Raw genomic sequence first — 55,004 nt, 5'->3', positions numbered from 1 at the left:
CGCGCGCGCTGGATATCGATCTCTTCCGGAATCTTGGTCGGCCCGCCGGTGTCCGGTCCACGACCATTGACATTGCGATCACGGCCAAGCGGGTCGCGTCCGTTGCGGCCGGCCTGCGGAATGCCCATGCCCGGCCCCTGGCCTTCGCCCATCGCCTGCATCTGGCTCATCATGCTCTGCGCGCCCTGACGCAGCGCCTCCAGCGCGCGGCCCTGGCTGCCGACGGCCGGCTCACCCTGGCCTTCGCCCAGCGCTTCGGATGCGCCCTTCATCTCGCGGCCGGCCTGGCCGAAACCTTCGCCGGGATCGAGCCCCATGCCCTTCAGGGCCTGCTCGACCTCCCCGAGTTGTTTGCCGAGCGCGTCCTGCTGCTCCCTCAGCTTCTTTAGTGCATCACGCAACTGTTCGGCCGTCATCCGGTCCGTGTCCTGCTGGCCGGCACCGTTGTCGCCTTCCTGCTGTTGCTGCTCCCCGTCCTCACCCGGCATCGGGTCGCCCATCTGCTGGCGATCCCGCAGCGCCTGGTCGAGCTTGAAGGTCTGCTCCATCAGCTGTTGTTGATTGCGCATGAGTTCGCCGAGCTTGTCCATCTGCTGGCGCATGGCGTCGTTCTGCTGACCTTGCTGGCCTTGCTGCGGTCGGCCGGCCTGCAGGTTGTTCATCATACGCTGGAGATCGGAGAGCATCTGCTGCGCCTGATCGCGAGCGCCGGAGCGCGCCAGGTTCTCGATCTGGTCCATCATGCGCTGGAGATCCTGTTGCCGCAGAATGCGGCCCTGCTGCTGCGCATTCTCACGCAACTGTCCGTTCTTGGCGGCCTGCCGGGCAAGCTCCTGCATATAGGCCTGCATCGCCTCGCGCAGCTCCTGCATGAGCTTTGCGACCTCCTCATCCGGCGCATTGCGCTCAAGCGCCTCCGACAGCGTCTTCTGCGCGTCACGCAACCGGCGATCGGCGAGCGACAGGTTGCCATCCTCGATACCGAGCGCGATTTCCCAGAGGTAATCCGCCGCCTCGCGCAACTGGTCGTCCGTGCGGGCGAGTTTCATGCGCGCATTGGCCGATTGCAAAAGCAGATAATGCGTGGGGTTTGGAATGGTCTCTTCCGGCCGGATCATCAGCGCCTCGTTGAGCGCAATGGCATGGGGCAGCTGATTGGCGTCGAGCGCGAAAACCTGGCGCTGCTCGGCGACGGCCGCGGCCAACGGCTCGAAGAAGGCCTTTGCCGGCAATACCATTTCCACGGGCTGGCTGCGGCCCTCCTGTCCCGCCGCATCCTTTGCGACAAGCGTGATCTTCACGCGTTTGCCAGCCAGGGGATGTTCGGAAAGGTTGCGGCTGGTCGTGCCCTTTGCTTCGCGCGCCGCGCGGCGCGGCAGGTCGAGCCTGTATTCGGGCAACGGATAGAGCGGCCGCGCCTCCGTGGGCTGATCGACCGGCACGATCTCGGCATGGGCCTCCTGAAGCCCGTAATCGTCCTTGGCGATGAAGCTGATATCCAGCGCCGCCGTAACGGTGGCCTTGGGAATGCCGTCTAAGGCGATTTCGGGCACCCGATCAGGTATGACGCTGAACGTCCATGAGCGGCCGTCGACCGTCAGCGTGCCGTCCTTCTGGATGCTGTAATGCATGGTCCTCGCGGCATTTGCGACCGCAACCGCTGGCGTGGTGTCCGTTTTGGCGGCCGCCGCCGTCTCATCCTTCGGCTTGGCATCCTCCGGGCGGATGGCCGTCGCGGTCGTCTCGCCCGCGGCCTGATAGGTTGCCTGCTCGTTGCCGCTGCCGCCCGTCACACGAACCGTCAGCTCGCTGAACTGCGGAATACGGACGTCGCCCGTCACCGCCTCCCCCTGACCGTTGCCGGTGAGGAAGACGGGCGCGCGCGACGTATGCGCCGGCGGCGTTACCCAGGCGTCGATGCGCACATCCGGTGCCGTCTCGGCAGGTGCGCGAATGGAAACGACATCGGCCAGAAGGCCGCCGCGGTTGGAATAGGAGAAGGCAAAGGCGATGACGACAAGAAGCACCGGCAGCGCACGCAGCGCATGGCGGTCGTGACGCGCGATGTCCGGCTCCGGAGCGCCGGTACGCAGGGCACCGATCATGCGGCCCATGCGCGCCTGGTGCTCGCGCCATAATGCATCCGCGAAGGCATCGCCGCCGGCCGGCCGGTCGTCCTGCACGCGGATAGCCTGGTGGGCGAGCGCATTGCGCCCCTCCAGCATGCGATCGGCCGCATCGGCCGACGGCCAGACAACGCCGCGCAGCCGCAGAAGCAGGAGGATCGCGCCGAGGGCGAAGACGGCCAGCGTTGCAATATGCAGCCAGGCCGGCACATGGCGGAAATAGCCGAACCAGGTCAGCGCAAGGAAACCCGCCACGAGCAGCAGGACCGGAAGAAGCCGCGGCGCCAGCGCCTCGAGATAGAGCACGACTTTGGCAGCGAGGCGCTTGCCCGCAAGCCGGCGCCCCAGCGGATTGCCGGTCGCCTCCCTCTTGCGCTGCTCTTCAATTGCCATCGTTCACCGCTCGCCGTCGCCTGTTGTCAGGCCTTCGAGGATAACACGCTTTGTGGCGAAGACGAGGGCGCGCGCAAAATCGTGAACGGCATCTTCGGCCGGCAGGTCAGGCAAGCCAGGCCGGAAGCGAGTCGAGACCGATGAGATCGTCATAGGTGGGACGCGGCCGGATGACGTGGAATTCCGAACCGTTGACCAGCACTTCAGGGACGAGAAGACGGCTGTTGTAGGTCCCGGCCTGCACCGCGCCATAGGCACCGGCCGAACCGACGGCGATGAGATCGCCCGGCTTCGGCACCGCCATTTCACGGTCGAGCGCCAGATAATCGCCCGTCTCGCAGACCGGGCCGACGACATCCGCGCGGATGCGAGGCGCATTGGCCGCCGAAATGACGACCGGCTGGATTTCGTGCCAGGCCTCGTAGAGCGTCGGGCGAATGAGATCGTTCATCGCCGCATCGACCACGACGAAGGTCTTCTCCCCGCCGTCCTTCACATAGAGGACTTCGGTAACGAGGATGCCGGCATTGCCGACGATCAGTCGGCCGGGCTCCGTGACGATCTTGCAGCCGAGTCCCTTGAGCTGGTTCTTGACGATTTCCGCATAGGCATCCGGCAGCGGTGGCGGCGCGTTGTCCGTCTTGTAGGGAATGCCGAGACCACCGCCGACATCGACGTGATCGATCGCATGGCCATCGGCACGCAACGTCTCGACGAGTTCGCGCAGCAGCCGGAACGCGTCATCGAAGGGCTGCAGTTCGGTGATCTGGCTGCCGATATGCATGTCGATGCCGGTCACCTTGATGCCGGGCAGCGTCGCGGCGCGGGCATAGACGGCGCGCGCGCGCTCCCAGGAGATGCCGAACTTGTTTTCCTTCTTGCCCGTCGAGATTTTCGCATGGGTGCGGGCGTCCACATCGGGATTGATGCGGAAGGAAACGTGCGCGACCTTACCGGCCTTCACAGCACGGGCGTTCAAAACCTCAAGTTCAGGCTCGGATTCGACGTTGAAGCAGTAGATGCCGGCCTCAAGCGCCAGATCCATTTCCCGTGGCGTCTTGCCGACGCCGGAAAACATGATGCGCGAGGCCGGGACACCTGCCGCGAGTGCGCGGCGCAGTTCCCCCTCGGAAACCACGTCGATGCCGGCGCCGAGCCGGGCGAGCGTCTTCAGCACCGCCTGGTTGGAATTTGCCTTCATGGCGTAGCAGACCAGCGCATCGACGCCGTCGAAGGCCTTGGAGAACACCTTGAAGTGCCGCTCCAGCGTTGCCGTCGAATAGACATAGAAGGGTGTGCCGACCGCCTTGGCGATTTCCGGAACCGGCACGTCCTCCGCATGGAGGACACCGTCACGATGCTCGAAATGATTCACGCTTGCAGTCCATTCAGGGCAATTCCGGCAAAGCCAACGTCGTTCGGAATCGCGTTAGGAAAAATTAGAGAAGGGGGTCGAGAAGGAAGCGCTTATCTTCAACCTGCTCGACCTTCTTGCCGTCGACGGTCGTCACGGCCGGCTGCACGCCGGGTCGCTCGAGGTCGCCCTTGCGGCCGCACGCCGTCAGAACCGCTGCAGAAAGGCAGAGCACGAGCGCCAGCTTGCCGATGTCGATGCGTGTCATGAAAGTTCCCTGGAATTGCCGGGTGGAGTGGGCAACATCCTTAGCGAATTCGCCCGCCCTTGTGCACCCTTAATCTGCTGATGGGTCCTGCAAGCGCCTTGATCAGTTGCGCTGCCGCCACCAGGCGATCTGCCGGCGAACCTCTGACGGCGCCGTGCCGCCGTAGCTCTTGCGACTGGCGACCGAAGCCTCGACCGTCAGCACGTTGAAGATATCGGCGGTGATCGCCTCATGGATCGACTGCAACTCCTCCAGCGACAGTTCGGCGAGATCGCAGCCCTTGCTTTCCGCCAGCGCCACGGCGCGGCCCGTCACATGATGCGCGTCGCGGAACGGCAGGCCCGCCTCGCGCACCAGCCAGTCGGCAAGGTCAGTAGCGGTTGAGTAGCCGGAACCGGCCGCAGCCTTCATCTTGTCGGTGCGAATGGTCATGTCGCGCACCATGCCGGTCATCGCGGCAATGGCGAGTTCCAGGCTCTCGGCGGCGTCGAAGACCTGTTCCTTGTCTTCCTGCATGTCCTTGGAATAGGCGAGCGGCAGGCCCTTCATCACGGTCAAGAGCGCGATCAGCGACCCGTTGATGCGGCCGGTCTTGGCGCGCACAAGCTCAGCCGCATCGGGGTTCTTCTTCTGCGGCATGATGGACGAACCGGTCGAGAAGGCATCCGACAGGCGGATGAAGCCGAACTGCGGCGTCGACCAGATGACGATTTCTTCCGCAAGGCGCGACAGGTGGACCGAGGCAATGGCCGCGATGGAGAGAAACTCCAGCGCGAAATCGCGGTCGGAGACCGTGTCGATGGAGTTGCGAGTCGGCTCACGGAAGCCGAGTGCCTTTGCCGTCATGTGGCGATCGATATTGTAGCCGGTGCCGGCAAGTGCTGCCGCACCGATCGGGCTCTCGTCGAGATGCTCGATGGCGTGGCGCACGCGCTGGCGGTCGCGGCCGAACATTTCGACATAGGCCATGCAATGGTGGCCGAAGGTCACCGGCTGAGCGGTCTGGAGATGGGTGAAACCGGGCATGACGGTTTCGGCATGCTCTTCCGCGCGGTCGAGGAAGGCGGCGATCAGGCCGGTCAGCGCCTTCTCGGTCTTCTGCAACTCTTCCTTCACCCAGAGGCGGAAATCGAGCGCCACCTGGTCATTGCGCGAGCGGGCCGTGTGCAGGCGGCCGGCAGCCGGGCCGATCAGCGTCGCCAGCCGCGCTTCGACATTCATGTGGATGTCTTCGAGCTTGCGCGAAAATTCGAAATTGCCGCTTTCGATCTCTGACAGGATCGTGTCGAGACCGTGAACGATCTTTTCCTTATCGTCCGCCGAAATGATGCCCTGACGGGCGAGCATTTCCGCATGCGCCTTTGAGCCGCGGATGTCCTGGGCATAAAGCTTCTTGTCGAAGCCGATGGAGGCATTTATCTCCTCCATGATCGCATCCGGTCCCGAGGCGAAGCGGCCGCCCCACATCTGGTTCGAGGATTTCGTCTCGGAAGTGCCGTCTGCCATGGGTGCCTGCCTGGAAAAGTGTCCTGGAGAATGAAATGTCAGTAAAGAAGACCTTCGGCCTGCCGGCAGGAAAGCTCATCGCCATTGCCGGCCTTGCCGGACTTCTCGCCGGTGGTGCTGCGATATACGTGAAGGAGAGCCTGTCTGGCAATGCCACGGGTGCTGTCGCGTCTGTCGATCCCGCCGCCTGCCCGCTCACCGCCGCCAAGGCCGAGGCCATCACCCCCTTCTCTAAGGGACAGGTCGCCGCCATGAGCACGGTCGACGAACACCGTCCACTGCCGGAACTTGTCTTCGATGGCCCCGACGGCAAGAAGAAGACCATCGCCGATTTCGCGGGCAAGACCCTGCTGGTAAACCTTTGGGCGACCTGGTGCGTGCCGTGCCGCGAGGAAATGCCCGCACTCAACGCGCTGGAGAAGGACCTTGGCAGCGACAGGTTCGAAGTCGTGGCGATCAACATCGACACCGGCGACGACGAGAAGCCGAAGACCTTCCTCGATGAGACCGGGGTCCATGAGCTCGCCTACTATCGCGATGCGTCGATGGGCGTCTTCAACACGCTGAAGAAGGAAGGCCTTGCCTTCGGCTTGCCCGTGACACTGCTGATGGACGACAAGGGCTGCCTGATCTCGGCCATGAACGGCCCCGCCGCCTGGGACAGCGACGATGCCAAGGCGCTGATCAATGCAGCGCTGACCAGCCCGAAGAGCTGACGTCAGGCCGCAGCGTAAACGCGCGGGCGGCGGATATCGAGGAAGCCCGCATCGCCTCTGCGGTGCGGGAACTCCGGCGCGGTGTCGAATTCCACCGCCTGGCCGCTTCGCGTCATCGCCAGCACGCGGCGCGAATCCGGCCGGTCGATCACGCGTACGATGCTGGCGGCGATGCCCTGCCCGTCCTCACGCCAGGTGACATCGGCCGGGCGAAACAGGATCTGCCCGCTGCCATCTGCGATTCCATCAGCCTCGAACGCGATGCCATCGACATGGGCCTTGCCGCCGCGGATTTCAGCCTCCAGCCGGTTGGCATCCCCCAGGAAATTCATCACGAAGGCATCGGCCGGACTGCGACACACCGTTTCGGGCGTGCCTTCCTGCACGATCTTGCCCTTGTTGAGGATGACGACACGGTCGGCGAGGTCGAGCGCCTCTTCCTGGTCATGCGTCACGAAAAGCGTGGTGATGCCGAGTTCATCATGGATCTTGCGCAGCCAGCGGCGCAGGTCGCGGCGCACATTGGCATCGAGCGCGCCGAAAGGCTCGTCCAGCAACAGGACGCGCGGATCGACGGCGAGCGCGCGCGCCAGCGCAACGCGCTGCCGCTGGCCGCCGGAGATCTGGCCGGGGAAACGGTCCTTGAGGCCGCTCAGCTGGACGAGGTCGAGCAATTCCTTCACCCGTGCGGCAATGGCCTGCGGCGAACGCTTGATCTTCGAGACCTTCATGCCGAAGGCGATGTTTTCGCCAACGGTCATATGCGGGAAGAGCGCATAGTGCTGGAAGACGAAGCCGACGCCGCGCTCGCGCACCGGAATATCCGTGGCGTTCTCGTCACCGAAATAGATCGCGCCGGCATCGGCATATTCGAGGCCGGCGACCATGCGCAGGATCGTCGTCTTGCCGGAACCGGAGGGACCAAGCAGCGCGACCAGCTCCCCGCTGTCGATATCGAGCGAGACGCCATGCACGGCGCGAAAGGTCTCGAACTCTTTGACCACATTGTCGAGGCGGATCTTCACGGTTTGACCTCCGGAGTGACGGTATCGGCGCCCGCAAGAGCAGAAGGACGCTGGATGCGGCCCGCTCCCTGCCGCTCGAGCGCCACCTTGACAACGAGCGTGACGATGGCAAGGCCGGCGAGGATGGATGCGGCGGCAAACGAGCCGGCCGCGTTGTAATCGTGATAGAGCAGCTCGATATGCAGCGGCAGCGTGTTCGTCTGGCCGCGAATATTGCCCGAGACCACCGAGACCGCGCCGAATTCGCCCATCACGCGCGAATTGCAGAGCACGACGCCGTAGAGCAGAGCCCATTTGATGTTGGGCAGCGTGACTGAGAAGAAAGTGCGCCATCCGCTGGCGCCAAGCGAGGTTGCGGCTTCCTCGAGATCACGCCCCTGCGCCTGCATGAGCGGAATCAGTTCGCGCGCCACGAAGGGTGCGGTGACGAACATGCTGGCCAGCACAATGCCCGGCAGCGCAAACAGGATCTTGATCTCCATCGCCTGCAGCGCATGGCCGAACAGGCCCTGGAGGCCGAAGACGAAGAGATAGGCCACGCCCGCGACGATAGGCGAGACCGAGAACGGGATCTCGATGATGACAGTCAGCAATCGCTTGCCGGGAAAATCGTGTTTGGTGATCGCCCAAGCCGCCGCCACGCCGAAAGCTGTGTTGACGGGCACGGCGATCAGCGCCGTGATCACCGTCAGCATGATGGCATGGCGGGTATCGGGATCGGCGATGGAGGCCCCGAAATATGCAACGCCCTTCGAAAATGCCTCGACGCCGATGACGACGAGCGGCGCGACGATCATCAGCCCGACAAGAACGAGGACGAATGTGAGGAGCGCGCGCCGGAAGAGCGGATGGTCGCCCACGCGCGGCGGCTTGCCTTTTCCATGATGCGCCATGGTCAGCCCCTTACCGTGTAGCGCAGGGCGCGGGCCTGCATGAAATTGGTGATCGCCAGCATCACGAAGGCCGTCAGGAGCATCACGGAGGCGATCGCGGCGGATGCCGGATAGTCGTATTCCTCAAGCCGGATGAAGGCGAGAAGTGCGGTGATCTCCGTCGAGAACGGCTGGTTTCCGGCGATGAAAATGATCGCACCGAATTCGCCAAGGCTGCGCGCAAAGGAGAGTGACACGCCCGCCAGCAGAGCCGGCGTCAGCAGCGGCAGGATGACGGTCACGAAGATCGAGAGATCGCTTGCCCCCAGCGTCTGCCCCGCCTCTTCCAGAGCAGGGTCGAGTTCTTCCAGAACAGGCTGAACCGTGCGCACGATGAAAGGAATGCTCGTGAAGCTCATGGCGACCATGATGCCGAGCGGCGTATAGGCGACCTTGATGCCGATGAGCGATAGCGGCCCGCCGAACCATCCATTGGTGGCAAAGAGCGTTGTCAGCGCGATGCCCGCAACGGCGGTCGGCAGCGCGAAGGGCAGGTCCACCAGCGCATCGACCAGGCGGCGGCCGGGAAAACGGTAGCGAACGAGAACCCAGGCAAGCGACAGGCCGAAGACGAGATTGAACGCCGTCGCCGCAAGCGCACAGGTGACCGTCACGCGGTAGCTCGCAACCGCACGGTCGGAGGAAATGATCCGCCAGTAATCCTCAGGCCCGAGGCTCGCCGCCTTGAAGACGAGCGCGGCCAGCGGCAGCACAACGATGATGGCCACATAGACGAGGGTGATGCCGAGCGCGAGCGGCAATCCTGGCAGTACACGCCGTCTCAAGCGCATGGTCCTTTCTCATGGCAACAACCGGCGGGTTTCTAGCCCGCCGGTTGCCCTACAAACAATGGTCGAACGGATCAACGGCTGCCGTAGATTTTGTCCAGCGTGCCGCCTTCGGCGAAGTGCTCTTCGGATATCTTCTTCCAGCCACCGAACACGTCATCGACATTCACTAGGCGGATTTCCGGGAACTGGTCCTTGAATTCGGCAGCGACCTTTTCGTCATGGACGCGATGGCCGAATTCGGCGGCGATCTTTTGGCCCTCGGGCGCATAGAGGAAATCCAGATAGGACTTTGCGAGGTCACGGCTGCCCCTGGCATCCGCTACCTTGTCGACGATTGCGACCGGAAACTCCGCAAGCAGCGAAACAGACGGCACGACGCTCTGGAACTTGTCTTCGCCATACTGCTTGGCGATCGACTTGGTCTCGGCCTCGAAGGTGATGATCACGTCGCCGATCTCGCGCTCCACAAAGGTCGTCGTCGCCGCGCGACCGCCCGTGTCGAAGACCGGGACATTGTCGAAGATCTTGGTAACGAATTCCTCGACCTTGGCCGGATCGTTGTTGAAGGCTTCCTTGGCATAGGCGGTGGCGGCCAGATAGGTGTAGCGCGCATTGCCCGAGGTCTTCGGGTTGGGGAAGATGACCTTCACGTCGTCGCGGGCAAGGTCAGACCAGTCCTTGATGTTCTTCGGATTGCCCGCGCGAACGAGGAAGGACGGGAAGGAGTAGAAGGGCGACGCATTGTTCGGGAACTTCTGCTGCCAGCCTTCGGCGACGAAGCCGTTCTTCACGAGGAAGTCGATATCCGTCACCTGGTTGAAGGTCACGACATCAGCCTCAAGGCCTTCCACGATGGCGCGCGCCTGCTTGGACGTGCCGCCATGTGACTGGTCGATCGTAATGCCCGGATGCTGCTTGACGAAGGCTTCGTTCTCCGCGGCAAAGAGTTCGCGCGCAACGTCATAGGAGGCGTTCAAAAGCTTGTCGGCTGCATGCGCGGAAATCGGAGCGGCAAGACCGAGAAGGGCCGCGCCGAGAAGGAGAATGCGTTTCATCTGAACACCCCAATGCAATAAGAATTGAGGCAGACAATACCGGCAGCCCGGTGAGCATCCGAGACACGGCTCTGTCGCGGGCCTCACGGCAGGCGAAACAATTTTCCCCGAAAGCAGGCTTTAACGGATTCTTCCGCCGCTCAGCGCGTGGGAACCGGCACTTCGCCTGCTGTTTGACAAATAGGTCAGGACGCCTTTCGCAGCATGTACCAGTCCACGAGACCGAGTGTGAAGCGATCCTTCGCGGCCCGCTCCCACAAGGGAGTATGATGATCTCCAACGACGAGAATATCTGTAGGAGGTAGACGAGTATCAGCCGCTATCACCGCGATGGCATCGAAAACATCACCCCACAATTCTGTCAGTTCGCACACTGTTGCGTTTGTAATTGGCGAAGTCCCAGTGCGGCAACCCAGCGCTCCCCGGTCCTTCGCGACAAACGGCACATGCGAATTGAGTGTGAGCCAATAGACAAACTTCGGTTTATCGCCCGGCTCAAGTAGGCGGGAATGAACCAAGGCGCCGACATCGCTGTCACACAACCCGAGAAAAACGCTGCCGCAACGGCGCGCGGCCAGCATCGGCGCATCCCGGACCATCGTTTCCATGGAATGGAATTCCGAGAAACCGATATTGGGGTACCAAGTGTGTCGCTCAAACATGTCGGACGTGTAACCATGATAGGCAACAGTCTCGTAACCCCGCTCACGAAGAAGTTTCGGCAGGCAATTGTCCGTATGGGCACCAGCGATATAATCGCGATGATCACCCCAGCGCCCACACAATTCCCGGGACGCGGCACCCGTCGTGGAGCCTGAATAAGGCGTGGTTCCACTGGAGAAGGCGTAACCAGCGTGTGAGGCGGCTTTTTCCAGTTTACTGCTGAGAATTTTTTTCTCTGCAGGATCAGCAAAAGCACCGAGCTCCTCTACCATCACGATGAGCAGCTTACCGCCGCGCGCGGCGACCGCGTCGGTACTCAACCCGTTTTGGGAATCGGCGCTGTCAAAAACAGATGTAGACTTGGGGAAGTAATGAAAGTTGAAGTGAAAGTCCGCAGCCATGAGCGACAATGCGACAAGAAGCACGGGTAGCGGCGATGCCAACTGTATCTCGGTGCGGTTTCGATCGAACAGCCACGCAGAAACCAGGGCAAACGCGAGGTTTATACTGATGACAGCCACATAGAAACTGGAAGCCGATACGTCGATCGTCGCCATATACCGCACGGAATCGATCGCCAGGGCAAGCGGCAGGTGAAAAGCCACCATGACGATAAGGCAGAGATCGATGACGGCAATTATGAAGAAAAGAGCATAGACTGCGAAACGCGGCAGGAAGAGTGCGGCAATCGCCGCAGTCACATAGAGCAACGGCGTAATCAACCGTTCGGCGATGAAGAACGGCATCACCACAAGAAAAAAGAGATTGGGCAGGAGCCCGACGATCAGCACGAACAGAAGAGCGCCACGTCCGATGAAACGCTGCGCGCCGCGCTCTTCCGGTAAGATAGAAATATCCGTCATAGTACCGTCGCGAGACTGAATAACCTAGTCCTCGTGAGATACCATTGAATTCTTTCAAAAGAACTGAAGTCGAAGCTTTATACGCCTCAGCGCGTGGGAACCGGCACTTCGCCGCGATAGTCGTAGAAGCCGCGGCCGGATTTGCGGCCGAGCCAGCCGGCCTCGACGTATTTCACCAGCAGCGGGCACGGGCGGTACTTGGAATCGGCGAGACCGTCATGCAGGACCTGCATGATCGACAGGCAGGTATCCAGGCCGATGAAATCGGCGAGCTGAAGCGGGCCCATGGGATGGTTGGCGCCGAGCTTCATGGCCGTATCGATGGCTTCGACCGAACCGACGCCCTCATAGAGAGTGTAGATGGCCTCGTTGATCATCGGAAGCAGGATACGGTTGACGATAAAGGCCGGGAAATCTTCCGCGACCGTGATGGTCTTGTCGAGCTTGGCGACGAATTCCTTCGCGGCGGAAAAGGTGCTTTCCTCGGTGGCGATACCGCGCACGAGCTCGACCAGCTTCATGACCGGAACGGGGTTCATGAAGTGTATACCCATGAAGCGCTCCGGCCGGTCGGTGGCGGAGGCAAGGCGGGTGATAGACAGCGAGGAGGTGTTCGTGGCGAGGATGGCCTCCGGCTTCAGCACGGAACAGACCTGGCCGTAAATCTTGCGCTTGACGGTCTCATCCTCGGTCGCGGCCTCGATGACAAGATCCGCATCCGAGAGATCGTTCACGTCGGTGGAGCCCTTGATGAGCGCCAGCGCCTTCTTCCGGTCTTCGTCAGACATCTTGCCGGACGAGACCTGACGGGCGAGATTGCCGTGGATCGTGGCGAGACCGGCTTCGATCCGCTCGGCGGACAGGTCGTAGATATGGACCTTGTATCCGGCAAGAGCAGCAACATGTGCGATGCCGCATCCCATCTGGCCCGCACCCACAATACCGACGTTCTTGATCATCGCGCCAATCGCCTCGTTATTTCAGCCTGAGCCCAGTGCCCAGGCAAAAAAACACCGGGCCGGTCAAGCCGGCCCGGTGAATTGATAAAGGCACGCGACGGATATTTCCAGTGAAATCATCGTCGCAAAGACGGCACACGGACGGCTCAGAGCGCCTTTTCGAGCTGCGGCAGGATCTCGAAGAGATCGCCGACGAGGCCGTAGTCTGCGACCTGGAAGATGGGGGCTTCCTCGTCCTTGTTGATGGCGACGATGATCTTCGAGTCCTTCATGCCGGCAAGGTGCTGGATGGCACCCGAAATGCCGCAAGCGATGTAGAGCTGCGGGGCGACGACCTTGCCCGTCTGGCCGACCTGCCAGTCGTTGGGGGCGTAGCCCGCATCGACGGCGGCGCGCGAGGCACCGACGGCAGCACCGAGCTTGTCTGCGACTGGAAGGATGACTTCCTGGAACTTCTCCGACGAGCCGAGCGCGCGGCCGCCAGAGATGATGATCTTCGCAGATGTCAGCTCCGGACGGTCAGACGAGGACAGCGCGTCATTGACGTGGGTGGAGAGGCCCGGATTCGCAGCCGCTGCGACGGTTTCGACGGGTGCATTGCCGCCCTCGCGCGCTGCGGTGAAGGACGCCGTGCGAACGGTGATCACCTTCTTGGCATCGGTCGACTGAACCGTCTGAACGGCATTGCCTGCGTAGATCGGGCGCTTGAACGTGTCGGCACTGATGACCTCGACGATTTCCGAGACCTGAGCGACATCGAGCAGGGCGGCAACGCGCGGCAGCACGTTCTTGCCCACCGAGGTCGCGGCCGAGACGATAGCCTCATAGTTGCCGGCCAGCGACACGATGAGCGCGGCCAGAGGCTCGGCGAGGTTGTTGCCGAGGCTAGCATCGTCGGCGACGAGCACCTTGGAGACGCCGGACAGCTTGGCAGCGGCGTCGGCGGCCGCCTTGACGCCCGCGCCGGCGACGAGCACATGCACGTCCGAACCGATCTGCGAAGCCGCCGTCAGCGCCTTGGCGGTCTGGTCGGAAAGGGTGGCGTTGTCGTGGTCTGCCAGAAGAAGAATGGCCATGATCGTGATCTCCTCAATCTTCCTTACAGAACGCCTGCGGTCTTCAGGCTCGCCACCAATTCGGCGACGTCCTTGACCTTGACGCCAGCCTTGCGGCCCGAGGGCTCCTCGGTCTTCAGCACCTTCAGGCGGGGGGCGGTATCGACGCCGAAGTCGCCGGGCGTCTTCTTGTCGAGCGGCTTCTTCTTCGCCTTCATGATGTTGGGCAGCGAGGCATAGCGCGGCTCGTTGAGGCGCAGGTCCGTCGTCACGACGGCCGGCAGCTTCACTTCGATGGTCTGGAGTCCGCCGTCGACTTCGCGGGTGACCTGAGCCGAACCCGAGCCGATCTCGACCTTGGAGGCGAACGTCGCCTGCGCCCACCCGAGCAGCGCCGACAGCATCTGGCCGGTCTGGTTCGAATCGTCGTCGATCGCCTGCTTGCCGACAATGACGAGGCCGGGCTGTTCAGCCTCGACGACACCCTTCAGGATCTTGGCAACCGCCAGCGGCTCGACGGCATCGTCCGTCTCCACCAGCACCGCCCGGTCGGCGCCCATGGCGAGCGCGGTGCGCAACGTCTCCTCGGCCTTCGCCGGGCCGATCGACACGACGACCACTTCCTCAGCCTTGCCGGCCTCCTTCAGACGAAGCGCCTCTTCCACCGAAATCTCGTCGAACGGGTTCATCGACATCTTCACATTGGCAAGCTCGACACCCGAGCCATCCGCCTTCACGCGAATTTTGACATTGTAATCAACGACCCGCTTGACTGGGACCAAGATCTTCATGGCTTCCTTCCTTACATATGTCCGCGAGGGGAAAATGCGCCTTTCGAGGGCGCCCTGATTGTCGGTTGGCGACATCGATACGCGTTTTTTCCCCAATTACAATGCGGCACGGCTCCTCTCCGCATGAAAACGGGCCGGTTATAAATAACCTTTACGTTAACGTCAAACTGCCGCGCGTGCGACGTCACCGTCCCCAATGGGTGGGCGGCACGGCGGGGCGATCGGCGACTTTTTCAGCGGGAACCGGCGTCTGCTCCGCATGACGAACAGCCTTGGGCGTGACGATGGTGCGATCGAACAGCGGCACGCCCCGCCTCCGCAAAACGATCACCAGAAACGCTCCGGCAAGGATGCCGCCGACATGCGCGCCCCAGGACACGCTGCCATCGCCATCCACCGCCAGCATATAGAACTGCTGGGCAATCCAGAAGGCGAGCGGGATGACCGCCGGCAGCGGCAGCGGAATACGGAAGAACACCAGCACCCAAACGCGCACCTTGGGATGAAGCAGGAAATAAGCCGCCACCACCCCGGAGACGGCCCCGGACGCGCCGATCAGCGGCGCTTCGGAAGAGGGTTCCACAAGCCCGTGTACGAGCGCCCCGGCGGCGGCGCAGGCGAGATAGAATACCAGAAAGCGGAAATGCCCGAGCGCATCCTCGACATTGTCGCCAAACACCCAGAGAAACAGCATATTTGAGGCGAGATGCATGAAATCGCCGTGCAGAAACGCATAGGTGATGTAGGTGGCATTCTCCGGGACAAGCACCAGCCCCGGCTCGAGGTCCGCGAAATCGAAGACGACGGCGGGGATATAGCCGAGCCCGACGACCGCCGCATCGGAAAAGGCCTGCGTCGAGGCGAAGCCCGTTACGAGCCACACCACCACATTGATGGCGATCAGGCTGATCGTGACATACTGGACCTTGATGTATTTCAGGGAGTTCGCGTCATGCAGCGGTATGAACATGGGTTCCCTTCCGGCCTCGCCTTGCCGGGGACCTTACCTGTTCTGCCCCGGCACCCACAATATGTCCGTGCGTCCCTTTTCGTTCACCCAACGCGCAGCGACGAACAGGAAGTCCGACAGCCGGTTTATGTAGGCAACGGCGGCCGCCGAGACCGCCTCGCCCTCACAATCCTGCAGGGCGACGATACGGCGTTCGGCGCGGCGCGCCACGGTACGCGCCAGATGCAGGGCTGCGGCCGCCGGCGTGCCACCCGGCAAAACGAAAGAGCGCAACGGCTCCAGGTCAGCGTTCAGCGCATCGATTTCCTTTTCCAGCCGGTCAACCTGCGACTGGGCGATGCGCAGCGGCTCATATTCGGGCTTCTTGCCCGTATCCGGCGTTGCGAGATCCGCGCCGAGATCGAAGAGATCGTTCTGGATGCGCATGAGTGTCTTGTCGAGCGAAGGATGGCCGGCGAGCTGCTGGCGCGCCAGACCGATGCAGGAATTCGCCTCGTCGACCTCGCCGTAGGATTCGACGCGCAGATCGTGCTTCTTGCGGCGCGGACCGGCAACGAGACCGGTCGTCCCGTCATCGCCCGTGCGGGTGTAGATCTTGTTGAGCTTGACCATCAGCCGCGGCCGCCTCCCGTCACCCACAGCGTCAGCATGATGAGGACGATGGCGATTGCCTGCAGCAGGACGCGCGCCTGCATCAGCTTGTTGGACGTGTTGCCGCTGCCGCCCTTTGCCATGTTGACGAGGCCGCGCACCAGCACGATGGCGACAAGACCCATGACGAGCAGTGTCAGGAATGTAAGGAAGGAAGACATGCCAGCGTTCCGGTTTGATTTCTGTCAGGCATTCACATAGGGCATTTCGCGCAAAGTGCACGCATTTTGCGTTGCCGTGGCTGCGGCGACGCGCCGCGTCAGCCGAGACGGCCGATGATACGGTAAAAGAGCGACGCCGGCAGCAGCTTCTTGAGCAGCGCCCCCTGCCGGGCCGGCGTGGTCACGATGTAATGCGGACGCGGCGACCGCGCCGTCAGCGCGTGGCGCAACACGGCATGCACTGCCTCCGGCCCCAGTTTGCCGCGCGCCGGCTTCGATTCGCCGCGCAGGCGCTGAAGCTGCCGGCGGTACTCGTCCGCATGCACGGAGTTTTCGAGGTCGATGTTCTTTTCGATATGCATCAGCGCATTGGCTGTGAAGCGCGAGGCGATCGGGCCCGGCTCGATGAGGCTGACATGGATTCCGGACCCCGCAAGCTCCATGCGCAAGGTCAGCGACAGGCCTTCCAGCGCGAATTTCGAGGCGTTGTATGCGCCCCGCCAGCGATAGGGCACGATGCCGAGGATGGACGAGCACTGCACGATGCGGCCGTGGCCCTGCCGGCGCATAACGGGAATCACCCGCCGCGTCAGGTCGTGCCAGCCAAAGACATTGGTCTCGAACTGCGCCCGCAGCACCTCGACGGAGAGGTCCTCGACGGCGCCGGCCTGCCCGTAGGCACCGTTGTTGAACAGGGCATCGAGGCGGCCGCCGGTGCGCGCCAGCACCTCTTCGGTGAGCGCGGCGATGCTGTCGGGCTTCGTATAGTCCATCAGCAGTGCTTCGATTCCGTCGGCCGCAAGGCTTGCGAGGTCCTCCTCGCGCCGGACCGTGGCGAACACGCGCCAGCCTTCCGCCTTCAGCGCACGCGCGCAATAAGCCCCGATCCCCGACGAGCAGCCGGTGACGATGATGCTGGGCCGATCGGCGGCAGTTGGAGAAGACATGACGGTTTCCTGTACAAATTCGCCACCCTTTCCCATATTCACAGGCCGGGGTCCTGCGCGGCGACGCGCAAGTTGGCCGGGGAATCTGAAATAGGACATAACCCCTTAAACCAAATCCGGTTTAAGGGGTTATGTCCTGACAGACAATGAGACAGGCAGCCGGAAACGGCCGCGAACGAACTGGAATTGCCGATGCCTAGCCCAATCCGTGTTGCCTACAGAGTCGTTTTCGACGCGATCTGGCACTTCTCCGAAGACGATGGCTGGGCCATGGCGAGCCATGTCGCCCTTTCGACGTTGCTGGCCATATTCCCGTTCCTGATTTTCGGTACCGCGCTCGGCTCGTTCCTCGGTGCGGACCAGTTTGCCGAGACCGCCGTCCACCTCATCTTCGACACATGGCCGGAATCGATCGCCGCCCCAATTTCACGCGAGGTCGTGGCTGTTCTGACCATTCCACGCGGCGGCCTGCTCACCGTTTCCGTGCTTGCCGCCGCCTACTTCGCTTCCAACGGCGTGGAGGCGTTGCGCGTCTCTCTCAACCGCGCCTATCGCGTAGCGGAGACCCGCTACTGGTACATCACCCGCCTCGCCAGCCTGGGTTTCGTCATCGCGGGCGTCGTGGCGCTTGCGGTTCTCAGCATCGTGCTCGTTGCGGCACCGCTTGCCGTGCGCGCCACCGGCGACTGGCTGCCCTGGCTGACCTACATCTATTCCTGGGTGGAGAGCTGGGGGCTTTTCGGCACGATCCTCGTCCTGCTCATCGGCTTGCTGATCGCCCATCTCTGGCTGCCGGCCGGCCGGCGCAAGATCGCAGACGTGCTGCCGGGCATCCTCTTCACGCTTGTCGCCTGGAGCATCGGCGCCTATGCTTTCGCGTCCTATCTCGCGACATTCTCCAGCTATGTATCGACCTATGCAGGCCTCGCCTCGATCATGATCGCGCTGGTCTTCCTCTACATCATCGGAGCAATCTTCATCATCGGCGCCGAGATCAACGCGGCGCTGCTGAAATACCGCGTCAAGCATCTGGTTCTCGACCGGATACGCGGCGTGCGTCAGCAGCCTGAGGCCGAGGAGAAGGAATCAGATGAAGCCATAGCCCGCGAGCAGGGCGCGAATGCCGGACGGTGAAACGCCCCTCTCCCGATAGGCGGCGATGCCCGTGTCCTGGTTGCTCTTGGAGAGCTTTCGTCCGTCCGCACCCAGCACCAGTCCATGGTGCCGGTAGGTCGGCGCAGGCAGGCCGAGCAGGCTCTGCAACAGCCGGTGCACTGCCGTCGCGTGGAAGAGATCCTGCCCGCGCACCACATCGGTCACGCCCTGCGCCGCGTCGTCGAGAACTACCGCGAGATGATAGCTCGCCGGTGCATCTGGTCGCGAGAGCATGACATCGCCCCAGCGCTTCGGCCGGGCCAGCACCTGCCCCGTTTCACCCTCCGGTCCCGAGCCGGTTTCCCGCCATTCCAGCGTCGCCGGCGCAAGCGCACGGGCCTTTTCCATGTCGAGCCGCCAGGCGTGTTGGCGCCCCGCCGCAATCCAGTCGAGCGCCTGCCCACGGTCAAGATCCCGCTCTTCCGTCGGGTAGAGCGGTGCGCCGTCCGGATCGCGTGGCCAGTCACCACCTGCCGCCTCCACCCGGGCCTTCACCTCACCCCGGCTCAGGAAGCCCGGATAGAGCACGCCCATCGCCTTAAGCCGCTCCAGCGCTTCACCATAAAACGCGACATGCTCGGACTGACGGCGCACCGGTTTTTCCCAATCGAGGCCGAGCCAGGCGAGATCGCGATAGATCGCCTCTTCGAATTCGGGTCGCGAGCGGGCCGGATCTATGTCTTCCATGCGCAGCAGGAAGCGGCCGCCGCTGGCGGCAGCGAGATCGTGGTTGAGGATCGCCGACACCGCATGGCCGAGATGCAGCAACCCGTTCGGGCTTGGCGCGAAACGAAAGACGCGATTTTTTGACAAAGCACTTGGCATGGGGTCTTCTGCCATGAACAGCCCTGTCCCGTCACTACAGGCATGCACGACGGAACCGGCCTGAAGAGGTGCCCGTCGCACAAGATCGAGGCCGCTTGAAAATGCAGATGCACATGATCAGGACGGATGCGGATGTCGCGGCAGGTCTCGTCGACCTCGCTTTGCTCGACGCCCGTCTTTTCAGCGTCATCGACAAGGCAGGACCGGTACCCCTGCGCCGGCTCGCACCCGGCTATCGCGGCCTTGCCGGCATCATCGTCTCGCAGATGGTGTCGCGCGCGAGCGCCGATGCGATCTGGCGCCGGCTGGAAACGGCTGCGGGCGACATCACGCCCCACCACATCCTCGGACTGTCTGACGATGATTGCCGGGCCATCGGACTGTCGCGCGCCAAGACGGATACGTTGCGCCGTGCCGCGGAAGCCGTCGACCGGGGCGATCTCGACCTCGATGCCGTCTGCCTGCTCGACGCGCAGGCTGCGGCCCGCACACTTACCGCCATCAAGGGCATCGGCCGCTGGACGGCGGACGTCTACCTGCTGTTTTGCGGCGGCCATCCCGATATCTTCCCGTCAGGCGATATCGCCCTACAGAATGCCGTTGCCCATGCACTCGGCCTTGCCGTAAGGCCGAGCCCGCAGGAACTCGACCGTATCGCTGAGGCATGGTCGCCCTGGCGCGGCGTTTCGGCCCGGCTTTTCTGGGCATATTATGCCCGAGAGATGCGCCGGGAGGTTGCTCCGGTGCTTGAAGGATGAAGAACGCGAAATAGCTTGTTTTCGCTTTTCATTCCCCGCTTCACAATGCTGTAACAACGCGCCTAATATAGAAGGGCAGATGCCGAATCGCTCAGGAGAAGCCCTTGACGATTTCAGTTTCACCACAGGCCCTGCCAGCTCTCGTATTGAATGCTGACTACAGGCCACTGAGTTATTACCCCTTGTCGCTCTGGTCATGGCAGGACGCGATCAAGGCCGTATTTCTTGACCGCGTAAACATCATTGCCGAATACGAACACTCGGTATCCTCTCCGAGTTTTTCGATGCGCCTGCCAAGCGTCGTATGCCTGAAAACCTACGTGCAGCCGTCACGCCACCCGGCCTTTACCCGGTTCAACGTGTTCCTGCGCGACAAGTTCGAATGCCAGTACTGCGGGTCGCCGCACGATCTGACCTTCGACCACGTCATACCCCGCGCCCATGGCGGCGAAACGACGTGGCAGAATGTGGTCGCTGCCTGCTCCCCGTGCAATTTGAGAAAAGGCAGCAAGCTGCCGAAGCAGGCGGGCATGCACCCGCATCAGAAGCCCTACCAGCCGACGGTTCAGGATCTGCACAACAACGGGCGACTGTTTCCACCCAACTATCTCCACGAAAGCTGGATGGACTATCTCTACTGGGACGTCGAACTGCAGCCCTGACCGGCTGCGGGGATCATGCCTTGCGCGACCGCACGCCGGAGAAGGCGATCGCGGCGAGGATGAGGCTTGCAATCACGTTCCAGCCGGCAAAGGACAGACCGAGGAAACGGAAGGATGCTTCCGTGCACGACGGTCCATGCTTGCTGTTGAGATCGGCGAGCAGGTCGCCTGCATTCTGGGTGACGCCCTGGGCCGTGGTCGCGCAAGTCGCCGGGCCTTCCCAGAAACCCCACTCTACCCCCGCGTGATAGACGCCCATGCCCGCACCCACGAGCATCATGATGCCGGCGATCGCCAGCAGCGTCCGCGTCAGCCACGCCGGGCCGCCGAAGAGCGCCGACGCCAGCGCCGCAACCGCAACCGGAATGCCGTAATAATAGGGATCGCGCTGCAGCAGGCAGAGCGCGCAGGGAATGTAACCGCCGATATGCTCGAAGCCCAGGGCGCCGCCGACCGTCGCCACCATGCCGAGGGCGAGCAGCGCGGATGAGACCACGGGCGAGGAAACGCGTTGGAAAGACATGGATGCTCCAGTTCAAGACAGGTCCCCGGGCTGCCACAGACCGGCGCGGGAAACGCGATGACGGCGGCAGTCGCGGGCCGCACCCCGTATCGCGGACATTTACCACCTGCCGTCACCAAGTAAATCACCGCACGAACATGTGATGCGTTATAACTGCTGGAGACGTCATTCATGTGGGGCATAGGTGGGAAATGGTGCCCCGCGCCGGGATCGAACCAGCACTCCGTGAGGAACCGCATTTTGAGTGCGGCGCGTCTACCAATTCCGCCAGCGGGGCATGCCTCCCCAATAAAGCGAGGTGGCATGGGGTGTCAACGGGAAAGGCCGGTTGCACGAACGATGATGCCGGCTGCTCCATTTTCTCGTAAAAATTTCTTTTTTAGCGGGAACGAATTTTCGTTAGCCCCGTTTAAGGGACGCAACTGCAGACACCCCCGGATGCGGTTGCGAGGGGGACCCAAGGGCGATGTGCACGCTCTTGGGTCTCAACCCGAATGTCCGACATGCACAAACTTCCAACAGTATTGAACCCATGCGCCGGCCGAGACGAACAAATGCGTCGGTCCGGCGTTCTGTCGCGCAGACGGCAAAGGAGAGCACCATGGTTTTCAAGGAAGGCACCTTCAAGGGCGAACAGCCCGAACATTTCGAAGGCCCCCACCCCGCATGGCTTGAAACGGCCGTCGCGGATGCGCTTTCGACGGCGGGCGATATCGATGCGTCCGACATCTCCGTTACCTGCAAGGGAACGCGCATCATACTGACCGGCAGTGTCGGCACTCCGGAAGAGGGCACCCGGGCCGTAGAGATCGCGGCGTCCGTCAAGGATGTCAGCGAGGTCGATAGCCGCCTCTCCTGGCTCTGACCCGCAAAAGCGGCCATTGCCCGGCCGCGCTCCGGAATGCTAGTTGCGATGCAGCAGCACACTGGAGCTATGGCGGATGCTTGTCGAAAGACCGGACTATGAAGCGCTGTACGCGGATTTCCGCTGGGATATCCCTGATCGCTTCAATATCGGCACCGCCGTCTCCAATACATGGGCTGCACGCGATCCCGATCGTGTGTGCCTCCATCATTTCCTGCCTGATGCAGCACCCCTCTCCCTGACGTATGGCGAACTTGCCGCGAGATCTGACGCGCTGGCAACGGCCCTCCGCGCAGAGGGCGTCGAGAAGGGCGACCGCGTCGCGATCCTGCTGCCGCAGGGCTTCGAGACGGTCATCGCCCACTTGGCGGCATACAAGATCGGCGCCATCGCCCTGCCCCTCGCCCTGCTCTTCGGCGCCGACGCCCTGTTCTTCCGTCTGGAGAATGCCGGCGCGAAGGCTATCATCACAAATAACTTCGGTCTTGAGCGCCTCCAGACGATCCGCACGGAGCTACCATCGCTGCAACTCGTCATCGCGACGGACGCCGCCGCCGATCCCACCGCGAAATCCTTTTACGACCTCATGTCGCGTCACACAGGCCCCTTCGACCCTGTCGACAGTGGCCCTGATGATCCCGCGATGATGATCTACACCTCGGGCACGACGGGCCCGCCGAAGGGTGCGTTGCACGGCCATCGCGTTCTGCTGGGTCATGTCCCCGGCTTCCAGATGCATCACGAGTTCCTGCCACAGCCGGGAGATCGTATCTGGACGCCGGCCGACTGGGCCTGGGCGGGCGGCCTGCTTAATGTTCTGCTACCGGCCTTGCTGCTCGGCGTGCCCGTCGTCTCCTCGCCAGGCCAGAAATTCGACCCCGACATGGCCTATCGCATCATGCAGGACATGGACGTGCGCAACGCCTTCATTCCGCCCACGGCGCTCCGACTGATGAAGACGGTCGCTAATCCTCGTGCGAAATACAGGCTGAACCTGCGCACGATCGGCTCGGCCGGCGAATCGCTCGGCCGTGAGACCTGGGAATGGGTGCGCGACACGCTCGGCATCACCATCAACGAGTTCTACGGCCAGACCGAGTGCAACATCGTGCTTGGCTCCATCGGCAAGCTCGGCGTTTCGCGGCCCGGCCCCATCGGCAAGCCCGTGCCCGGGCACACGATCGCCATCATCGACGCGAATGGCGCGGAAGTGCCGCGCGGCACCGTCGGCCAGGTCGCCGTCAAGCGCCCCGATCCCGTGATGTTTCTCGGATACTGGAACAACGCCGGGGCAACCGCGGACAAATTCATCGGCGACTGGATGATGACCGGCGACCTCGGGCACATGGACGAGGAGGGCTACGTCACCTTCTTCGGGCGGGACGACGACGTCATCACCTCGTCCGGCTACCGCATCGGGCCAAGCGAAATCGAGGATTGCCTGGCCGGTCATCCCGCCGTGCAGCTCGCCGCGGCGGTCGGCAAGCCCGATCCGGTTCGCACGGAGATCGTCAAGGCCTATGTCATGTTGCGGCCCGACCACGCGCCGTCCGCAACGCTCGCCGCCGACATACGCGACTGGGTGAAGTCCCGCCTCTCGATGCACGAATATCCGCGCGAGGTGGAATTCGTCGATGCGCTGCCGCTGACCACGTCCGGCAAGGTGATCCGCCACCTCTTGCGCAAGCGCGCAGCGGCCGAAGCGCCGTTTTCCGCCTAACCTATCGCCGGGCGAGAGACCGGATCTTCTCGCGCAGCAGCCGCGCCACGTTGCGGGTGTTGCGGTAGAGGTGCAGCTGCGTCGCCACCTGCCGCACATCCCGGTCCCGGTTCTGCTGAAGACCCACGACCAGCGTGCCCATATCCTCACGCTCTTCCCAGAACCGGCTCATCACGGGATGATCCGGCACGGCGCAAGAGTCCGAGCGCAGGATATTGGCGTCGTCCAGATGCCATTCGGTCAACTCGGCAAGGAGAAGCTTGCCGGGCGAATATTTCGCGAACTCCTCGTCATAGGCCGTCTTCCACGTATAGGCCTCGCCCCCCATCAGGAAGACGACCATGGACGCGATGGCGCGACCGTCGAGATCGAGCGTATGGATACGCACGCCGTCTGTCTCGGCGAGATTCGTGATAGCCTCGCGGGCGAAGGCAGCGCGATAGCGGTCGTTGATCATCGCCGTGCGGCTGCGGCCCTTCCAGCCAGAGGCTTCGAGAAGGAGGAACTCCTCCATGCGCACGCGGATATCCGCAGGCTGGCGGGCGACATTGTAGCTGAGCGCGCCGAGCCGATCGAGCTTGCGCCACTGTCGCCGCAGCTCGCGGAAATGCTCCGGGGAGATTGCTTTCTGAAGGTAGGTCTGCCCGTCCAGCAGGCTTTCCAGCATCGGGCGCCGATAGGTGTCGGTCACGGTCACCGGCAGGTTGCGGCCAATCGCGACGGCGCGCATCAGCTGCGCGAAGGGGCCGGTGAGCCGCAGGTCCGGCAGGACGAGCACCGATGGCAGCGCCACGCCGGAGCCGCCGAGCGCCTCCAGGAAGTTGTCTAGCGTCTCGGCCGCATCTTCCGCATCGACGAGCGGCGTGCCGATCGGGCCGAACGGATTGGACCAGGCACGCAGGATGCTGGAGCCGATGGAAAAGCCGGGCTTCTCGACGGAAAACGGCATGAGCAGGCGGATGCGGCTGCGCTCCGCGCTTTCGTCCCTGATAATGGCGAGGCGGACGGTACGATCTTCCAGCCGCGGCATGGCGGGCGCCAGAAAGCGCCCGGAGAAGAAGACATTCGGCTCCATCACGCGGTTCGACAGGAAATCGAGCTCCTGCTGAAGCTCATAGCCGGCTGCCGCCGGATAGAGCGCGAGCGAGCGCCCGGCGCGGCCGACGGCAATGCGCAAATCTGCCGGCGGATGGGCCAGCGGCGGTGCCGGCGGGATGGCTGCCTGCGCGCGTCCTCCCGCGATTGCATGGTCGAAGCCGTGGCTATCGGTCATGGTTGTCCATCCCGTTGACAAGGCTTGCCTTCACCGGATTGGCGAAGGCGAAGAGAATGATCGAGAGTTTGCCCCGCACGGCGATATGCAGAAGCAGCGCTTCCACCATCATGGCACCGGCCGTGGCCACAGCGGCCCCGGTTATGCCGAAGAGCGGTATGAGGGTGACGTTGAAGGTAATATTCGCTGCAAGCGCCGTGGCATAGACGATGACGCAGAGCTTCTGCTCGCCGGACATGGTGAGCAGCACCTCTCCCGGCCCGACCAGCGCCTTGGCCATAATGCCGGAAAACAGAATGAACATCAGGCTCCACCCCGCCGTAAAGGCTGGGCCGAACAGCGACAGCAGAAGATGGCCAAACGCGAGAACGGTGAGCCCCACGCCCAGCGACGGCCAGAAGCTCCAGCGGACCGTCTCGCCGGCAAAGTTCGCAAGCGCCACACGGTCGCCGGAAGAAAAGAGCGCGGAGAAGCGCGGCGCCGCGGCCGCCTTCACCGAAAAAAACACGAAATGCACCAGCGCCATCGTCTTGGCGGCCGCGAAATAGACCGCGACGCTTTCCGGGTCGAGAAACAGGCCGACCACGATGACATCGGAATTGGTGAGCAGGAAGCCGAAACCCTCGATGAGGAAGATCGGCAACGCCGCCTTGAGCCACAGCGAAAACTCCGTCTTGTGCGGCCCCGCGACATAACGTTTGCCGAGCCGGTGGACGATGTTGAAGAACTGCACGACGGTCGTGAGATATGTGGCAGCCAGCGCGGCGACCATTGCCGTCAGTGCGGTATGCGGGGCCCCGAGCGTCACGGCCAGCACCATGAAGACGAGAATGAGCAGCGGCCGCGCGATGTAGGTCGGGCTCAGCGCCACTACTGCCCAGCTATGCGCCCGAGCGGTGCTTTCGAGCACATCGCCCAGCGCGATCATCGGCATGCAGAAGAACCCGATGAAGAGCGGCACGACATAGTAGCCCGTAACGCTGTCGCGCAGCAGCCAGAGCAGCAGCAGCCCGACAGCTGCGATCGCACTCGAGGACAGCATGGCGAAGGTGCGCGCGGTCGACGTGAGGCCACGGATTTCCGCATGCGCATTGCGGCCAGCATAGCCGGGCAGGAAGCGCACCACGGTCGTGTGGAAGCCGAGGCAGGACATATCGCCGATGATGACCACCAGCGCCCAGACGAAGACGAAGATGCCGTATTCGAATTCGCCCATCGTGCGGGCAAGAACGATCTGCGTGAGAAAGGCGATTGCCGCGCTGGCGACACGGATGGCAAAGGCGGCGAGCGCCATGCGCTGGGCGAGCGTGCGCGGATCGTCGCTGGCCAGTACGCGCAGCAAAGGTACCACCCTGCCGCGCAGACCCGATGGCAGCAATTTCTCTGCCGACTGAATGACCGCTATCAACACAGGAACCCGAACGCTACGCAGAACTCAACACGCCAGTCTTGTCAGGTCAGGGTTAACAAACGGTTGGCCGGCACTGCGGAGGCCTTAACAGTGCACAAAAGAAAATGCCGCCCGAAGGCGGCATTTTCGAAGGATTTCAGCGATCAGGCCTGCTCGAAGGCACCATGGCAGTGCTTGTACTTCTTGCCGGAGCCGCAGGGGCACAGCTCGTTTCTGCCGACACGACCCCAGGTAGACGGATCGTCGGGATTGCGATCCTCCGCGGCAACGGCCATGAAGCCCGTCGCCTCACCGACATTGAACTCGTCCTCGCCGGTGGTGCCGTCGATGTGATGGCCCTCCATCGCCGGCGGCACCGGTGCCGGAGCATCGGCGGCCTGACGCACCAGTTCGACGCGCATCAGCTGTGCCGTTACCGTCTGACGCAGGTTGGCCAGGAGCGCCTGGAAGAGCTCGAAGGCTTCCGCCTTGTATTCCTGCAGCGGATCACGCTGGGCATAGCCGCGGAAGCCGATGACGGAACGCAGATGGTCGAGATTGACGATATGCTCGCGCCACAGGTGATCCAGCGTCTGGAGCAGCACCGAGCGCTCGACATAGGTCATGATCTCCGGGCCGAAACGCTCGGCGCGGTCGGCGGCGGCATCGTCGGCAGCCTTGCGCAGACGCTCGAGAATGTCCTTCTCATCGATGCCTTCCTCGGCCGCCCAGGCCTCGATGGGCAGATCGAGATTGAGCTGTTCGAGAACGCCCGCCTTTAGGCCCTCGACATTCCATTGCTCGGCATAGGCGTTTTCCGGAATGTTGAGCTGGACGAGGTTCTCGACCACCTCATGGCGCATGTCGTTCACGATCTCGGACAGGTTTTCGCTGTCCATGAGCTCGATGCGCTGCTCGAAGATGACCTTGCGCTGGTCGTTGAGCACGTCGTCATACTTGAGAAGGTTCTTACGGACGTCGAAGTTCCGCGCCTCGACCTTCTTCTGAGCGCGCTCCAGCGCCTTGTTGATCCAGGGATGGACGATCGCCTCGCCTTCCTTGAGACCCAGCTTCTGCAGCATAGAATCCATGCGGTCGGACCCAAAGATGCGCATCAGGTCGTCCTGCAGCGACAGGAAGAACTTCGATCGTCCCGGGTCGCCCTGACGGCCCGAACGGCCGCGCAGCTGGTTGTCGATACGGCGGCTTTCGTGGCGCTCCGTGGCGAGAACATAGAGGCCGCCGGCAGCCAGCGCCTCTTCCTTCAGCTTCTTCACCTCGGCAATGACGGCGCTTCGCTTGGCATCAAGCTCCGGGCCCGGCTCCATGTCGGCCAGTTCGCGCTCGAGACGCATTTCCAAGTTGCCGCCGAGCTGGATATCGGTACCGCGACCGGCCATGTTGGTGGCGATCGTGACCGCGCCGGGCACGCCGGCCTGGGAAACGATATAGGCTTCCTGCTCATGGTAACGGGCGTTCAGGACCTGGAAGTCCTTGAAACCGGATTTCTTCAGGAGTTCGGCCAGAAGCTCGGATTTTTCGATCGAGGTCGTGCCGACAAGGATCGGCTGACCCTTGGCGCGGGCCGCCTTGATCTCTTCGATGATAGCCGAGTACTTCTCTTCCGCCGTCCGATAGACCTCGTCGTCCTCGTCGATACGCTGGATCGGCAGGTTCGTCGGGACTTCCACGACCTCAAGGCCGTAGATGTTGCCGAATTCCTCGGCTTCCGTGGACGCCGTACCCGTCATGCCGCCGAGCTTGGAATACATGCGGAAGTAGTTCTGGAAGGTGATCGAGGCCAGCGTCTGGTTTTCCGGCTGGATCGTGACCTTTTCCTTGGCTTCCAGCGCCTGGTGCTGGCCTTCCGAATAACGGCGGCCCGGCATCATGCGGCCGGTGAATTCGTCGATGATGACGATCTCGTCGTTGCGGACGATGTAGTCCTTGTCGCGGGTGAAGAGCTTGTGGGCCTTCAGCGCGTTGTTGATGTGGTGAACGATCGCGACGTTCTCGACATCGTAGAGCGATTCGCCTTTGAGAAGGCCCGCCTGGCGCAGCAGGTTCTCCAGCTTCTCCGTGCCGACTTCCGAGAAGTTGGCGGAGCGCTGCTTCTCGTCGATCTCGTAATCCCCTTCATCGAGCAGCGGGATGTAGGCATCAATGGTGGTGTAGAGATCGGAACGGTCGTCGAGCGGGCCGGAGATGATCAGCGGCGTGCGCGCCTCGTCGACGAGGATCGAGTCCACTTCGTCGACAATGGCAAAGAAGTGACCGCGCTGTACCATCTGGCCGCGCTCGTACTTCATGTTGTCGCGCAGATAGTCGAAGCCGAGTTCGTTGTTCGTCGCGTAGGTGATGTCGCAGGCATAGGCCGCGCGGCGCTGGTCGTCATCGATCCCATGAACGATGACGCCGGTGGTCAGCCCGAGAAAGCCGTAGATCTTGCCCATCTGGGCGCTGTCGCGGGTGGCGAGGTAGTCGTTGACCGTCACGACATGCACGCCCTTGCCGGCCAGCGCATTGAGATAGACGGGAAGCGTCGCGACGAGCGTCTTGCCTTCACCGGTCTTCATTTCGGCGATCGACTTCTCGTGAAGGATCATGCCGCCGATGAGCTGAACATCGAAGGGACGCAGGCCGAGAACGCGGAAGGCCGCTTCCCGCGCGACCGCAAACGCCGGCACGAGAATATCGTCCAGCGTCTTGCCCGCAGCGAGCTGCTCGCGGAATTCCACGGTTTTTGCCCTCAGCGCGTCGTCGGAGAGCGCTTTCGTCTCAGCTTCGAGCGCATTGATGGCATCAACGCGATTATTATAGGAGCGAACGCGGCGATCGTTCGAGGAACCGAACAACTTGCGGGCTAGGCCGCCAAGGCTGACCATCAGGATGGTCCTTTCTTTATGGGCGCCCCGGCGCGTGACAGGTCGCACGATAATTGCGCGCAAACCCGTGAAACGCCCGGAAACTGTTCTGGACGCGGGATTGCGTGACAGATAAGAGGGGGGTCGAATGATGTCAACGGCTCAGGCGGTTGCACAACTGCCACATTCTGGTGGTGTTGAGCGGTCTGGCACCGGATATCGACCCGATTCCGGCGAGGATGTGAAAGGTCTTTTTTCGTATGTTCAAGTACAGCAAGCTCGCAGCGGTCGCCCTGATCGCGATCGCCGCCGCCAGCACGGGTGTCCGTGCGCAGGACGCCGGCGCCGATCCGGTCGTCGCCAAGGTCGGCGCCGTGGAGATCCATGAATCTGAACTCAAGCTCGCAATGGCCGGCCTCGACCCGCAGCTTGCCAACCTGCCGGAAGAGCAGAAGCGCGTGGCTGCGCTTTCCTCCATCATCGACGTCAAGCTGCTGGCAGCCGACGCCGACAAGGAAGGCCTGCGCGATAGCGCCGACTTCAAGCAGCGCCTTGCCTTCCTCACGGACCGCGAACTGCACAACGCCTATTTCAAGAAGCACGTCGTCGACGCCGTTACCCCGGAAGAGGTGAAGGCGCGCTACGACAAAGAAATCGCCGCCATCAAGCCGGAAGACGAGATTCATGCCCGTCACATCCTGGTCAAGACCGAGGATGAGGCCAAGGCCATCATCAAGGATCTCGATGCCGGCAAGGATTTTGTCGAAATCGCCAAGGAAAAGTCCACCGACCCGAACAAGTCGGAAGGCGGCGACCTCGGCTATTTCAGCAAGGGCCGCATGGTTCCGGAATTCGAAGAAGCCGCGTTCGCCCTCGAAAAGGGCGCCTATTCCAAGGTGCCGGTGAAGACCCAGTTCGGCTACCACGTCATCAAGGTCGAGGATAAGCGCAAGCAGCAGCCCCCGGCGCTCGACCAGGTCGAGCCGCAGGTTCGTCAGCTCGTCATGCGCGACAAGTATCTCGAACTGCTGGAAAAAGCCAAGACGGCAGCGCCCGTCGATATCCAGGACCCGGCATTGAAGACGGCCTATGACGCTGTCAACAAGCAGGAAGCCGAAGGTGGCGAAGACGCCGCTCCGGCTGCCGAAGGCCAGCAGTAAGAACACAATGGCCCGGTGGATCCCGCCGGGCCTCTTCCCACCGCAGGAAAAAAAGAATGTCCGGTTCGATCTCTCCGCTTGCCCCGAAAACCTATGCTGAAATGCCGCCGGTGCGCGGTGTGCGCATGGCGACCGCCGCCGCAGGGATCAAGTACAGGAACCGGACGGACGTGCTGATGATGGTCTTCGATCGCCCCGCGGCGGTCGCGGGCGTCTTCACCCGCTCGAAATGCCCTTCGGCGCCCGTCGATTTCTGCCGCGACAACCTGCCCGGCGGCGTCGCGCGCGCCGTTGTCGTCAATTCCGGCAATGCCAATGCCTTCACCGGCCGCAAGGGCCGCGAATCGACGAAACTCACCGCCGAAGCCGCGGCAAAGGCCATCGGCTGCAAGGAAAGCGAAGTCTTCCTCGCCTCGACGGGCGTGATTGGCGAACCGCTTGATGCCACGAAATTCTCCGGCGTCCTCGACGGCCTCGCCACCGCGGGCACGGGCGACTTCTGGCTGGAGGCCGCCAAGGCGATCATGACCACGGATACCTATCCGAAGGTCGCCACCCGCACCGCCGAACTCGGCGGCGTCACCGTGCGTATCAATGGCATTGCCAAGGGCGCCGGCATGATCGCGCCCGACATGGCAACCATGCTGTCCTTCGTCGTGACGGACGCTGATCTCCCCGCTGCCGTGCTGCAATCGCTGCTCTCGGCCGGCGTCGGCAAAACATTCAACGCCATCACCGTGGACAGCGACACATCGACCTCGGACACGCTTCTGCTGTTTGCGACGGGGGCTGCGGCAGCCGACGGCCAGAAGGCCGTGACGGCGGACGACGCCACGCTCGATGGCTTCCGTGCCGCTCTCAACGATCTGTTGCGCGATCTCGCCCTCCAGGTCGTGCGTGACGGCGAAGGTGCGCGCAAGATGGTGGAGATCACCGTCGAAGGTGCGGAAAGCGACGATGCCGCCAAGCGGATCGCGCTTTCGATCGCCAATTCACCTCTGGTCAAGACCGCCGTGGCCGGCGAAGACGCCAACTGGGGCCGCATCGTCATGGCCGTGGGCAAATCCGGCGAGCTGGCCGATCGCGATCGCCTTGCCATCTGGTTCGGCGATATTCGCGTCGCCGTCGACGGCGAACGCGACCCTGACTATTCCGAGGAAGCGACGAGCGCGATCATGCAGCGTCAGGATATCCCTGTTCGCGTCGAGATCGGCCTCGGCAACGGCCGCGCGACGGTGTGGACCTGCGACCTCACCAAGGAATATGTCGAGATCAACGGCGATTATCGCAGCTAAGCCATTTTCAGGAAATATGCGCAGCCGCACCATGTTCGTGGGGTTGCGCCAGACTAGAGGCCCGGACAGCGTGACCCTTTCGGGACAGAAGACCAAGATGATCGATCTTGCAAAAGTCAGGCGGCTGGAAGCCGTCGGCTTCCGTGCCTGGCCCGCGGCCACCGTGCTGTATGACGGGAGCTGGCTGTGCCGGCTGACCGCCGGCCACCCTTCGCGGCGGCTGAACTCGGTCAATCCGCTCGATCCGTCCGACTATCGCGATATTGCCATTCGACTGGAAAAGGCGGCGAAACGCTTTGCCGACTACGGCCGTCCGCTGCTCGTGCGTCAGACGCCGCTCACGCCGCCGCAACTGATTGCGTTCATGGATGATGCCGGCTGGATGGATATGGGTCGCACTGTCGTCATGATGGCCGATCTGGCCACGCTGCCCCGTGACGAAGGCCTCGATCATCTTCCGAGCCGTGATGTCGGCCGTTTCGTCGATGCGCGGCTGCGCGTGTCCGGCGACGACCCGGCCTTGAAGCCCGGCCTGACCGAGATCATCAACGCCATCAAGCCCGAGGCCGGCCTCTTCATCTTCGAGGAACCGGGCTTCGGCCCGACCGCGGTGACCATCGCGGTACAGGACAACGACCTCGTCGGCATCCTGCAACTCGGTGTCGCCGAGGAACGGCGCGGCCAGGGCCTCGGCACCGGGATCCTTCATGCAAGCCTGCGCTGGGCGAAGCTCAAGGGCGCGCGTCATGCCTGGGTGCAGGTGGAGGCCGACAACACCGCCGCGCTCGCGCTCTATCGCCGTGCGGGCTTCCAGGACGTTTATGAATACAGCTATCGGGAACCGGCGAGCTCATGACCGAAACGATCGCACAGCCCCGCCGTATCCTGCTGGTAGCCGCCTGCGCGCTCGTCGACGCGGACGGGCGCGTGCTTCTGGCCCAGCGCCCCGAGGGCAAGTCGCTGGCCGGCCTTTGGGAGTTTCCCGGCGGCAAGGTCGAGCCGGTCGAGACGCCCGAGGAGACGCTGATCCGAGAGCTCGACGAGGAACTCGGCATTCGCACAAAGGTGGCGTGCCTCGCGCCGCTCACCTTTGCGAGCCACACCTACGACGATTTTCACCTCCTGATGCCGCTTTACATCTGCCGCCGCTTTGAAGGCACGGCGCATGGACGCGAGGGACAGGCCATCAAGTGGGTGCGGCCGAAAGCGCTACGCGATTACCCCATGCCCCCCGCCGACGAGCCCCTCATTCCCTTCCTGATGGACCTGCTCTGAGCCGTTCATTAGAATTTAAGTGCGAATTTTTAGTCTCCGTTAAGCAATCGTTTAGCAGCCTCGTTCAAATAATGCCGTGAACGTTGCAATGCCTGCGAGATCCTGTGATGCGTGACGAAGACTTCTGGAAAACCGTTCAGGAGAAAGATTTCACGCCGGCCGGCGATACCCGGACTGGCGCGTTGAATCTGGCTCTGCTTTTCGGGACAGCCGTAATTGCGCTGGCGCTCGTGCTGACGCCCGTGCTGTCAGCCAAATCGGACAAGCGCATGATGGCGAATGTCCCCGATGAATTCGACATGATCTCGACGGGCTCCATCCCGACGGACGGAGCCAAGCGCTACACAGTGCGCCGCAGCGTGCTTCAGGAAATGCCCGGCGCCGTCTGCATCGTCAACGGCTCGGGTGCCAGCGGCGGCTGCTGAGAGCGAAATTCATGCGCAAGGGGCGCGGGGATAGGAATGATGACGAGACTGCTGAAATCGTTCCTGTCCGCCGAACATGGCGCGACCGCTGTGGAATACGGCCTGCTTGCAGCCCTCATCTCCGTCGGCATGCTCGTCGGCCTGGGCGCCTTCTCCGACACGCTCGAGAACACTTTCATGATGCTCAGCGAGAAGATCGACCCCACCAAGTGAGGTCACTTGCCTCCGCCCTGCTTGAGGGCGTCCGCGAGCCGCATCGTGGCCGATCCCGGCTTCAGCGGTTTCTGCTGGCTTTCATGCGGTGCCCAGCCAGAGACGTAGATAATCGAAAATGTCGCCCTTATCCGGCCGTCGGGGTCTGAGAAGCGTTCGGCATACAGTTCCGCCGCGCGCAGCAGGACACCGCGTGCCAGCGGCCGCCGGCTGCGGCCGGACAGCGGGTTCGCCATGCCCATGGCGCGCAGATCCTTCATCAGCGGAAAGAGCGAATCGTAGCGCACCGTATAGGTTTCCTTGTCCGTCACCGGCAAGGCAAAGCCGCCGCGCTGGAGCAGGGCCCCGACATCCCGCACATCCGGAAATGGAATGACGCGCGGGCTGGCGCCGCCGGAAATCTCGCTTTCGGCCGCCAGCAACACCTCTCGCAGTTCCTGCAACGTGCCGCTGCCGGGAATGGCGGCAAGGAAAAGGCCATCCGGCTTCAGCGCCCGTCGGATCTGTACGAAAACGCCGGGCGTGTCATTCGTGAGGTGCAGAGCCAGCGGCGACACGATGAGATTGACGGATTGCGGCGCAAGCGGCACCGTTTCGAGCGCAGAAACGGTTACAGGCTCCCCTGCGGCCGAAAACCGCCGGTCGCTCTCCACGCGCTCGATGGCATCGACCTTGCCGGTACCGGCAATCGCCCGCGCCACGGCTCCGGTATGGCCATGCAGTTCCACCGCCTTTTCGAACCGGCGGTCTATCACGCTCAACCGCTCGGCAAGCTCCTCCGCGACGATGTCGAGCAGGAAGTCCGCCGGGCCGCTGCGAAGCGCGCGCAACCGGTTGGTGTCGATGAGGGCATGGTCGAAGAGCGTTTCCATTGCGGTAATCCTGTTCGGAATTCCTTCGCTTTGGCCGGCAAGTGCGACTATTGTCAACCGCATGGGCGAAATAGAGGCCGAGGCATTGCCGGCAATCCCGCTCCGGCAGGCCCTCGTCCGCCGGATGAAGGCCTTTGCGGGCGCGGCCCTCGATATCGTCTACCCGCCCGCCTGCGCCGGATGCGGCCTGCTGCTGGGCACGGGTGCGGGGCTTTGCGCGCATTGCTGGTCGCGGCTCGCGCTGATCGAGCGCCCCTATTGCGAAGTGCTCGGCACACCCTTTTCCCACGATCTCGGCCCCGGCATCCTCAGCGCCGACGCCATCGCCCATCCGCCGCCCTTTGACCGGCTGCGCTCCGTCGCTCTCTATGACGACCTCGCCCGCATCCTCGTCCATTCGCTGAAATATCGCGACCGCACGGACCTCGCTCCCATGATGGCACAATGGATGCTGCGCGCCGGCGACGGCGCGGTCGGAGCCGCCGATGTTATCGTGCCGGTGCCGCTGCACCGCTTGCGGCTGGTCTGGCGCAAGTTCAACCAGGCGGCGGAACTTGCCCGCTCGCTCGGCGCGCTGTCCGGCAGGCCCGTTCTCATCGATGCGGTGCGCCGCACGAAACGCACACGCCGCCAGATCGGGCTCAACCCGCGTGCCCGCGAGGAGAATGTGCGTGGCGCCTTCGCGATCACCAGCGCAGGCCGCGAGGCCCTGTTCGGCAAGCGTGTCGTTCTGGTCGATGATGTCTATACGACAGGCGCCACCATCGCCGCCGTCGCGCGCACCCTCAAGCGCGCGGGTGTTGCCGACATCACGGTTTTGACCTTTGCAAGGGCGCTTCCGGGACCTATATAAAGCACGGTTTTTCCGAGTATTGGAGCAGAAAGCATGGCCCCGGTCGTCATCTACACGCGTCAGTTCTGCGGCTATTGCAGCGCCGCCAAGAAGCTTCTCGAGACAAAGGGCGTGGCCTACAAGGAGCATGACGCGACCTATGCACCGGATGTGCGCCAGGAGATGATCAAGCGCTCCAACGGCCGCAACACCTTCCCGCAGATCTTCATCGGCGAGCGCCATGTCGGCGGTTGCGACGATCTGCATGCCCTCGAGCGCGCCGGCGAACTCGACGCGCTTCTCGCCGCCTGAACCGGCACAGGAGCCCGCCATGACCGTGACGATCGCCGCAATCCAGATGTGCTCGGGCACCGATCCTGTCCGCAACGTGGAAACGATGCAGCGCCTCGTGCGCGAGGCTGCCGCCAAGGGCGCGGTCTATGTCCAGACGCCGGAAATGACCGGCGCCATCCAGAAGGACCGCCAGGGCGTGCGCGCGATCCTGCGCCCGGAGGCTGACGACCTGGTGATCGCCGCCGCCGCCGACCTTGCCAACGACCTCGGTATCCATGTTCATGTCGGCTCCACGGCCATCGCGCTGGCCGACGGCAAGGTCGCCAATCGTGGCTTTCTCTTCGGCCCCGATGGCACGCGCATCTGCAGCTACGACAAGATCCACATGTTCGATGTCGACCTCGACAATGGCGAAAGCTGGCGCGAGAGCGCCGTCTACACGCCCGGCAACGTCGCCCGCATGGCGGACCTGCCCTTCGCAAGGCTCGGCTTCGCCATCTGCTACGACGTGCGGTTTCCCGAACTCTTCAAGGCACAGGCACAGGCCGGCGCCGAGATCATCTCCGTGCCCGCCGCCTTCACCCGACAGACGGGGGAAGCGCATTGGGAAACGCTGCTGCGCGCACGCGCCATCGAGAACGGCGTCTACATCATCGCTGCCGCGCAGGCGGGCGTCCATGAGGATGGCAGGGAGACCTTCGGCCATTCGATGATCATCGACCCCTGGGGCCGCGTGCTCGCCAAAGCCGGCGGCACGGGCGAGGCCATCGTGCTCGCCGATATCGATACGGGCGCCGTGAAGGCTGCCCATGACCGCATTCCCAACCTGCGCAACGGGCGGACCTTCACGCTCGAGACGGCTTCTGCCTCCGCCAAGGGGGGCGTTGCCGCGTGATCCGCTACGATCTCTCCTGCGACAACGGCCACGCCTTCGAAGGATGGTTCGGCTCGGCGGATGATTTCGACCGCCAGCAGAAGATGTCGCTGGTCTCGTGTCCCGTGTGCGGCTCCACCCATGTTGCCAAGCGCCTCATGGCCCCCTCCGTGTCGACCGCCCGCAAGAAGGAGCGTCGTCAGGAAATGGTCATGCAGGCCGGCCAGAAGGAAATGGTCGCCAAGCTGCGGGAGATCGTTTCGACGATCCGCGCCAATTCCGAGGATGTCGGGGAGCGCTTTCCCGAGGAAGCACGCAAGATCCATTATGGCGAGGCCGAACAGCGGGGCCTCATCGGCCAGGCAACGCTGGACGAGGTGCGCGACCTCCTGGAAGAGGGTGTCGAGATCGCGCCGCTCCCGGTACTGCCTGACGACACGAACTGATGCGCGGTCACCACCTCGCCGTCTACAATTTCGGCATTCACCTCGATGAATATGAAAGCGAGCGCGTCGCGGGTTTTCGCCTGCGCGAACCTTTCAACTTCGAGGCGGCGAGCCGGGCGGAAGGCTATATCGGCCGCTCGGGCTATGACGAGGTGCCGGGGCCGGAAAGCTGGGGTGAGAAGGTCTATCCCCGCTTCCTCACCGGCAGCGGTTTCCAGGACGCGCCATCATCGCTTTCCCTCTGGTCCAGCCTCGAAAGCATCATGGCCTTCACCTATGACGGTGTGCATGCCGATGCGCTCAAGCACGCTCGCAACTGGAACCAGAAACAGGCGTGGCCGGCTCTGGTGCTATGGTGGGTGAAGGAAGGCGCACGGCCGGTCTGGGCAGATGGAGCGGAACGTCTGGAGCATCTCGCCGACCATGGGCCGACGCCCCGTGCCTTTACCTTCAAGAAAGCGTTCTGCCCCGATGGCGAACCCGTCATCATCGACCGGGATCGCGTAAAGGCCATCGGCGCGCGCAACGCCGTGGGCCAGCAGGATCTGTTGGCCGCCATGCGACTGCTCGAGCCCTGATCAGGCCGGCCGGCGCGCCACCAGCATGTAGTTGACGTCCATGTCCTTGGACAGGTTCCACTGGTTCAGCAGCGGGTTGAAGAAAACCCCGGTGCGGTCGGTCACGGTGAGGCCGGACGCTGTCAGCGGCTTTTCGATCTCTTCCGGGCGCACAAGCTTTTCATATTGATGAGTGCCGCGCGGCAACCAGCGCAGTACGTTTTCGGCCGCGAAGATCGCGAGCGCTGCGGCCTTCAGCGTCCGGTTGATGGTCGCCACGAACGTCATGCCGCCGGGGCGCACCATCGAGGCGCAGGTGGTGAGGAAGAAGTCGACATCGGAAACGTGCTCGACCACCTCCATGTTGAGCACCACATCGAAGGTCTCGCCGGCCTCGGCCAGGGCCTCGGCCGTCACCGCGCGATAGTCGACCGCAACGCCGCTTCCGGCCGCATGGGCTTTTGCAATGCCGATGTTCTTTTCCGAGGCATCCGCGCCCAGCACCTCGGCCCCCATACGCGCCATCGGCTCGGAAAGCAGCCCGCCGCCGCAACCGATATCGAGGATGCGAAGACCCTCCAGCGGGCGATGGGCGGCGGGATCGCGGCCGAACTGCGCGGAGACGAGATCGCGGATGTAAGCGAGCCGCACCGGGTTGAACTTGTGCAGCGGACGGAATTTGCCGGTGGGATCCCACCACTCCGCCGCCATCGCGGAAAAGCGGTCGACTTCCGCCTGGTCGATCGTCGTGCGGGCTGCCTCGCTCATGGCCGTCTCCTTCGCGTGGATCTATACCCGTGAAGTCGTCCTACCGGCCCAAGTTGTCAAGAGGACGATATGAAGCGCCCCTGCCGGAGACGGTCTCAGCCGCGGCCGAACTCGTCTTCGATGCGGATGATATCGTCCTCGCCGAGATAGGATCCGGTCTGCACCTCGATCAGTTCCAGGAGGATTTTGCCGGGATTGGCGAGCCGGTGCAGCTCGCCCTGCGGAATATAGACCGACTCGTTTTCCCTGAGCGCGATGGTCTTGTCCCCGATCGTCACCTCCGCGGTGCCGCGTACCACGATCCAGTGCTCGGAGCGGTGGTGGTGCTTCTGAAGGGACAGCCGTTTGCCCGGCGTCACGAAAAGGCGCTTCACCTGGAAACGCTCGCCGTTCAGCACGGACGTATAACCGCCCCAGGGCCGGTAGGCGGTGGGGTGCGTCTCCGTCAGCTTCTGCGTCTTGGGCAGGCTGGCAAGCTGCTTGACGAGCTTGCCGACATTCTGGCTGTCCTCCAGTCGGCCGACATAGACCGCATCCTCGCTGGCCACGACGGCGATATCGTCGAGCCCCTGCACGGCGACATGAATATCGCGTGAGATGATCAGCGAGTTGCGGGTGTCGAGCACCGTCGTACTACCATCGGCGACATTGCCGGCCTCATCCCGCTGGCCGATCTTCCAGACGGAATCCCAGCTGCCGAGATCAGACCAGGAAATCGGCGAGGGAACGACGGCGGCAATGGGTGTCTTTTCGAAAATCGCGTAATCGATGGAGATATCCGGCGCCCGTGTAAAGGCGGCCTCGTGCAGTCGTTCGAAATCGAGGTCGTGATGGGCCTTGGCGACGGCCTCCTGCGCGGCTGCCAGCACCTCCGGCGCATATTGCTGAAGCTCGCGCAGGAAAAGCCCGACGGGCAGCATGAACATGCCGGAATTCCAGAGATAACCGCCTGCCGCAAGCATCTCGACGGCCTTGTCGCGGCCCGGCTTCTCGACGAAGCGGCGCACGGCGTTCGTACCGTTGCCGAGATCCTCACCGATCTCGATATAGCCATAGCCCGTGGCAGGCTCGTTCGGCGTGATACCGAACGTCACCAGCCGGCCGGCTCTCGCTGCGACGGCTGCCTTGTCGATACAGCTGAAATAGGTCGAGTCGGCATTGATCTCGTGATCCGAGGCGAGCACCTGAATGAGCGCGTCCTCGCCGTACTTGCGTGCAACGACCGTTGCGGCTGCGGCAAGCGCCGGCGCCGTGTTGCGCGCAACCGGCTCCAGAAGGATGGAGGCGAGGGAAACACCGGCAGTACGGGCCTGTTCGGCGACGAGAAAGCGGAAATCACTGTTCGTGATCACGACCGCCGGCTCATAGCGCGCGGTGTCAGAGACCCGCGCCAGCGTTCTCTGGAACAGCGTGGTCTCGCCGAGGAATTCGAGGAACTGCTTGGGAGCCGATGCGCGAGACAGCGGCCACAGGCGGGTGCCCTTGCCGCCAGCCATGATTACGGGCACGATCTTGCTGCTCATCATTCCTCCCGGTGAAGCGACGGTGCCCATTCTATTGGGCCGTCCTGTCCGATATCTTCTTAATCGCCGTGCGCGCAAACAGCAAATGCAACGATTAAGACAACATGATCGCAACAAAAAACCCGCCGGAGGCGGGTTCGATGTCTTGCGATGGACGCAGGATCAAACGGGAACGACGATGCCGCGCAACGTGGTGAGCTCCGCCAGGTAGCTTTCGATACCGAACTTGTGTTCGTCCGTCGTTGCCTGCGACAGCTCGGCGCGAGCCGTTTCAACGCGACGCGCGATCTCATCGGCATTGAAGTCATCGACATGGACTGCGGATTCCGCAAGCAGCGTGCAACCGGTCGGGACGATATCGGCGAAGCCGCCAAAGACCACATAGCGGTCCTTCTTGCCGTCCGCGAATTTCACGGTGACGACACCCGGCTTGATCGTCGTCATGGTCGGCGCGTGGTTGGCCATTACGGTCATCTCGCCCTCGGTCGCCGGAATGACGACTTCGCTGACGCTGCCAGAAACCAGCAGGCGCTCGGGAGAAACGAGTTCAAAGTTGAAGTTGTCAGCCATGACCATTCACTTTTTCTGATTTCATACGGCCGGGAAGATTGGCGGGCGCGCCCAGCGGGCGCCCGCCAAAAACATCAAGCGGCTTCAGCAGCCAGCTTCTTGGCCTTCTCGATAGCTTCTTCCATGGAACCGACCATGTAGAAGGCGGCCTCCGGAAGGTGGTCGTACTCGCCATTCACGAGACCCTTGAAGCCCTTGATCGTGTCTTCGAGAGCAACCAGCTTGCCCGGCGAACCGGTGAAGACTTCGGCCACGAAGAACGGCTGCGACAGGAAGCGCTCGATCTTGCGGGCGCGGGCAACGGCCAGCTTGTCGTCTTCCGACAGTTCGTCCATGCCTAGGATGGCGATGATGTCCTGCAGGGCCTTGTAGCGCTGCAGCGTCGTCTGGACCTTACGGGCGACTTCGTAGTGCTCTTCGCCGACAACCATCGGGTCGAGCATGCGCGAGGTCGAGTCGAGCGGGTCAACGGCCGGGTAGATGCCCTTTTCGGCGATCGAACGCGACAGAACGGTCGTGGCATCCAGGTGGGCGAACGAGGTAGCCGGCGCAGGGTCGGTCAAGTCGTCGGCGGGTACGTAGATGGCCTGAACCGAGGTGATCGAGCCCTTGGTCGTGGTCGTGATGCGCTCCTGCATCTGGCCCATGTCCGTGGCGAGCGTCGGCTGGTAGCCCACGGCCGACGGGATACGGCCGAGCAGAGCCGACACTTCGGAACCTGCCTGCGTGAAGCGGAAGATGTTGTCGACGAAGAACAGAACGTCTTGGCCCTTGTCGCGGAAGTCTTCAGCGATGGTCAGACCGGTCAGCGCGACGCGTGCACGTGCGCCCGGCGGTTCGTTCATCTGGCCGTAAACGAGGGCAGCCTTGGAGCCTTCGCCGCCGCCGTGCTTGTTCACGCCCGATTCGATCATTTCGTGGTAGAGGTCATTGCCTTCGCGGGTACGTTCACCCACGCCTGCGAATACCGAGTAACCACCGTGCGCCTTGGCGACGTTGTTGATCAGTTCCATGATGAGAACGGTCTTGCCAACGCCGGCGCCGCCGAACAGGCCGATCTTGCCGCCCTTTGCGTAGGGAGCGAGAAGGTCCACGACCTTGATGCCGGTGACGAGGATCTGGGCTTCCGTCGACTGCTCGACGTAGGACGGTGCTTCCTGGTGGATCGCACGCTTGCCGGAGGTGACCAGCGGGCCGGCTTCGTCGACGGGCTCGCCGATGACGTTCATGATGCGGCCAAGCGTTTCAGGGCCGACCGGAACGGTGATCGGAGCGCCCGTGTCGGCAACGGCCTGGCCGCGGACGAGACCTTCGGTCGAGTCCATGGCGATCGTGCGAACGGTGTTTTCGCCGAGGTGCTGGGCGACTTCGAGAACGAGGCGGTTGCCGTTGTTGTCGGTTTCCAGCGCGTTCAGGATCTGCGGCAGTTCACCGTCGAACGAAACGTCGACGACGGCGCCGATGACCTGCGTTACGCGACCGGTTGCAACAAAAGCAGCCGGAGCCGCAGCCTTCGTGGAGGCTTTGGCGGCAGCGGTCTTCGCAGCCGGTGCCTTTGCGGCCGGAGCCTTGGTTGCTGCGGCTGCGGCCGGAGCCGCCGCTGCTGCGGCCGTCTTGGTCGCAGCCGGCTTCTTTGCCGCTGCGGTGTCCTTCGGGGTAGCTGCCTTAGCCATGTCTCTTACCCTCTTTGTCCTGGTCCTTAGAGCGCTTCAGCGCCCGAGATGATTTCGATGAGTTCCTTGGTGATCTGAGCCTGGCGCTGACGGTTGTAGTTGAGCGTCAGCTTGTTGATCATTTCACCAGCATTGCGGGTCGCGTTGTCCATGGCGCTCATCTTGGCGCCCATTTCGCCGGCGACGTTCTCGAGCAGGGCCCGGAAGATCTGGACGGAAATGTTGCGCGGGATGAGATCGCCGAGGATCGCGGCGGCATCCGGCTCGTAGTCGTAGATCGCGGTCGCGCCGGTCGTCTCCGCCACGGCCGCCGGAGCGGAAGCGGGGATAAGCTGGAGCGCGGTCGGGATCTGCGAGATGACCGACTTGAACTCAGAATAGAACAGCGTGCAGACGTCGAACTCGCCCTTCTCGAACAGACCGATGACCTTGCGGCCCACCTGGTCGGCGTTCTCGAAACCGATGCGCTTGACTTCACGCAGGTCGACGCGGTCGATGATCAGCGAAGCGTATTCGCGCCGCAGGATATCGAAGCCCTTCTTGCCCACGCAGATGATCTTGACCGTCTTGCCGCTCGCCAGAAGCTTGCGGGTATGGTCACGCGCCAGACGAGCGATCTGCGAATTGAAACCGCCGCACAGGCCACGCTCGGCCGTGCAGACGACGAGCAGATGAACCTGGTCCTTGCCCGTGCCGGTCATCAGACGCGGCGCGCTGTCGTCCTGGCCGACGGCCTGGGCGATGTTGGCGAGAACCGCGCTCATGCGCTGCGAATAGGGCCGGGCAGCCTCGGCCGCTTCCTGGGCACGCCGAAGCTTCGCCGCGGCGACCATTTTCATCGCCTTGGTGATCTTCTGCGTCGCCTTGACGGAGGCGATCCGGTTTTTCAGATCCTTAAGTGAAGGCATCCGTTTTCCGTCCTGTAGCACGATCTCCCGGACAGGTGTCGGGGATGGTCATGCGTCAAATCCAAAAGCTCGGAGCACCTGCGCGCCTTGGGCGCGCAGGGCTGGAACCGTCAGCCTCAGCCGAAGGTCTTGGCGAAGGAGTCGAGAGCAGCCTTGAGCTTGCCCTTCGTGTCGTCGCTGATCGCCTTGTCGGTGCGGATGGCATCGAGGATCGCCTTGCCTTCCGAACGGAAGTAGCCGAGCAGACCCTGCTCGAACTTGCCGACGTCGGAGACGGCGATCTTGTCGAGGTAGCCGTTCACGCCAGCGAAGATCACCACGACCTGCTCTTCCGTCTTCAGCGGCGAGAACTGCGGCTGCTTCAGGAGTTCGGTCAGGCGGGCACCGCGGTTCAGCAGGCGCTGCGTTGCGGCATCGAGGTCCGAGCCGAACTGGGCGAAGGCTGCCATTTCGCGATACTGGGCGAGTTCGCCCTTGATCGAGCCGGCGACCTGCTTCATCGCCTTGATCTGTGCGGACGAGCCGACGCGGGAAACCGACAGACCGACGTTAACGGCCGGGCGGATACCCTGGTAGAACAGGTCCGTTTCAAGGAAGATCTGGCCGTCGGTGATCGAGATCACGTTGGTCGGAATGAACGCCGAAACGTCGTTACCCTGGGTTTCGATAACCGGCAGTGCCGTCAGCGAACCAGCGCCCATGTCGTCGTTGAGCTTTGCAGCGCGCTCGAGGAGACGCGAGTGCAGGTAGAAAACGTCGCCCGGATAAGCTTCGCGGCCCGGCGGGCGGCGCAGCAGGAGCGACATCTGACGATAGGAAACGGCCTGCTTGGAAAGGTCGTCGTAACCGATGAGGGCGTGCTTGCCGTTGTCACGGAAGTATTCGCCCATCGCGCAGCCGGCGAACGGTGCGAGGTACTGCATCGGCGCCGGGTCGGAAGCCGTTGCGGCAACGATGATCGAGTACTGGAGAGCGCCGCGCTCTTCGAGAACCTTCACGAACTGGGCAACCGTCGAACGCTTCTGGCCGATAGCGACGTAGACGCAGTACAGCTTGTCGCCGTCCGGGCCGTTGTCGTGGATCGCCTTCTGGTTCAGGATCGTGTCCAGGATGATAGCGGTCTTGCCGGTCTGGCGGTCGCCGATGACGAGCTCGCGCTGGCCGCGACCGACCGGGATGAGGGCGTCGATGGCCTTGAGGCCGGTCGACATCGGCTCATGAACCGACTTGCGCGGAATGATGCCGGGAGCCTTGACGTCAACGCGGGCGCGCTGCTTGGCATTGATCGGGCCCTTGCCGTCGATCGGGTTGCCGAGCGCATCGACAACGCGACCGAGCAGTTCCGGACCGACCGGAACGTCAACGATGGCGCCGGTCCGCTTGACGGTGTCGCCTTCCTTGATGTCACGGTCCGAACCGAAGATAACGACACCGACGTTGTCGCTTTCCAGGTTCAGCGCCATCCCGCGGATGCCACCGGGAAACTCGACCATTTCACCGGCCTGAACGTTGTCGAGGCCGTAAACGCGGGCGATACCGTCACCCACGGAAAGCACCTGGCCGACTTCAGAGACTTCCGCCTCTTTGCCGAAATTTTTGATCTGATCTTTGAGAATTGCGGAAATTTCCGCGGCGCGGATATCCATCAGCCGACCTCTTTCAGTGCAAGCTTAAGAGTAGAGAGTTTGGTGCGAAGGGACGTGTCGATCTGGCGCGATCCCACCTTGACGATCAGACCACCGAGAATGGACGGGTCGACGGTGACGGCAATCGCCACGTCTTTGCCGGTGACGCCTTTCAGCGCCGCCTTCAATTCTTTTTCCTGCGCTGCGGTCAGCGCATGGGCCGAGGTAACGTCGGCCGTGATTTCGCCGCGGGCACGGGCCGCGATGACGCGGTAGGCCTTGATCATGCCCGGGACGGCGAAGAGGCGGCGATTTGACGCAACCACCTTGAGGAAGTTTGCCACGAGGCCCGTGATGCCGGCCTTGGCGGCAACGGCGGAAATGGCCTTGGTCTGATCTTCGGCGGAGAAGACGGGGCTGACGATCAGCCGCTTGAGGTCGTCGCTTTCGTCGATCAGGGCCTGGAAACGGTCGAGATCGGCACCGACACTGTCAGCCGAACCGGCTTCCTGAGCGAGGTCGAAAAGCGAGGACGCATATCTTTCTGCAACACCGGAAACGAGCTGGGATGTGTCTGCCACGGGCACAAGCTTCTCTTCTTTTCATCCAGAGTATTGGTCAGTAGCGGAGCTACGGCCCTAACACGCTGAAATCGTTGCTGTAATCTTCAGCTCCCACAGGCGTTGACGCCCGCTTTTTCTGAATTTCGCGGTTCGTCTAGCATAGGAAACCCGGACTCGCAACACGCCGGACGCAGGAATGCGCCATAAGTCGGCCACAGTCGGGGCGAAACTTCACTGCGCGACGTGTGTTCGTCTGTCTGACGACACTAAACGCCGCTTTTGGCTCAGATGAAGCCGAATGCATATCCGAGCGGAAGCGCAGCAAGCACTGCCTGGACTGCAAGCACGAGAAGGTTCTTCAGGCTGAAGGAACCGTCCGACGCAAACGAGACGATGCGGCCGAAGGCGGCAAGTGCAAAGCCCCCGCCGATCGCCATGTAGATCCAGCTCTGCGCCATCATCAGCGCGACGATGGAAAGTCCGGCATAGAAGCCGCCGGCCGAGCGCACGAAGGCTGTCCCTTCCCGGCTGGCGTCCTGGCGCTGCAGGCCCGCAAGCCGGAGCGCCGTGCCCGGGGCAAACAGTCCAAACAGTCCGATAAGTCCCGTCACGACGGCCGCACAGAAGGCCAGAAACTCGCCTGTCTCGGTGGGGATGTAGAATTCCATCATGGGGGCCTCCGTCGCTTTGCGCGCATCTTCTATCGCATGGCGCAGCGGGCCGCAGAAGCCGGCGAAACGTCTGCGCACAATTCTTTGTTAACCATGCGCCTCACAGGAAGCTCTGCGGATCGATGTCGAGCTGAACCTGGATCGATGCGCGTTCCTTCGGGCCGTTGGCGAGCATGGCGCGCAAGAAGGCCTGCATCTCGCTTCCCCGCCGGCCGTGTACCAGCAGGCGAAAGCGATGGCGACCGCGCACAAGCGCCAGCGGCGCTTCCGCAGGTCCCAGGATGGAGATGCCGTCCGCATGGGGGGCCGCCTGCCGAAGGCCGCGCGCATGCGCTTCCGCCTCGTTGCGGCTGTCGGCCGAGACGATGACGGAGGCGAGCCGGCCGAAGGGCGGCAGAAGTGCCTTTTCCCGTTCACCGATCTCGCGGTCGTAGAAGGCCTGCGCGTCGCCGGAGACGATAGCCTGCATCACCGGATGCGTCGGCTGATAGGTCTGAATGAGGCCATGGCTCTTGAGGCCGGAGCGGCCCGCGCGGCCCGTGACCTGTGACAGCAGCTGGAATGTGCGCTCGGCAGCCCGCGGATCGCCGTTCGAAAGCCCGAGATCCGCATCCACCACGCCGACCAGCGACATCAGCGGGAAATTGTGCCCCTTGGCGACAAGCTGCGTGCCGATGACGATATCCGCCTCGCCGCGCGCGATCGCTTCCAGTTCCAGTCGCAGCCGCTTTACCCCCATCAGGTCGGAGGAAAGCACGATGGTCCGCGCCTCCGGGAAATGCCGCTCCACCTCCTCCGCAATACGCTCGACGCCCGGCCCGCAGGCCGCGAGATGGTCGAACGTGCCGCATTCGGGGCAGGCTTCTGGCGTGCGCTCGGCGTAGCCGCAATGGTGGCACTGGATCTGTCCGCGGAAGCGATGCTCCACCAGCCAGCTCGAGCATTGCGGGCACTGGAAGCGATGGCCGCAGACCCGGCAGAGCGTCAGCGGCGCATAGCCGCGCCGGTTGAGGAAAAGCAGCGCCTGCTGTTCCTTCTCGATGGTGCGGGCGATGCCGCGCAGCATGATCGGCGAGAGAAAGCCGCCGCGCGCCGGGGGATGGCGGCGCATGTCGATGAGATGCAGGTCCGGCAGCGCCGCATCGCCGTAGCGCGTCGGCAGATGCAGTTTGCGGTATCGTCCCGTATCGCTGTTGACGCGGCTTTCCACCGACGGCGTTGCAGAAACGAGTACGGCCGGAAAATCACCGATGCGCGCCCTGACAACGGCCATGTCGCGTGCATTATAGAAGACACGGTCTTCCTGCTTGTAGGCGGGGTCGTGCTCTTCATCAACAATGACGAGGCCCAGATTCTCGAAGGGCAAAAAGAGCGCGGAGCGCGCGCCCGCGACCACCCGCACATCGCCTGTCGTCACCTGCCGCCAGACTTTTTCGCGGGTGCGCGGCGCCAGATCCGAATGCCACTCCGCGGGCTTGGCACCAAACCGGTCCTGGAAGCGTTCGAGGAAGCTCGCCGTCAGCGCGATTTCCGGCAGCAGGATCAGCACCTGCCGGCCCTTCCGCAGCGTCTCGGCAATCGCCTCGAAATAGACCTCCGTCTTGCCCGAGCCGGTAATGCCGTCGATCAGGGAAACGGAAAACTCGCCCTTGCGCACGCTCTCGACGAGTTCGGCCGCACTATCCGTCTGCGGCCCTTCCAGCCTCGGCGCAACATAATCCGGGTCGGGCGGCGCCACGACGGGCGGCGGCGGCAGGAAAACCGTTTCGAATGTGCCTTGCTTGACCAAGCCGTCGACCACGCTCGTCGAGGTACCCGAGGCATGGGCAAGCCCCGAACGCGTCCAGGGAATGCCGTCCTCCACCAGCTCCAGCACGCGCTCGCGTGCGCTGGTCAGGCGCTCCGGCCGGTGGCCGGTGAAGCGCAGCCCCTCGATCATCGGCTCTGGGTCGAAAGCGGTCGGCGCGCGCAGCGCCATGCGTGTCACCAGACCGGGCGGTGTGACAGTGTAGGCAGAAACCCAATCGAGGAAATCGCGCATTTCCTTCGACAGCGGCGGGCAATCGAAGACCTTCTCGATCGGCCGGAGCTTCTTCGGATCGACCTTGCCGTCATCGCCGCCGTCCCACACGACACCCGGCACCAGCCGCGGTCCAAGCGGCACTTGCACGATGGAGCCCGGCTGAACGGCCATGCCGTCGGGCACCGTATAGGAATAGGGCACGGGCGTGGGCACCGGCACCATGACGGGCACCGTGCGCGGAAAGAGTTTGTCTCCGAAAAGGTCGGTCGAATCGCTGCTCATTTCCCGCGACCATGCCCCCATGACCGCGCGAAGAAAACCGCAAAGATGAAGCCGCCCTCAATCGTCATCGTCAGCCATTGCGCCGGTCAGCCGCATGCCGTCGATCCAGGTCGCGCCGTCATTGCGCACGACCCGTTTCGCACGCACTCCGCAACGCGCCTCCACCTCGGCGGCCAGCCGTTCGGAATGGGTGACGATCCACAGCTGGCTCGTCTGCGCCGCCTGGGCGATCATTTCGGCAAGCGGCGAGAGCATGTCCGGGTGCAGGCTCGCCTCCGGCTCGTTGAGCGCAATCAGCGGCGGCGTGCGATAGGAAAGCAGCGCCGCGGCGAGCGCAAGGAATCGGATCTGCCCGTCGGAAAGCTCGCGCGGCTGGAAGACACGCTTGGGAAACTGCGGGAAGGTCAGCCCGTAAGAGGCAAACTCCTCGGGCTCCGGCACCGAAAGCTGCGCACCGCCGAAAGCATCCGCCACCGCCCGGTCGAGATCGACCGTGTCCTGCCGCGTCCATCGAAGCGTCGCAAACACCGCCGCCATATTGGCCCCGTCCTGATCAAGCAGCGGGGCGGTAACGGCCAGGCAAGGCTGGCGCAGCGCTGAATCCCGGTCCGACCGGAAGCCGTGGAAGAACCGCCATTGCGAGACGGCTCGGCGGAAGGTGCCGATTTCAGGATAGTGCCCGGCATCGCCAAGCAGCGCGACGGCCGTTTCCGACGTCAGCGCCTGTTCGGGATATTCGACCAAACGGCCGTTTTCATCTCGCACCATGATGCCCGGCCCGGCCCGCTTCATCACCGTGACAGGACGGCGCCCGGTCTCGATCGACAATTCTTCCGCCTTGACCTGCGGCTCGAAGGCGAAGCCCGCGGCCGCCTTCGGCGGACGCAACCCCGCTTCCACGCGATAGCGGAAGGTAATCGCCCGTTCCTCGTCGAGCAGCTCGGTTTCCAGCCGGATGCGTACCGGCTCGTTTGCTCGCCGCTTGCCGGTCCACAGTGCCGAGGCCATGCCGCCTTCCGCCGCGATCTCGTAGGCGAAGTCGCCGCGCACGGCAGCCTGCACCAGTTGCAGCGAACGGTAGAGGTTCGATTTTCCCGCGCCGTTTTCGCCGACGAACAGGTTCACCCGTCCAAGATCCATGCGGATCGCGCGCAGCGAGCGATAGTTTTCGGCAGACATGGAGCGCAGTAGCATGGACCTATCCGGTTCGGTGGACGCACGTTTTAGGATCGGCTTCGTGTCTACAGGAAGGCAGGCCGCTTTGGCGAGCGCCGTAGCTGAACGTTAGCAGATCCATAACGCAAATCGCCGATCCTGTGACAAACGCCCCCGGGCTATCGCCAAAGGCAGGACATGACCGAGCTTCTCATCATCGCCGATCCCACGCTCATGAACGAGCGGCAGGCTTGGCTTGCGGCGCTTGCCGGAGAACGCCGCCTTTCGGCCAATACGCTGGACGCCTACGAGCGCGACACCCGTCAGTTCCTCGCCTTCCTGACCGGGCATATCGCTGCACCCGCCAGCTTGAAGGACATCGGCAACCTGCGGCCGGCGGACCTGCGCGGCTTTCTCGCCGCCCGGCGGCGCGACGGCGCGGGTGCGCGCACGCTTGGCCGCGGCCTTGCCGGTTTGCGCTCTTTCCTGCGCCATCTCGAGCGCAAGGGCCTCGCCAATTCCGCCGGCGCGACCGCCGTACGCTCGCCGAAACAGCCGAAGTCACTGCCCAAACCGCTCTCAGACCGGCAGGCCATCGCCGTCGTCGATGCGCATGAACAGCTCGCCGAAGAGCCATGGATCCGCACCCGAAACGCCGCCGTGCTCGCCTTGCTCTACGGCTGCGGCCTGCGCATCTCCGAGGCGCTGGCGCTGACACAAGGTGATTTTGCGGGAAGCCCGACATCGCTGCGCATCACAGGCAAGGGTGGCAAGACACGCATTGTGCCGCTCATCGCCCCCGCCCGCGCGGGCGTGGAGGATTACATCAAGCTCTGCCCCTTCCCGCTCGGCGACGACAGGCCGCTCTTTCGCGGCGCGCGCGGCGGCCCTTTGCAGCCAGCCATCATCCAGCGCGAAATGCAGAAGATGCGCGGCGCGCTCGGCCTGCCGGACAGCGCGACGCCCCATGCTCTGCGCCATTCCTTCGCCACCCATCTTCTGGCCGGAGGCGGCGACCTGCGCACCATTCAGGAGTTGCTCGGCCATGCCAGCCTTTCCACCACGCAGGTCTATACCGGCGTCGATTCCGCACGCCTGCTCGAAATCTACGATCGCGCCCATCCGCGGGCCTGATCCGTTAAGAGATTCGTGAGAACCCCGGGACTAGGGTCGCCGCAAAATGCAGGGAGTTCGACCATGACAGTCCTTCTTCACAAAAGCCGCATGGCGCTCGCCGACCGGATGGCCGATACTGGCCTGTGGCTGCTTGCCGCGGTCAACATGCTCATCGCGCTCTCTTTCCTCGTCGTGCTCGCGTCCCTATCGCCGGCCAATGCGCAGGATCTTCCGGTCTGCGGCGGCAACAACCTGCTAACGCGGTACGAGACGAACGATCCAGCCGCCTTCGCCAAACTGCGCGCCGAAGCCGATGCGGTGCCGAACGGCAAGACCATCTTCTGGAAAATCGAGAAGGACGGCAAGCCGGCCTCCTGGCTGCTCGGCACCATGCATGTAACCGACCCGCGCGTTGTCGCCATGCCCGACGGCGCGCGAAAAGCCTTTGACGAGGCCGCGACTGTCGTCGTCGAATCCGACGAGATTGCAGACGAGAAGAAGGCAGGCGTGACCATCCTGGCGCGCCCTGACCTGACCATGTTCAATGACGGGAAGTCGATCACCGATTTCCTCAGCAAGGATGATGCCGAAACGCTGGCCGAGGGGCTGAAGGGCCGCGGCCTGTCGCTCGCCGCCGTCGGGCGCATGAAGCCCTGGATGATCGCAAGCTTCGTGGCACTTCCCGCCTGCGAGATCGCCCGCAAGACGGCCGGCGCCGCCTTCCTCGACCAGAAGCTCGCCAAGGACGCTCTGGCCGAGGGCAAGACCCTCAAGGGCCTGGAAACCTTGATAGAGCAGATCTCCGCCCTCGACTCGTTACCCATCGAACCACAGATTCAGGGCCTCGTGCAGACCGTCGCCCTCGGCGATACGCTGCAGGACGTCATCGAGACGATGAGCCAGCTCTATCTGGCCGGCGATGTCGGCATGATCATGCCGATGATGCGCGCTGCGGCTCCGCAGGCCGAAGGCGATGTCGACAGCTATGCCGATTTCGAGCAGCGCATCATCATCGACCGCAACCACACCATGGCGACCCGTGCAGCCCCGATCCTCGCGGATGGCAACGTCTTCATGGCCGTCGGCGCGCTGCACCTGCCCGGCGCGGAAGGCGTCGTGGAATTGCTGCGCAAGGAAGGCTTTACGGTTACGGCCGTGAACTGACCACGCGCGTTCCGATGCCTGACAGCATCGTGCGTACGATCAGCTTGTGGAACGGCATCACGGCGGCAAGGTAGAACCGCCCAAGCAGGTTGTTGCGGTGGACGAGCGTCATCACGGAGAGCGTCTGGCCACAGGGCCGGTCGGAGCGCACGTCGATGACGATGCGAAAATCCAGATGCCGGTCGTCGAAGCCCAGCACCACCCGGTCGTCGGTGACGCTCACCACCGGAAAACCGCCGATCTCCGTCTCAGATGTCCGCACCTCGCCGGCCGCCCCTTTCAGCCCGAACGGCGCGACCAGCGCGTTGCGCAGTACCATCAGCCTGCGTATCCAGCGCGGCGGATGCTCCAACGCCAGCCGCGCGGCCTCCCGCGCTGTCAAGTGATCGACAGGCAGTCCGAGCGTGAACCGGTCCGCCCAGTCGGCGGCGGGAAGAACGGGATGGGGGAGCGAGACGGGTCTCGACACGGGCGACATGGCGGTCTCCTTCAAGGCCGCCATGCTGCGCTTTAACGCCGGGAGATGACAGGTGGCCGGTTGTCGCAGCAGGTGGCACGCCGCATCCCGACATGCGGTTACTGCGATCCCGCGTCACGTCCCGCTGGTCATTCTGCGCAGGACGGGCGTCTTCCAATAGAACTGGTGCACCGCGACACCGGCGAGATGCGCAACGATCAGGACCCAGAGCAGGGCCTTGAACAGCCCTGCATGAAGGGAACCCGTTTGCGTAACACCGAAATAATAGGCGGCGATGCCGCTGAGCGGCATCAGGAAGAACAGACCATAAAAGGCCCAATGCGCCGCTGTGGAAACACGCCTGAAGAACAAGGGCTCGGCGGCGGGCGCCTCCGGCGCACCCTGTACCACCCGCAATCCGAGACGAAGCACCGCGAGACAGAGAATGGCGATGCCGACATAGGCATGGATGTTGGCGGACGCCAGATCGTCTGGCGTGACCGTATCACCGCGACGGACGAGGCGGTTCCAGTGTTCAATGCCATCGGAAAAGATGAGGTTGAACCCGATCAGCAGGAACATCATCCAATGCAGGATGCGTTGCGAGATCGAATAGGAAAGAGCGGTATGCGAAGCCATGTGACCCTCTTCGGAAATGCATTACCAGCATTGCCGAGAATAACGGCCGCGGATGAAAAACCAATCCGCGGCCGCCACATGGCTGAAATTTAATATTTGTAAGTCGTCAAATACCGGTCACATGTGAATGGGCTTGAAGAAGGTTGCGAGCGCCGCTTCCTTGACGGCTTCCGACATGGTCGGATGCGCGTGGCAGGTGCGGCCGAGATCTTCCGAGGAGCCGCCGAATTCCATGAGGACAGCCGCCTCGTGGATCATCTCGCCGGCGCCGAAGCCGACGATGTGCACACCGAGCACGCGGTCGGTTTCCTTGTCGGCCAGCACCTTCACGAAACCATCCGTCGCCAGCATGGCGCGGGCACGGCCGTTGGCCGTGAAGGGGAACTTGCCGGCCTTGTAGGCGATGCCTGCGGCCTTCAGTTCTTCCTCTGTCTTGCCGACGGAGGCGACTTCGGGCTGGGTGTAGACGACGCCCGGGATGACGTCATAGTTCACATGGCCCGCCTGGCCGGCGAGGATTTCGGCTACGGCAACGCCCTCGTCTTCCGCCTTGTGGGCGAGCATGGGGCCGCGTACGACATCGCCGAGCGCGTAGATGCCGGGTACGTTGGTCTGGAAATGCTTGTCGATCTCGACGCGGCCGCGGCTGTCGAGCGCCACGCCGGCTTCCGTCAGGCCGAGACCCTCCGTGTAGGGCTTGCGGCCGGTGGCGATCAGCACGACATCGGCGTCGATGGTGGTGGCCTCACCGCCCTTGACCGGCTCGAAAGTCACCTTGGCGCCCGACCCCGTCTTCTCCACGCCCGTCACCTTGGCACCGAGCTTGAAGTCGATGCCCTGCTTGGCCAGCATGCGCTGGAACTGCTTGGAGACCTCGCCGTCCATGCCGCCGAGGATCGTATCGAGATATTCCACGACCGTGACCTTGGCGCCAAGGCGTGCCCAGACCGAACCGAGCTCCAGCCCGATGACGCCGCCGCCGACGACCACCATATGGCCCGGCACCTTGTCGAGCGCGATGCCGCCCGTCGAGGAGACGATGACCTTTTCGTCGATCTCGACCGGGACACCGGGAATGCCGGCGACGTCCGAACCCGTGGCGATCACGATGTTCTTCGTCTCGAGGACCTGCTCCTCGCCCTTGTCATTGGTGACGGAAACCTTGCCGGCGCCCAGCACCTTACCGGTGCCCTGGATGCCGTCGATCTTGTTCTTCTTGAAGAGGAAGGCGACGCCGTCGACGTTCGATTTCACCGTCGCATCCTTGTGCGCCATCATCTTCGGCAGATTGAGGGTCGGCTTCACACCATCGATGCCGAGCGCCTCCATGCCGTGGGCGGCGTGGCTGTAGGCCTCAGACGCGTGCAGCAGCGCCTTGGACGGGATGCAGCCGACATTGAGGCAGGTGCCGCCATAGGTGGCGCGCTTTTCCACGACGGCGACCTTCAGGCCGAGCTGGGCTGCCTTGATGGCGCAGACATAGCCGCCGGGGCCGGAACCGATAACGATGAGATCATATGCCATGACAAGTCCTTCCTACGCAGGGCCTAGCGGCCGCCGCTGACGTTGATGGCGGCACCCGTCACATAGGATGCCGCGTCGGAGAGAAGATAGAGAATGGATTGGGCCACTTCATCGGCAGTGCCCGGCCGCTGCATCGGGATGAGCGACGCCATGTCGCGCGCCCGGTCCGGCAAGCCGCCGGAGGCGTGGATTTCGGTCTCGATGATGCCGGGGCGCACGAGATTGACGCGCACGCCTTCCGCCGCGACCTCGCGCGCCAGGCCGATGGTGAAGCTTTCGATGGCGCCCTTGCTGGCGGCATAGTCGACATATTGCCCGGCGGCGCCAAGCAGGGCCGCAACGGACGAGAGGTTGACGATGGCGCCGCCTTTGCCGCCGTGTCGGGTCGACATGCGGCGCACCGCTTCCTGCGCGCAGCGGATCGAGCCCATGACGTTGACGGCGAACATGCGCTCCAGCCGCTCGGACGACATCTCGTCGACGCGCTGCGCCGTCGCCACGATGCCGGCATTGTTGACGAGACCGTCGAGCCGGCCGAACGTGCCGTCGATGGTGGAGAAGATCGAGGCGAGGCCTAGCTCGGTGCCGACATCGCCCTGGACGGGGATGGCCGAACCGCCAACCGCGCGGATTTCCGCCACCACGGCTTCGGCTGCCTGCAGATTGGTGACGTAGTTCACGGCAACCTGCCAGCCGGCAGCACCCGCCAGCCGGCAGACGCTGGCACCGATGCCACGGCTGCCGCCGGTCACGAGAAGAACGGGAGCCTCGATCATGCCGCGCATCCCTTGAGCTTGAGAAGATCCCATGGCACAGCGGACGCCTTGCCCTCGTCCCAC

56 protein-coding genes and 1 tRNA gene (2 of these 57 cut by a window edge) are annotated in these 55,004 nt (G+C 63.3%); 19 read left to right on the top strand and 38 right to left on the bottom strand.

Annotation, left to right across the window (positions count from 1 at the left end):
- From MNR02_RS01890 to argH, 4 genes are all read right to left on the bottom strand, one after another.
- Nucleotides 1–2,519: the 5' portion of a TIGR02302 family protein gene (locus MNR02_RS01890; RefSeq protein ID WP_241947885.1), read on the bottom strand. It extends 94 nt beyond the left edge of the window; 2,519 of the gene's 2,613 nt are visible here — the first part of the coding sequence; it begins with the start codon at nucleotides 2,517–2,519; its stop codon lies off the left edge, out of view.
- A gap of 106 nt (nucleotides 2,520–2,625) precedes the next feature.
- Complete coding sequence (gene lysA / locus MNR02_RS01885; protein WP_241947884.1) at nucleotides 2,626–3,894, bottom strand: diaminopimelate decarboxylase; 1,269 nt, start codon at nucleotides 3,892–3,894, stop codon at nucleotides 2,626–2,628.
- Nucleotides 3,895–3,958: 64 nt separating this feature from the next.
- Nucleotides 3,959–4,141 carry a lipoprotein gene (locus tag MNR02_RS01880; RefSeq protein WP_241947883.1) on the bottom strand — a complete coding sequence of 61 codons (183 nt, stop codon included), beginning with the start codon at nucleotides 4,139–4,141 and terminating at the stop codon, nucleotides 3,959–3,961.
- A gap of 102 nt (nucleotides 4,142–4,243) precedes the next feature.
- On the bottom strand, nucleotides 4,244–5,647 hold the full coding sequence (argH, locus tag MNR02_RS01875; RefSeq protein WP_241947882.1) for an argininosuccinate lyase: 1,404 nt from the start codon (nucleotides 5,645–5,647) through the stop codon (nucleotides 4,244–4,246).
- A 35-nt stretch (nucleotides 5,648–5,682) separates the two neighbouring features.
- On the opposite strand from argH, the gene MNR02_RS01870 reads away from it, so the two are divergent.
- Nucleotides 5,683–6,363: a TlpA disulfide reductase family protein gene (locus tag MNR02_RS01870; RefSeq protein ID WP_241947881.1), complete on the top strand. Its 681-nt coding sequence runs from the start codon at nucleotides 5,683–5,685 to the stop codon at nucleotides 6,361–6,363.
- A gap of 2 nt (nucleotides 6,364–6,365) precedes the next feature.
- Here the strand turns inward: MNR02_RS01870 and MNR02_RS01865 are convergent, their stop codons facing one another.
- From MNR02_RS01865 to MNR02_RS01810, 12 genes are all read right to left on the bottom strand, one after another.
- Nucleotides 6,366–7,388, bottom strand: coding sequence for a sulfate/molybdate ABC transporter ATP-binding protein (locus MNR02_RS01865; RefSeq protein ID WP_241947880.1), 1,023 nt, complete (start codon nucleotides 7,386–7,388; stop codon nucleotides 6,366–6,368).
- Entirely contained in the window at nucleotides 7,385–8,281 is an 897-nt protein-coding gene (gene cysW / locus MNR02_RS01860) for a sulfate ABC transporter permease subunit CysW (protein WP_241601131.1), read from the bottom strand. Before cysW ends, MNR02_RS01865 begins: the two co-directional genes overlap by 4 nt.
- Before the next feature lie 2 nt (nucleotides 8,282–8,283).
- Nucleotides 8,284–9,111 (bottom strand): sulfate ABC transporter permease subunit CysT, encoded by an 828-nt coding sequence (gene cysT / locus MNR02_RS01855; RefSeq protein ID WP_241947879.1) that lies wholly within the window; start codon nucleotides 9,109–9,111, stop codon nucleotides 8,284–8,286.
- Between the two features lie 71 nt (nucleotides 9,112–9,182).
- The gene (gene cysP / locus MNR02_RS01850) at nucleotides 9,183–10,166 is read right to left on the bottom strand and encodes a sulfate ABC transporter substrate-binding protein (RefSeq protein WP_241601128.1); all 984 of its coding nucleotides are present in this window, start codon (nucleotides 10,164–10,166) and stop codon (nucleotides 9,183–9,185) included.
- A 185-nt stretch (nucleotides 10,167–10,351) separates the two neighbouring features.
- Entirely contained in the window at nucleotides 10,352–11,692 is a 1,341-nt protein-coding gene (locus tag MNR02_RS01845) for a sulfatase-like hydrolase/transferase (protein WP_241947878.1), read from the bottom strand.
- An 86-nt stretch (nucleotides 11,693–11,778) separates the two neighbouring features.
- Nucleotides 11,779–12,651 carry a 3-hydroxybutyryl-CoA dehydrogenase gene (locus tag MNR02_RS01840; protein WP_241601125.1) on the bottom strand — a complete coding sequence of 291 codons (873 nt, stop codon included), beginning with the start codon at nucleotides 12,649–12,651 and terminating at the stop codon, nucleotides 11,779–11,781.
- Nucleotides 12,652–12,797: 146 nt separating this feature from the next.
- Nucleotides 12,798–13,727 carry an electron transfer flavoprotein subunit alpha/FixB family protein gene (locus tag MNR02_RS01835; protein ID WP_241947877.1) on the bottom strand — a complete coding sequence of 310 codons (930 nt, stop codon included), beginning with the start codon at nucleotides 13,725–13,727 and terminating at the stop codon, nucleotides 12,798–12,800.
- Nucleotides 13,728–13,750: 23 nt separating this feature from the next.
- Nucleotides 13,751–14,497 (bottom strand): electron transfer flavoprotein subunit beta/FixA family protein, encoded by a 747-nt coding sequence (locus MNR02_RS01830; protein ID WP_241601122.1) that lies wholly within the window; start codon nucleotides 14,495–14,497, stop codon nucleotides 13,751–13,753.
- 184 nt (nucleotides 14,498–14,681) lie between these two features.
- Nucleotides 14,682–15,467, bottom strand: coding sequence for a rhomboid family intramembrane serine protease (locus MNR02_RS01825; protein ID WP_241601121.1), 786 nt, complete (start codon nucleotides 15,465–15,467; stop codon nucleotides 14,682–14,684).
- A 33-nt stretch (nucleotides 15,468–15,500) separates the two neighbouring features.
- Entirely contained in the window at nucleotides 15,501–16,079 is a 579-nt protein-coding gene (locus tag MNR02_RS01820) for a cob(I)yrinic acid a,c-diamide adenosyltransferase (protein WP_241947876.1), read from the bottom strand.
- Nucleotides 16,079–16,279 carry a twin transmembrane helix small protein gene (locus MNR02_RS01815; protein ID WP_134649373.1) on the bottom strand — a complete coding sequence of 67 codons (201 nt, stop codon included), beginning with the start codon at nucleotides 16,277–16,279 and terminating at the stop codon, nucleotides 16,079–16,081. Before MNR02_RS01815 ends, MNR02_RS01820 begins: the two co-directional genes overlap by 1 nt.
- Before the next feature lie 98 nt (nucleotides 16,280–16,377).
- Entirely contained in the window at nucleotides 16,378–17,226 is an 849-nt protein-coding gene (locus MNR02_RS01810) for an SDR family oxidoreductase (protein ID WP_241947875.1), read from the bottom strand.
- 192 nt (nucleotides 17,227–17,418) lie between these two features.
- Between MNR02_RS01810 and MNR02_RS01805 the strand changes: the two genes are divergently transcribed.
- On the top strand, nucleotides 17,419–18,360 hold the full coding sequence (locus MNR02_RS01805; protein ID WP_241601118.1) for a YihY/virulence factor BrkB family protein: 942 nt from the start codon (nucleotides 17,419–17,421) through the stop codon (nucleotides 18,358–18,360).
- Here MNR02_RS01805 and gluQRS read toward each other — a convergent pair.
- Nucleotides 18,313–19,206: a tRNA glutamyl-Q(34) synthetase GluQRS gene (gene gluQRS / locus MNR02_RS01800; RefSeq protein WP_371746727.1), complete on the bottom strand. Its 894-nt coding sequence runs from the start codon at nucleotides 19,204–19,206 to the stop codon at nucleotides 18,313–18,315. The genes MNR02_RS01805 and gluQRS overlap by 48 nt on opposite strands.
- 107 nt (nucleotides 19,207–19,313) lie before the next feature.
- Between gluQRS and MNR02_RS01795 the strand changes: the two genes are divergently transcribed.
- Together MNR02_RS01795 and MNR02_RS01790 are read left to right on the top strand one after the other, a co-directional pair.
- Entirely contained in the window at nucleotides 19,314–19,964 is a 651-nt protein-coding gene (locus tag MNR02_RS01795) for a DNA-3-methyladenine glycosylase (protein ID WP_241947873.1), read from the top strand.
- A gap of 104 nt (nucleotides 19,965–20,068) precedes the next feature.
- On the top strand, nucleotides 20,069–20,626 hold the full coding sequence (locus MNR02_RS01790) for an HNH endonuclease (RefSeq protein WP_134649370.1): 558 nt from the start codon (nucleotides 20,069–20,071) through the stop codon (nucleotides 20,624–20,626).
- A gap of 13 nt (nucleotides 20,627–20,639) precedes the next feature.
- On the opposite strand, the gene MNR02_RS01785 is transcribed toward MNR02_RS01790, so the two are convergent.
- Nucleotides 20,640–21,149, bottom strand: coding sequence for a disulfide bond formation protein B (locus MNR02_RS01785; protein WP_241601114.1), 510 nt, complete (start codon nucleotides 21,147–21,149; stop codon nucleotides 20,640–20,642).
- Nucleotides 21,150–21,341: 192 nt separating this feature from the next.
- A tRNA-Leu gene (locus MNR02_RS01780) sits at nucleotides 21,342–21,426 on the bottom strand.
- 324 nt (nucleotides 21,427–21,750) lie between these two features.
- Between MNR02_RS01780 and MNR02_RS01775 the strand changes: the two genes are divergently transcribed.
- Together MNR02_RS01775 and MNR02_RS01770 are read left to right on the top strand one after the other, a co-directional pair.
- Nucleotides 21,751–22,014 (top strand): BON domain-containing protein, encoded by a 264-nt coding sequence (locus MNR02_RS01775; protein WP_241601113.1) that lies wholly within the window; start codon nucleotides 21,751–21,753, stop codon nucleotides 22,012–22,014.
- Nucleotides 22,015–22,090: 76 nt separating this feature from the next.
- Nucleotides 22,091–23,734, top strand: a complete 1,644-nt coding sequence (locus tag MNR02_RS01770; protein WP_241947872.1) for an AMP-binding protein — start codon at nucleotides 22,091–22,093, stop codon at nucleotides 23,732–23,734.
- 1 nt (nucleotide 23,735) lies between these two features.
- Here the strand turns inward: MNR02_RS01770 and MNR02_RS01765 are convergent, their stop codons facing one another.
- The 3 genes from MNR02_RS01765 to secA form a co-directional block, all read right to left on the bottom strand.
- The gene (locus MNR02_RS01765; protein ID WP_241947871.1) at nucleotides 23,736–25,007 is read right to left on the bottom strand and encodes a GNAT family N-acetyltransferase; all 1,272 of its coding nucleotides are present in this window, start codon (nucleotides 25,005–25,007) and stop codon (nucleotides 23,736–23,738) included.
- Nucleotides 24,997–26,412, bottom strand: coding sequence for an oligosaccharide flippase family protein (locus MNR02_RS01760; RefSeq protein WP_241948801.1), 1,416 nt, complete (start codon nucleotides 26,410–26,412; stop codon nucleotides 24,997–24,999). The genes MNR02_RS01765 and MNR02_RS01760 overlap by 11 nt, the downstream gene beginning before the upstream one ends.
- 149 nt (nucleotides 26,413–26,561) lie before the next feature.
- Nucleotides 26,562–29,282 (bottom strand): preprotein translocase subunit SecA, encoded by a 2,721-nt coding sequence (gene secA / locus MNR02_RS01755; protein WP_241601110.1) that lies wholly within the window; start codon nucleotides 29,280–29,282, stop codon nucleotides 26,562–26,564.
- A 239-nt stretch (nucleotides 29,283–29,521) separates the two neighbouring features.
- Here secA and MNR02_RS01750 point away from each other — a divergent pair, with 239 nt between their 5' ends.
- The 6 genes from MNR02_RS01750 to MNR02_RS01725 all read left to right on the top strand — a co-directional run bounded on the left by MNR02_RS01750 (nucleotide 29,522) and on the right by MNR02_RS01725 (nucleotide 33,629).
- Nucleotides 29,522–30,421 (top strand): peptidylprolyl isomerase, encoded by a 900-nt coding sequence (locus MNR02_RS01750; RefSeq protein WP_241947870.1) that lies wholly within the window; start codon nucleotides 29,522–29,524, stop codon nucleotides 30,419–30,421.
- A gap of 56 nt (nucleotides 30,422–30,477) precedes the next feature.
- On the top strand, nucleotides 30,478–31,716 hold the full coding sequence (gene argJ, locus MNR02_RS01745; RefSeq protein ID WP_241947869.1) for a bifunctional glutamate N-acetyltransferase/amino-acid acetyltransferase ArgJ: 1,239 nt from the start codon (nucleotides 30,478–30,480) through the stop codon (nucleotides 31,714–31,716).
- A gap of 97 nt (nucleotides 31,717–31,813) precedes the next feature.
- Nucleotides 31,814–32,572, top strand: coding sequence for an N-acetyltransferase (locus MNR02_RS01740; RefSeq protein WP_241948800.1), 759 nt, complete (start codon nucleotides 31,814–31,816; stop codon nucleotides 32,570–32,572).
- Entirely contained in the window at nucleotides 32,569–32,991 is a 423-nt protein-coding gene (locus tag MNR02_RS01735; protein ID WP_241947868.1) for a (deoxy)nucleoside triphosphate pyrophosphohydrolase, read from the top strand. The genes MNR02_RS01740 and MNR02_RS01735 overlap by 4 nt, the downstream gene beginning before the upstream one ends.
- Before the next feature lie 107 nt (nucleotides 32,992–33,098).
- Nucleotides 33,099–33,416 (top strand): hypothetical protein, encoded by a 318-nt coding sequence (locus MNR02_RS01730; RefSeq protein WP_241601106.1) that lies wholly within the window; start codon nucleotides 33,099–33,101, stop codon nucleotides 33,414–33,416.
- Between the two features lie 39 nt (nucleotides 33,417–33,455).
- Nucleotides 33,456–33,629: a Flp family type IVb pilin gene (locus tag MNR02_RS01725; RefSeq protein WP_241948799.1), complete on the top strand. Its 174-nt coding sequence runs from the start codon at nucleotides 33,456–33,458 to the stop codon at nucleotides 33,627–33,629.
- 2 nt (nucleotides 33,630–33,631) lie between these two features.
- Here the strand turns inward: MNR02_RS01725 and MNR02_RS01720 are convergent, their stop codons facing one another.
- Entirely contained in the window at nucleotides 33,632–34,501 is an 870-nt protein-coding gene (locus MNR02_RS01720; protein WP_241947867.1) for a methyltransferase domain-containing protein, read from the bottom strand.
- A gap of 61 nt (nucleotides 34,502–34,562) precedes the next feature.
- Here MNR02_RS01720 and MNR02_RS01715 point away from each other — a divergent pair, with 61 nt between their 5' ends.
- Genes MNR02_RS01715 through MNR02_RS01695 form a run of 5 tightly spaced genes read left to right on the top strand, consistent with a single transcriptional unit; the run spans nucleotide 34,563 to nucleotide 37,525 of the window.
- A complete protein-coding gene (locus tag MNR02_RS01715; protein ID WP_241947866.1) occupies nucleotides 34,563–35,354 on the top strand; it encodes a ComF family protein in 792 nt (263 codons plus the stop codon).
- 33 nt (nucleotides 35,355–35,387) lie between these two features.
- Nucleotides 35,388–35,645 (top strand): glutaredoxin 3, encoded by a 258-nt coding sequence (gene grxC / locus MNR02_RS01710; RefSeq protein WP_241601103.1) that lies wholly within the window; start codon nucleotides 35,388–35,390, stop codon nucleotides 35,643–35,645.
- Between the two features lie 19 nt (nucleotides 35,646–35,664).
- Nucleotides 35,665–36,522 (top strand): carbon-nitrogen hydrolase family protein, encoded by an 858-nt coding sequence (locus MNR02_RS01705; RefSeq protein ID WP_241947865.1) that lies wholly within the window; start codon nucleotides 35,665–35,667, stop codon nucleotides 36,520–36,522.
- Nucleotides 36,519–36,947, top strand: a complete 429-nt coding sequence (locus MNR02_RS01700; RefSeq protein WP_241601101.1) for a DUF1178 family protein — start codon at nucleotides 36,519–36,521, stop codon at nucleotides 36,945–36,947. The genes MNR02_RS01705 and MNR02_RS01700 overlap by 4 nt, the downstream gene beginning before the upstream one ends.
- Complete coding sequence (locus MNR02_RS01695) at nucleotides 36,947–37,525, top strand: DUF3291 domain-containing protein (RefSeq protein WP_241947864.1); 579 nt, start codon at nucleotides 36,947–36,949, stop codon at nucleotides 37,523–37,525. The genes MNR02_RS01700 and MNR02_RS01695 overlap by 1 nt, the downstream gene beginning before the upstream one ends.
- Here MNR02_RS01695 and ubiG read toward each other — a convergent pair whose 3' ends face one another.
- The 10 genes from ubiG to MNR02_RS01645 all read right to left on the bottom strand — a co-directional run bounded on the left by ubiG (nucleotide 37,526) and on the right by MNR02_RS01645 (nucleotide 49,304).
- Nucleotides 37,526–38,272 (bottom strand): bifunctional 2-polyprenyl-6-hydroxyphenol methylase/3-demethylubiquinol 3-O-methyltransferase UbiG, encoded by a 747-nt coding sequence (gene ubiG, locus MNR02_RS01690; protein ID WP_241947863.1) that lies wholly within the window; start codon nucleotides 38,270–38,272, stop codon nucleotides 37,526–37,528.
- A gap of 95 nt (nucleotides 38,273–38,367) precedes the next feature.
- Nucleotides 38,368–39,795: a mannose-1-phosphate guanylyltransferase/mannose-6-phosphate isomerase gene (locus tag MNR02_RS01685; protein ID WP_241947862.1), complete on the bottom strand. Its 1,428-nt coding sequence runs from the start codon at nucleotides 39,793–39,795 to the stop codon at nucleotides 38,368–38,370.
- Nucleotides 39,796–39,957: 162 nt separating this feature from the next.
- Nucleotides 39,958–40,365 carry a F0F1 ATP synthase subunit epsilon gene (locus tag MNR02_RS01680; protein ID WP_241601097.1) on the bottom strand — a complete coding sequence of 136 codons (408 nt, stop codon included), beginning with the start codon at nucleotides 40,363–40,365 and terminating at the stop codon, nucleotides 39,958–39,960.
- Nucleotides 40,366–40,439: 74 nt separating this feature from the next.
- Entirely contained in the window at nucleotides 40,440–42,038 is a 1,599-nt protein-coding gene (gene atpD / locus MNR02_RS01675; RefSeq protein WP_241947861.1) for a F0F1 ATP synthase subunit beta, read from the bottom strand.
- 26 nt (nucleotides 42,039–42,064) lie between these two features.
- Nucleotides 42,065–42,946: a F0F1 ATP synthase subunit gamma gene (locus tag MNR02_RS01670; RefSeq protein WP_134649344.1), complete on the bottom strand. Its 882-nt coding sequence runs from the start codon at nucleotides 42,944–42,946 to the stop codon at nucleotides 42,065–42,067.
- Nucleotides 42,947–43,062: 116 nt separating this feature from the next.
- Nucleotides 43,063–44,592, bottom strand: a complete 1,530-nt coding sequence (atpA, locus tag MNR02_RS01665) for a F0F1 ATP synthase subunit alpha (RefSeq protein ID WP_241601094.1) — start codon at nucleotides 44,590–44,592, stop codon at nucleotides 43,063–43,065.
- Nucleotides 44,592–45,158 carry a F0F1 ATP synthase subunit delta gene (locus MNR02_RS01660; RefSeq protein WP_241601093.1) on the bottom strand — a complete coding sequence of 189 codons (567 nt, stop codon included), beginning with the start codon at nucleotides 45,156–45,158 and terminating at the stop codon, nucleotides 44,592–44,594. The genes atpA and MNR02_RS01660 overlap by 1 nt, the downstream gene beginning before the upstream one ends.
- A 260-nt stretch (nucleotides 45,159–45,418) precedes the next feature.
- The gene (locus tag MNR02_RS01655; protein WP_241601210.1) at nucleotides 45,419–45,802 is read right to left on the bottom strand and encodes a DUF4345 domain-containing protein; all 384 of its coding nucleotides are present in this window, start codon (nucleotides 45,800–45,802) and stop codon (nucleotides 45,419–45,421) included.
- Between the two features lie 103 nt (nucleotides 45,803–45,905).
- A complete protein-coding gene (locus MNR02_RS01650; RefSeq protein WP_241601092.1) occupies nucleotides 45,906–48,110 on the bottom strand; it encodes a primosomal protein N' in 2,205 nt (734 codons plus the stop codon).
- A gap of 57 nt (nucleotides 48,111–48,167) precedes the next feature.
- Entirely contained in the window at nucleotides 48,168–49,304 is a 1,137-nt protein-coding gene (locus MNR02_RS01645) for an AAA family ATPase (protein ID WP_241947860.1), read from the bottom strand.
- Nucleotides 49,305–49,463: 159 nt separating this feature from the next.
- On the opposite strand from MNR02_RS01645, the gene MNR02_RS01640 reads away from it, so the two are divergent.
- Both MNR02_RS01640 and MNR02_RS01635 read left to right on the top strand, forming a co-directional pair.
- Entirely contained in the window at nucleotides 49,464–50,399 is a 936-nt protein-coding gene (locus MNR02_RS01640) for a tyrosine recombinase XerC (RefSeq protein ID WP_241947859.1), read from the top strand.
- A gap of 63 nt (nucleotides 50,400–50,462) precedes the next feature.
- Nucleotides 50,463–51,545, top strand: coding sequence for a TraB/GumN family protein (locus MNR02_RS01635; RefSeq protein ID WP_241947858.1), 1,083 nt, complete (start codon nucleotides 50,463–50,465; stop codon nucleotides 51,543–51,545).
- On the opposite strand, the gene MNR02_RS01630 is transcribed toward MNR02_RS01635, so the two are convergent.
- From MNR02_RS01630 to MNR02_RS01610, 5 genes are all read right to left on the bottom strand, one after another.
- The gene (locus MNR02_RS01630) at nucleotides 51,529–52,023 is read right to left on the bottom strand and encodes a DUF2867 domain-containing protein (RefSeq protein WP_241601088.1); all 495 of its coding nucleotides are present in this window, start codon (nucleotides 52,021–52,023) and stop codon (nucleotides 51,529–51,531) included. The two genes, MNR02_RS01635 and MNR02_RS01630, sit on opposite strands and share 17 nt — an antisense overlap.
- 114 nt (nucleotides 52,024–52,137) lie before the next feature.
- Nucleotides 52,138–52,641: a cytochrome b gene (locus MNR02_RS01625; RefSeq protein WP_241947857.1), complete on the bottom strand. Its 504-nt coding sequence runs from the start codon at nucleotides 52,639–52,641 to the stop codon at nucleotides 52,138–52,140.
- Nucleotides 52,642–52,758: 117 nt separating this feature from the next.
- The gene (gene lpdA / locus MNR02_RS01620; RefSeq protein ID WP_241947856.1) at nucleotides 52,759–54,165 is read right to left on the bottom strand and encodes a dihydrolipoyl dehydrogenase; all 1,407 of its coding nucleotides are present in this window, start codon (nucleotides 54,163–54,165) and stop codon (nucleotides 52,759–52,761) included.
- Nucleotides 54,166–54,188: 23 nt separating this feature from the next.
- Entirely contained in the window at nucleotides 54,189–54,941 is a 753-nt protein-coding gene (locus tag MNR02_RS01615; RefSeq protein ID WP_241947855.1) for an SDR family oxidoreductase, read from the bottom strand.
- Nucleotides 54,938–55,004: the 3' portion of a hypothetical protein gene (locus MNR02_RS01610; RefSeq protein WP_241947854.1), read on the bottom strand. Its footprint extends 422 nt past the window's final position; 67 of the gene's 489 nt are visible here — the last part of the coding sequence; its start codon lies beyond the right edge, outside the window; the stop codon is at nucleotides 54,938–54,940. The genes MNR02_RS01615 and MNR02_RS01610 overlap by 4 nt, the downstream gene beginning before the upstream one ends.

This window comes from Shinella sp. H4-D48, from assembly GCF_022637395.1.
Taxonomy (GTDB): domain Bacteria; phylum Pseudomonadota; class Alphaproteobacteria; order Rhizobiales; family Rhizobiaceae; genus Shinella; species Shinella sedimenti.
Note: the sequence above shows the minus strand (reverse complement) of the source record. Positions and strands in the feature narration are given on the sequence as shown.

Coding starts and splice junctions, on each gene's coding strand:
- MNR02_RS01880 (WP_241947883.1), bottom strand. CDS start 4,141: ATGACACGCATCGACATCGGCAAGCTGGCGCTCGTGCTCTGCCTTTCT.
- argH (WP_241947882.1), bottom strand. CDS start 5,647: ATGGCAGACGGCACTTCCGAGACGAAATCCTCGAACCAGATGTGGGGC.
- MNR02_RS01870 (WP_241947881.1), top strand. CDS start 5,683: ATGTCAGTAAAGAAGACCTTCGGCCTGCCGGCAGGAAAGCTCATCGCC.
- cysW (WP_241601131.1), bottom strand. CDS start 8,281: ATGGCGCATCATGGAAAAGGCAAGCCGCCGCGCGTGGGCGACCATCCG.
- cysT (WP_241947879.1), bottom strand. CDS start 9,111: ATGCGCTTGAGACGGCGTGTACTGCCAGGATTGCCGCTCGCGCTCGGC.
- cysP (WP_241601128.1), bottom strand. CDS start 10,166: ATGAAACGCATTCTCCTTCTCGGCGCGGCCCTTCTCGGTCTTGCCGCT.
- MNR02_RS01845 (WP_241947878.1), bottom strand. CDS start 11,692: ATGACGGATATTTCTATCTTACCGGAAGAGCGCGGCGCGCAGCGTTTC.
- MNR02_RS01840 (WP_241601125.1), bottom strand. CDS start 12,651: ATGATCAAGAACGTCGGTATTGTGGGTGCGGGCCAGATGGGATGCGGC.
- MNR02_RS01835 (WP_241947877.1), bottom strand. CDS start 13,727: ATGGCCATTCTTCTTCTGGCAGACCACGACAACGCCACCCTTTCCGAC.
- MNR02_RS01830 (WP_241601122.1), bottom strand. CDS start 14,497: ATGAAGATCTTGGTCCCAGTCAAGCGGGTCGTTGATTACAATGTCAAA.
- MNR02_RS01825 (WP_241601121.1), bottom strand. CDS start 15,467: ATGTTCATACCGCTGCATGACGCGAACTCCCTGAAATACATCAAGGTC.
- MNR02_RS01820 (WP_241947876.1), bottom strand. CDS start 16,079: ATGGTCAAGCTCAACAAGATCTACACCCGCACGGGCGATGACGGGACG.
- MNR02_RS01815 (WP_134649373.1), bottom strand. CDS start 16,279: ATGTCTTCCTTCCTTACATTCCTGACACTGCTCGTCATGGGTCTTGTC.
- MNR02_RS01810 (WP_241947875.1), bottom strand. CDS start 17,226: ATGTCTTCTCCAACTGCCGCCGATCGGCCCAGCATCATCGTCACCGGC.
- MNR02_RS01805 (WP_241601118.1), top strand. CDS start 17,419: ATGCCTAGCCCAATCCGTGTTGCCTACAGAGTCGTTTTCGACGCGATC.
- gluQRS (WP_371746727.1), bottom strand. CDS start 19,206: ATGCCAAGTGCTTTGTCAAAAAATCGCGTCTTTCGTTTCGCGCCAAGC.
- MNR02_RS01795 (WP_241947873.1), top strand. CDS start 19,314: ATGCACATGATCAGGACGGATGCGGATGTCGCGGCAGGTCTCGTCGAC.
- MNR02_RS01785 (WP_241601114.1), bottom strand. CDS start 21,149: ATGTCTTTCCAACGCGTTTCCTCGCCCGTGGTCTCATCCGCGCTGCTC.
- MNR02_RS01775 (WP_241601113.1), top strand. CDS start 21,751: ATGGTTTTCAAGGAAGGCACCTTCAAGGGCGAACAGCCCGAACATTTC.
- MNR02_RS01770 (WP_241947872.1), top strand. CDS start 22,091: ATGCTTGTCGAAAGACCGGACTATGAAGCGCTGTACGCGGATTTCCGC.
- MNR02_RS01765 (WP_241947871.1), bottom strand. CDS start 25,007: ATGACCGATAGCCACGGCTTCGACCATGCAATCGCGGGAGGACGCGCG.
- secA (WP_241601110.1), bottom strand. CDS start 29,282: ATGGTCAGCCTTGGCGGCCTAGCCCGCAAGTTGTTCGGTTCCTCGAAC.
- MNR02_RS01750 (WP_241947870.1), top strand. CDS start 29,522: ATGTTCAAGTACAGCAAGCTCGCAGCGGTCGCCCTGATCGCGATCGCC.
- argJ (WP_241947869.1), top strand. CDS start 30,478: ATGTCCGGTTCGATCTCTCCGCTTGCCCCGAAAACCTATGCTGAAATG.
- MNR02_RS01740 (WP_241948800.1), top strand. CDS start 31,814: ATGATCGATCTTGCAAAAGTCAGGCGGCTGGAAGCCGTCGGCTTCCGT.
- MNR02_RS01735 (WP_241947868.1), top strand. CDS start 32,569: ATGACCGAAACGATCGCACAGCCCCGCCGTATCCTGCTGGTAGCCGCC.
- MNR02_RS01730 (WP_241601106.1), top strand. CDS start 33,099: ATGCGTGACGAAGACTTCTGGAAAACCGTTCAGGAGAAAGATTTCACG.
- MNR02_RS01725 (WP_241948799.1), top strand. CDS start 33,456: ATGACGAGACTGCTGAAATCGTTCCTGTCCGCCGAACATGGCGCGACC.
- MNR02_RS01720 (WP_241947867.1), bottom strand. CDS start 34,501: ATGGAAACGCTCTTCGACCATGCCCTCATCGACACCAACCGGTTGCGC.
- MNR02_RS01715 (WP_241947866.1), top strand. CDS start 34,563: ATGGGCGAAATAGAGGCCGAGGCATTGCCGGCAATCCCGCTCCGGCAG.
- grxC (WP_241601103.1), top strand. CDS start 35,388: ATGGCCCCGGTCGTCATCTACACGCGTCAGTTCTGCGGCTATTGCAGC.
- MNR02_RS01705 (WP_241947865.1), top strand. CDS start 35,665: ATGACCGTGACGATCGCCGCAATCCAGATGTGCTCGGGCACCGATCCT.
- MNR02_RS01695 (WP_241947864.1), top strand. CDS start 36,947: ATGCGCGGTCACCACCTCGCCGTCTACAATTTCGGCATTCACCTCGAT.
- ubiG (WP_241947863.1), bottom strand. CDS start 38,272: ATGAGCGAGGCAGCCCGCACGACGATCGACCAGGCGGAAGTCGACCGC.
- MNR02_RS01685 (WP_241947862.1), bottom strand. CDS start 39,795: ATGAGCAGCAAGATCGTGCCCGTAATCATGGCTGGCGGCAAGGGCACC.
- MNR02_RS01680 (WP_241601097.1), bottom strand. CDS start 40,365: ATGGCTGACAACTTCAACTTTGAACTCGTTTCTCCCGAGCGCCTGCTG.
- atpD (WP_241947861.1), bottom strand. CDS start 42,038: ATGGCTAAGGCAGCTACCCCGAAGGACACCGCAGCGGCAAAGAAGCCG.
- MNR02_RS01670 (WP_134649344.1), bottom strand. CDS start 42,946: ATGCCTTCACTTAAGGATCTGAAAAACCGGATCGCCTCCGTCAAGGCG.
- atpA (WP_241601094.1), bottom strand. CDS start 44,592: ATGGATATCCGCGCCGCGGAAATTTCCGCAATTCTCAAAGATCAGATC.
- MNR02_RS01655 (WP_241601210.1), bottom strand. CDS start 45,802: ATGGAATTCTACATCCCCACCGAGACAGGCGAGTTTCTGGCCTTCTGT.
- MNR02_RS01650 (WP_241601092.1), bottom strand. CDS start 48,110: ATGAGCAGCGATTCGACCGACCTTTTCGGAGACAAACTCTTTCCGCGC.
- MNR02_RS01645 (WP_241947860.1), bottom strand. CDS start 49,304: ATGCTACTGCGCTCCATGTCTGCCGAAAACTATCGCTCGCTGCGCGCG.
- MNR02_RS01640 (WP_241947859.1), top strand. CDS start 49,464: ATGACCGAGCTTCTCATCATCGCCGATCCCACGCTCATGAACGAGCGG.
- MNR02_RS01635 (WP_241947858.1), top strand. CDS start 50,463: ATGACAGTCCTTCTTCACAAAAGCCGCATGGCGCTCGCCGACCGGATG.
- MNR02_RS01630 (WP_241601088.1), bottom strand. CDS start 52,023: ATGTCGCCCGTGTCGAGACCCGTCTCGCTCCCCCATCCCGTTCTTCCC.
- MNR02_RS01625 (WP_241947857.1), bottom strand. CDS start 52,641: ATGGCTTCGCATACCGCTCTTTCCTATTCGATCTCGCAACGCATCCTG.
- lpdA (WP_241947856.1), bottom strand. CDS start 54,165: ATGGCATATGATCTCATCGTTATCGGTTCCGGCCCCGGCGGCTATGTC.
- MNR02_RS01615 (WP_241947855.1), bottom strand. CDS start 54,941: ATGATCGAGGCTCCCGTTCTTCTCGTGACCGGCGGCAGCCGTGGCATC.